Annotated in this window: 57 protein-coding genes and 3 pseudogenes (2 of these 60 only partly in view); 34 read left to right on the forward strand and 26 right to left on the reverse strand. The window is 68.3% G+C overall.

Annotated features, from left to right (window positions below):
• The 4 genes from nrdE to AC5WS7_RS24600 all read right to left on the reverse strand — a co-directional run.
• A protein-coding gene (nrdE, locus tag AC5WS7_RS24585; protein WP_495957180.1) for a class 1b ribonucleoside-diphosphate reductase subunit alpha crosses the window boundary here: on the reverse strand, positions 1–1932 show its 5' portion. The gene continues 150 nt to the left of window position 1, outside the view; only the first 1932 of its 2082 coding nucleotides appear in the window; it begins with the start codon at positions 1930–1932; its stop codon lies off the left edge, out of view.
• A 62-nt stretch (positions 1933–1994) separates the two neighbouring features.
• A complete protein-coding gene (nrdI, locus tag AC5WS7_RS24590) occupies positions 1995–2492 on the reverse strand; it encodes a class Ib ribonucleoside-diphosphate reductase assembly flavoprotein NrdI (protein WP_495956921.1) in 498 nt (165 codons plus the stop codon).
• 53 nt (positions 2493–2545) lie between these two features.
• Positions 2546–2779, reverse strand: a complete 234-nt coding sequence (locus AC5WS7_RS24595) for a redoxin NrdH (protein ID WP_495956922.1) — start codon at positions 2777–2779, stop codon at positions 2546–2548.
• Between the two features lie 465 nt (positions 2780–3244).
• Positions 3245–3811 (reverse strand): NAD(P)H-dependent oxidoreductase, encoded by a 567-nt coding sequence (locus AC5WS7_RS24600; protein WP_495956923.1) that lies wholly within the window; start codon positions 3809–3811, stop codon positions 3245–3247.
• Positions 3812–4004: 193 nt separating this feature from the next.
• Between AC5WS7_RS24600 and AC5WS7_RS24605 the strand changes: the two genes are divergently transcribed.
• Together AC5WS7_RS24605 and nadE are read left to right on the forward strand one after the other, a co-directional pair.
• Positions 4005–4616 (forward strand): TetR/AcrR family transcriptional regulator, encoded by a 612-nt coding sequence (locus AC5WS7_RS24605; RefSeq protein WP_495957181.1) that lies wholly within the window; start codon positions 4005–4007, stop codon positions 4614–4616.
• A gap of 5 nt (positions 4617–4621) precedes the next feature.
• Positions 4622–5470 (forward strand): NAD(+) synthase, encoded by an 849-nt coding sequence (gene nadE / locus AC5WS7_RS24610; RefSeq protein WP_495956924.1) that lies wholly within the window; start codon positions 4622–4624, stop codon positions 5468–5470.
• A 316-nt stretch (positions 5471–5786) separates the two neighbouring features.
• On the opposite strand, the gene AC5WS7_RS24615 is transcribed toward nadE, so the two are convergent.
• The gene (locus AC5WS7_RS24615; protein ID WP_495956925.1) at positions 5787–6950 is read right to left on the reverse strand and encodes an epoxide hydrolase family protein; all 1164 of its coding nucleotides are present in this window, start codon (positions 6948–6950) and stop codon (positions 5787–5789) included.
• A gap of 97 nt (positions 6951–7047) precedes the next feature.
• Between AC5WS7_RS24615 and AC5WS7_RS24620 the strand changes: the two genes are divergently transcribed.
• Together AC5WS7_RS24620 and AC5WS7_RS24625 are read left to right on the forward strand one after the other, a co-directional pair.
• Positions 7048–7647, forward strand: coding sequence for a TetR/AcrR family transcriptional regulator (locus AC5WS7_RS24620; RefSeq protein ID WP_495956926.1), 600 nt, complete (start codon positions 7048–7050; stop codon positions 7645–7647).
• A 111-nt stretch (positions 7648–7758) separates the two neighbouring features.
• Positions 7759–8331, forward strand: coding sequence for a Uma2 family endonuclease (locus AC5WS7_RS24625; protein WP_495956927.1), 573 nt, complete (start codon positions 7759–7761; stop codon positions 8329–8331).
• A 4-nt stretch (positions 8332–8335) separates the two neighbouring features.
• On the opposite strand, the gene AC5WS7_RS24630 is transcribed toward AC5WS7_RS24625, so the two are convergent.
• Together AC5WS7_RS24630 and moaA are read right to left on the reverse strand one after the other, a co-directional pair.
• Positions 8336–8578, reverse strand: coding sequence for a MoaD/ThiS family protein (locus tag AC5WS7_RS24630; protein ID WP_495956928.1), 243 nt, complete (start codon positions 8576–8578; stop codon positions 8336–8338).
• On the reverse strand, positions 8571–9629 hold the full coding sequence (moaA, locus tag AC5WS7_RS24635; RefSeq protein WP_495956929.1) for a GTP 3',8-cyclase MoaA: 1059 nt from the start codon (positions 9627–9629) through the stop codon (positions 8571–8573). The genes AC5WS7_RS24630 and moaA overlap by 8 nt, the downstream gene beginning before the upstream one ends.
• Before the next feature lie 87 nt (positions 9630–9716).
• On the opposite strand from moaA, the gene AC5WS7_RS24640 reads away from it, so the two are divergent.
• The 3 genes from AC5WS7_RS24640 to AC5WS7_RS24650 all read left to right on the forward strand — a co-directional run bounded on the left by AC5WS7_RS24640 (position 9717) and on the right by AC5WS7_RS24650 (position 12607).
• Entirely contained in the window at positions 9717–10958 is a 1242-nt protein-coding gene (locus AC5WS7_RS24640; protein ID WP_495956930.1) for a molybdopterin molybdotransferase MoeA, read from the forward strand.
• A gap of 121 nt (positions 10959–11079) precedes the next feature.
• Positions 11080–12180, forward strand: coding sequence for a bifunctional molybdenum cofactor biosynthesis protein MoaC/MoaB (moaCB, locus tag AC5WS7_RS24645; protein WP_495957182.1), 1101 nt, complete (start codon positions 11080–11082; stop codon positions 12178–12180).
• A complete protein-coding gene (locus tag AC5WS7_RS24650; RefSeq protein WP_495956931.1) occupies positions 12173–12607 on the forward strand; it encodes a molybdenum cofactor biosynthesis protein MoaE in 435 nt (144 codons plus the stop codon). Before moaCB ends, AC5WS7_RS24650 begins: the two co-directional genes overlap by 8 nt.
• A gap of 12 nt (positions 12608–12619) precedes the next feature.
• On the opposite strand, the gene AC5WS7_RS24655 is transcribed toward AC5WS7_RS24650, so the two are convergent.
• A complete protein-coding gene (locus AC5WS7_RS24655; protein WP_495956932.1) occupies positions 12620–13072 on the reverse strand; it encodes a MarR family winged helix-turn-helix transcriptional regulator in 453 nt (150 codons plus the stop codon).
• 85 nt (positions 13073–13157) lie between these two features.
• On the opposite strand from AC5WS7_RS24655, the gene AC5WS7_RS24660 reads away from it, so the two are divergent.
• The 3 genes from AC5WS7_RS24660 (at position 13158) to AC5WS7_RS24670 (ending at position 15942) form a co-directional block, all read left to right on the forward strand.
• A complete protein-coding gene (locus tag AC5WS7_RS24660; protein WP_495956933.1) occupies positions 13158–14060 on the forward strand; it encodes an LLM class F420-dependent oxidoreductase in 903 nt (300 codons plus the stop codon).
• 410 nt (positions 14061–14470) lie between these two features.
• Positions 14471–14869, forward strand: a complete 399-nt coding sequence (locus tag AC5WS7_RS24665) for an ATP-binding protein (RefSeq protein WP_495957183.1) — start codon at positions 14471–14473, stop codon at positions 14867–14869.
• Between the two features lie 29 nt (positions 14870–14898).
• A complete protein-coding gene (locus AC5WS7_RS24670; protein ID WP_495956934.1) occupies positions 14899–15942 on the forward strand; it encodes a CobW family GTP-binding protein in 1044 nt (347 codons plus the stop codon).
• 39 nt (positions 15943–15981) lie between these two features.
• Here the strand turns inward: AC5WS7_RS24670 and AC5WS7_RS24675 are convergent, their stop codons facing one another.
• Positions 15982–16644 (reverse strand): TetR/AcrR family transcriptional regulator, encoded by a 663-nt coding sequence (locus AC5WS7_RS24675; RefSeq protein WP_495956935.1) that lies wholly within the window; start codon positions 16642–16644, stop codon positions 15982–15984.
• A 189-nt stretch (positions 16645–16833) separates the two neighbouring features.
• Here AC5WS7_RS24675 and AC5WS7_RS24680 point away from each other — a divergent pair, with 189 nt between their 5' ends.
• The 6 genes and pseudogenes from AC5WS7_RS24680 to atzF all read left to right on the forward strand — a co-directional run.
• A complete protein-coding gene (locus AC5WS7_RS24680; protein ID WP_495956936.1) occupies positions 16834–18339 on the forward strand; it encodes an amino acid permease in 1506 nt (501 codons plus the stop codon).
• Positions 18336–18470 carry a hypothetical protein gene (locus AC5WS7_RS24685; protein WP_495956937.1) on the forward strand — a complete coding sequence of 45 codons (135 nt, stop codon included), beginning with the start codon at positions 18336–18338 and terminating at the stop codon, positions 18468–18470. The genes AC5WS7_RS24680 and AC5WS7_RS24685 overlap by 4 nt, the downstream gene beginning before the upstream one ends.
• Positions 18467–19210, forward strand: coding sequence for a DUF1989 domain-containing protein (locus tag AC5WS7_RS24690; protein WP_495956938.1), 744 nt, complete (start codon positions 18467–18469; stop codon positions 19208–19210). Before AC5WS7_RS24685 ends, AC5WS7_RS24690 begins: the two co-directional genes overlap by 4 nt.
• Before the next feature lie 53 nt (positions 19211–19263).
• Positions 19264–19881: an urea amidolyase associated protein UAAP2 gene (locus AC5WS7_RS24695; RefSeq protein ID WP_495956939.1), complete on the forward strand. Its 618-nt coding sequence runs from the start codon at positions 19264–19266 to the stop codon at positions 19879–19881.
• A gap of 442 nt (positions 19882–20323) precedes the next feature.
• Complete coding sequence (locus AC5WS7_RS24700; protein ID WP_495957184.1) at positions 20324–22297, forward strand: 5-oxoprolinase/urea amidolyase family protein; 1974 nt, start codon at positions 20324–20326, stop codon at positions 22295–22297.
• 55 nt (positions 22298–22352) lie between these two features.
• Positions 22353–24002: pseudogene (gene atzF / locus AC5WS7_RS24705) on the forward strand (allophanate hydrolase); the annotation flags it as partial.
• Between the two features lie 51 nt (positions 24003–24053).
• On the opposite strand, the gene AC5WS7_RS24710 reads toward atzF, so the two are convergent.
• Together AC5WS7_RS24710 and AC5WS7_RS24715 are read right to left on the reverse strand one after the other, a co-directional pair.
• Positions 24054–25331: an N-acetylmuramoyl-L-alanine amidase gene (locus tag AC5WS7_RS24710; RefSeq protein ID WP_495956940.1), complete on the reverse strand. Its 1278-nt coding sequence runs from the start codon at positions 25329–25331 to the stop codon at positions 24054–24056.
• A gap of 199 nt (positions 25332–25530) precedes the next feature.
• The gene (locus AC5WS7_RS24715; protein ID WP_495956941.1) at positions 25531–26088 is read right to left on the reverse strand and encodes a QcrA and Rieske domain-containing protein; all 558 of its coding nucleotides are present in this window, start codon (positions 26086–26088) and stop codon (positions 25531–25533) included.
• Between the two features lie 123 nt (positions 26089–26211).
• On the opposite strand from AC5WS7_RS24715, the gene AC5WS7_RS24720 reads away from it, so the two are divergent.
• The 4 genes from AC5WS7_RS24720 (at position 26212) to AC5WS7_RS24735 (ending at position 29465) form a co-directional block, all read left to right on the forward strand.
• Positions 26212–26616, forward strand: a complete 405-nt coding sequence (locus AC5WS7_RS24720) for an Rv1352/Rv1906c domain-containing protein (RefSeq protein WP_495956942.1) — start codon at positions 26212–26214, stop codon at positions 26614–26616.
• 169 nt (positions 26617–26785) lie between these two features.
• Complete coding sequence (galT, locus tag AC5WS7_RS24725) at positions 26786–27880, forward strand: galactose-1-phosphate uridylyltransferase (protein WP_495956943.1); 1095 nt, start codon at positions 26786–26788, stop codon at positions 27878–27880.
• Positions 27877–28983 carry a galactokinase gene (galK, locus tag AC5WS7_RS24730; RefSeq protein WP_495956944.1) on the forward strand — a complete coding sequence of 369 codons (1107 nt, stop codon included), beginning with the start codon at positions 27877–27879 and terminating at the stop codon, positions 28981–28983. Before galT ends, galK begins: the two co-directional genes overlap by 4 nt.
• An 80-nt stretch (positions 28984–29063) precedes the next feature.
• On the forward strand, positions 29064–29465 hold the full coding sequence (locus AC5WS7_RS24735) for a PaaI family thioesterase (RefSeq protein WP_495956945.1): 402 nt from the start codon (positions 29064–29066) through the stop codon (positions 29463–29465).
• A gap of 7 nt (positions 29466–29472) precedes the next feature.
• Here AC5WS7_RS24735 and AC5WS7_RS24740 read toward each other — a convergent pair whose 3' ends face one another.
• Positions 29473–29991 (reverse strand): MarR family winged helix-turn-helix transcriptional regulator, encoded by a 519-nt coding sequence (locus AC5WS7_RS24740; protein ID WP_495956946.1) that lies wholly within the window; start codon positions 29989–29991, stop codon positions 29473–29475.
• Positions 29992–30079: 88 nt separating this feature from the next.
• Between AC5WS7_RS24740 and AC5WS7_RS24745 the strand changes: the two genes are divergently transcribed.
• From AC5WS7_RS24745 to AC5WS7_RS24760, 4 genes are all read left to right on the forward strand, one after another.
• The gene (locus tag AC5WS7_RS24745) at positions 30080–30724 is read left to right on the forward strand and encodes a class I SAM-dependent methyltransferase (protein ID WP_495956947.1); all 645 of its coding nucleotides are present in this window, start codon (positions 30080–30082) and stop codon (positions 30722–30724) included.
• Entirely contained in the window at positions 30694–31113 is a 420-nt protein-coding gene (locus AC5WS7_RS24750; protein WP_495956948.1) for a hypothetical protein, read from the forward strand. The genes AC5WS7_RS24745 and AC5WS7_RS24750 overlap by 31 nt, the downstream gene beginning before the upstream one ends.
• Positions 31110–32672: a multicopper oxidase family protein gene (locus AC5WS7_RS24755; protein ID WP_495956949.1), complete on the forward strand. Its 1563-nt coding sequence runs from the start codon at positions 31110–31112 to the stop codon at positions 32670–32672. The genes AC5WS7_RS24750 and AC5WS7_RS24755 overlap by 4 nt, the downstream gene beginning before the upstream one ends.
• Before the next feature lie 211 nt (positions 32673–32883).
• Positions 32884–33945 (forward strand): NAD-dependent epimerase/dehydratase family protein, encoded by a 1062-nt coding sequence (locus AC5WS7_RS24760; protein WP_495956950.1) that lies wholly within the window; start codon positions 32884–32886, stop codon positions 33943–33945.
• Between the two features lie 559 nt (positions 33946–34504).
• Here AC5WS7_RS24760 and AC5WS7_RS24765 read toward each other — a convergent pair.
• Positions 34505–34867 carry an ArsR/SmtB family transcription factor gene (locus tag AC5WS7_RS24765; protein ID WP_495956951.1) on the reverse strand — a complete coding sequence of 121 codons (363 nt, stop codon included), beginning with the start codon at positions 34865–34867 and terminating at the stop codon, positions 34505–34507.
• Positions 34868–34953: 86 nt separating this feature from the next.
• On the opposite strand from AC5WS7_RS24765, the gene AC5WS7_RS24770 reads away from it, so the two are divergent.
• Positions 34954–36033, forward strand: a complete 1080-nt coding sequence (locus AC5WS7_RS24770) for an oxidoreductase (protein ID WP_495956952.1) — start codon at positions 34954–34956, stop codon at positions 36031–36033.
• Positions 36034–36144: 111 nt separating this feature from the next.
• On the opposite strand, the gene AC5WS7_RS24775 is transcribed toward AC5WS7_RS24770, so the two are convergent.
• Genes AC5WS7_RS24775 through AC5WS7_RS24785 form a run of 3 tightly spaced genes read right to left on the reverse strand, consistent with a single transcriptional unit; the run spans position 36145 to position 39570 of the window.
• Complete coding sequence (locus tag AC5WS7_RS24775; protein ID WP_495956953.1) at positions 36145–37179, reverse strand: sensor histidine kinase; 1035 nt, start codon at positions 37177–37179, stop codon at positions 36145–36147.
• On the reverse strand, positions 37179–37874 hold the full coding sequence (locus AC5WS7_RS24780; RefSeq protein ID WP_495956954.1) for a response regulator transcription factor: 696 nt from the start codon (positions 37872–37874) through the stop codon (positions 37179–37181). The genes AC5WS7_RS24775 and AC5WS7_RS24780 overlap by 1 nt, the downstream gene beginning before the upstream one ends.
• 4 nt (positions 37875–37878) lie before the next feature.
• Positions 37879–39570, reverse strand: a complete 1692-nt coding sequence (locus AC5WS7_RS24785; protein ID WP_495956955.1) for a hypothetical protein — start codon at positions 39568–39570, stop codon at positions 37879–37881.
• A gap of 126 nt (positions 39571–39696) precedes the next feature.
• On the opposite strand from AC5WS7_RS24785, the gene AC5WS7_RS24790 reads away from it, so the two are divergent.
• Both AC5WS7_RS24790 and AC5WS7_RS24795 read left to right on the forward strand, forming a co-directional pair.
• Positions 39697–40362 (forward strand): glycosyltransferase family 2 protein, encoded by a 666-nt coding sequence (locus AC5WS7_RS24790; protein WP_495956956.1) that lies wholly within the window; start codon positions 39697–39699, stop codon positions 40360–40362.
• Positions 40359–41051: a TIGR04282 family arsenosugar biosynthesis glycosyltransferase gene (locus AC5WS7_RS24795; RefSeq protein WP_495956957.1), complete on the forward strand. Its 693-nt coding sequence runs from the start codon at positions 40359–40361 to the stop codon at positions 41049–41051. Before AC5WS7_RS24790 ends, AC5WS7_RS24795 begins: the two co-directional genes overlap by 4 nt.
• 322 nt (positions 41052–41373) lie before the next feature.
• Here AC5WS7_RS24795 and AC5WS7_RS24800 read toward each other — a convergent pair whose 3' ends face one another.
• The 4 genes and pseudogenes from AC5WS7_RS24800 to AC5WS7_RS24815 form a co-directional block, all read right to left on the reverse strand.
• Positions 41374–42540, reverse strand: a complete 1167-nt coding sequence (locus tag AC5WS7_RS24800; protein WP_495956958.1) for a serine hydrolase domain-containing protein — start codon at positions 42538–42540, stop codon at positions 41374–41376.
• Between the two features lie 304 nt (positions 42541–42844).
• Positions 42845–44026: pseudogene (locus AC5WS7_RS24805) on the reverse strand (permease); the annotation flags it as partial.
• A gap of 610 nt (positions 44027–44636) precedes the next feature.
• A complete protein-coding gene (locus AC5WS7_RS24810) occupies positions 44637–45500 on the reverse strand; it encodes an LLM class F420-dependent oxidoreductase (protein ID WP_495956959.1) in 864 nt (287 codons plus the stop codon).
• A gap of 108 nt (positions 45501–45608) precedes the next feature.
• Positions 45609–46907 carry an aldehyde dehydrogenase family protein gene (locus tag AC5WS7_RS24815; protein WP_495956960.1) on the reverse strand — a complete coding sequence of 433 codons (1299 nt, stop codon included), beginning with the start codon at positions 46905–46907 and terminating at the stop codon, positions 45609–45611.
• Positions 46908–47179: 272 nt separating this feature from the next.
• Between AC5WS7_RS24815 and AC5WS7_RS24820 the strand changes: the two genes are divergently transcribed.
• The gene (locus AC5WS7_RS24820) at positions 47180–48229 is read left to right on the forward strand and encodes an AraC family transcriptional regulator (RefSeq protein WP_495956961.1); all 1050 of its coding nucleotides are present in this window, start codon (positions 47180–47182) and stop codon (positions 48227–48229) included.
• 86 nt (positions 48230–48315) lie between these two features.
• Positions 48316–48906: an HdeD family acid-resistance protein gene (locus AC5WS7_RS24825; RefSeq protein ID WP_495956962.1), complete on the forward strand. Its 591-nt coding sequence runs from the start codon at positions 48316–48318 to the stop codon at positions 48904–48906.
• A 79-nt stretch (positions 48907–48985) separates the two neighbouring features.
• Here the strand turns inward: AC5WS7_RS24825 and AC5WS7_RS24830 are convergent.
• Positions 48986–50143: pseudogene (locus AC5WS7_RS24830) on the reverse strand (acyl-CoA dehydrogenase family protein); the annotation flags it as partial.
• Between the two features lie 131 nt (positions 50144–50274).
• On the opposite strand from AC5WS7_RS24830, the gene AC5WS7_RS24835 reads away from it, so the two are divergent.
• Together AC5WS7_RS24835 and AC5WS7_RS24840 are read left to right on the forward strand one after the other, a co-directional pair.
• Positions 50275–50538 (forward strand): GlsB/YeaQ/YmgE family stress response membrane protein, encoded by a 264-nt coding sequence (locus tag AC5WS7_RS24835; RefSeq protein WP_495956963.1) that lies wholly within the window; start codon positions 50275–50277, stop codon positions 50536–50538.
• Between the two features lie 236 nt (positions 50539–50774).
• Complete coding sequence (locus tag AC5WS7_RS24840; protein ID WP_495956964.1) at positions 50775–51323, forward strand: YceI family protein; 549 nt, start codon at positions 50775–50777, stop codon at positions 51321–51323.
• 39 nt (positions 51324–51362) lie between these two features.
• Here AC5WS7_RS24840 and AC5WS7_RS24845 read toward each other — a convergent pair whose 3' ends face one another.
• Positions 51363–52406, reverse strand: a complete 1044-nt coding sequence (locus tag AC5WS7_RS24845; RefSeq protein ID WP_495957185.1) for an MCE family protein — start codon at positions 52404–52406, stop codon at positions 51363–51365.
• Positions 52407–52669: 263 nt separating this feature from the next.
• Here AC5WS7_RS24845 and AC5WS7_RS24850 point away from each other — a divergent pair, with 263 nt between their 5' ends.
• On the forward strand, positions 52670–53902 hold the full coding sequence (locus tag AC5WS7_RS24850; protein ID WP_495956965.1) for an alpha/beta hydrolase: 1233 nt from the start codon (positions 52670–52672) through the stop codon (positions 53900–53902).
• Between the two features lie 2 nt (positions 53903–53904).
• Here the strand turns inward: AC5WS7_RS24850 and AC5WS7_RS24855 are convergent, their stop codons facing one another.
• Entirely contained in the window at positions 53905–54255 is a 351-nt protein-coding gene (locus tag AC5WS7_RS24855) for a hypothetical protein (protein ID WP_495956966.1), read from the reverse strand.
• Positions 54256–54479: 224 nt separating this feature from the next.
• On the opposite strand from AC5WS7_RS24855, the gene crcB (AC5WS7_RS24860) reads away from it, so the two are divergent.
• Positions 54480–54977: a fluoride efflux transporter CrcB gene (gene crcB, locus AC5WS7_RS24860; protein ID WP_495956967.1), complete on the forward strand. Its 498-nt coding sequence runs from the start codon at positions 54480–54482 to the stop codon at positions 54975–54977.
• Positions 54974–55336 (forward strand): fluoride efflux transporter CrcB, encoded by a 363-nt coding sequence (gene crcB / locus AC5WS7_RS24865; RefSeq protein ID WP_495956968.1) that lies wholly within the window; start codon positions 54974–54976, stop codon positions 55334–55336. The genes crcB (AC5WS7_RS24860) and crcB (AC5WS7_RS24865) overlap by 4 nt, the downstream gene beginning before the upstream one ends.
• Here crcB (AC5WS7_RS24865) and AC5WS7_RS24870 read toward each other — a convergent pair.
• The 3 genes in view from AC5WS7_RS24870 to AC5WS7_RS24880 are tightly spaced (at most 34 nt apart) and all read right to left on the reverse strand, a layout consistent with a single transcriptional unit that may run on beyond the window.
• On the reverse strand, positions 55298–55480 hold the full coding sequence (locus AC5WS7_RS24870) for a hypothetical protein (RefSeq protein ID WP_495956969.1): 183 nt from the start codon (positions 55478–55480) through the stop codon (positions 55298–55300). The genes crcB (AC5WS7_RS24865) and AC5WS7_RS24870 overlap by 39 nt on opposite strands.
• Before the next feature lie 34 nt (positions 55481–55514).
• Positions 55515–55820: a WXG100 family type VII secretion target gene (locus tag AC5WS7_RS24875; RefSeq protein ID WP_495956970.1), complete on the reverse strand. Its 306-nt coding sequence runs from the start codon at positions 55818–55820 to the stop codon at positions 55515–55517.
• 10 nt (positions 55821–55830) lie between these two features.
• On the reverse strand, positions 55831–56028 hold the 3' end of the coding sequence (locus AC5WS7_RS24880) for a YbaB/EbfC family nucleoid-associated protein (RefSeq protein ID WP_495956971.1). It continues 303 nt past the right edge of the window; 198 of the gene's 501 nt are visible here — the last part of the coding sequence; its start codon lies off the right edge, out of view — the gene reads right to left on this strand; it ends in the stop codon at positions 55831–55833.

The following is a 56028-nucleotide window of genomic DNA, read 5'->3' on the forward strand; positions in this document are numbered from 1 at the left end:
CAGGGTCAGGGACAGGCCCTGGTCGACGTGCTGGGTGGCCGCGGCGTAGGTGTCGATGATCTTCTCGTAGCCGATGTCGTAGGCGTCGGCGAAGTAGTCGAGATTGTCGTTGGTCAGGTAGGGGGCCGGGTAGTAGACGCGGCCGATCTTGCCTTCCTTGCGGATCTCGATCTTCGAGGCCACCGGGTGGATCGAGCTGGTGGAGTGGTTGATGTAGGAGATCGAGCCGGTCGGCGGGACGGCCTGCAGGTTCTGGTTGTAGATGCCGTGCGCCATGACCGAGGACTTCAGCTCGCGCCAGTCCTCCTGGGTCGGGATGTGCACCCCGGCCTCGGCGAAGATCTGCCGCACCCGTTCGGTTTTCGGCTCCCACGCCTGCTCGGTGTACTTGTCGAAGTACTCACCGCTGGCGTACTTGGACTCCGGGAAGCCGCCGAAGGCGACGCCGCGCTCGATGGCGAGCTTGTTCGAGGCGCGCACCGCGTGGTAGGCGACAGTGTAGAAGTAGATGTTCGTGAAGTCCACGCCCTCTTCGGATCCGTAGTGGACCCGCTCACGCGCCAGGTACCCGTGCAGATTCATCTGTCCCAGACCGATCGCGTGCGAGGAGTTGTTGCCCTGTTCGATCGAGGGCACCGAATAGATGTGGGTCTGGTCCGAGACCGCGGTCAGCGCCCGGATGGCCACCTCGATGGTCTGCCCGAAATCCGGTGAGTCCATGGCCTTGGCGATGTTGAGCGAGCCGAGGTTGCACGAAATATCCTTGCCCACAGTGGCATAGGACAGATCGTCGTTGAACACCGACGGCGTGGAGACCTGCAGGATCTCCGAGCACAGATTCGAGTGGGTGATCTTGCCCTTGATCGGGTTGGCCCGGTTCACCGTGTCCTCGTACATGATGTACGGATAGCCGGATTCGAACTGCAGCTCGGCGATGGTCTGGAAGAACTCGCGGGCGTTGATCTTCGACTTGCGAATCCGCTTGTCGTCGACCATTTCGTGGTACTTCTCGGTGACGTTGATATCGGCGAACGGCACACCGTAGATGCGCTCGACGTCGTACGGCGAGAACAGGTACATGTCCTCGTTCTTCTTGGCCAGCTCGAAGGTGATGTCCGGAATCACCACGCCCAGCGAGAGCGTCTTGATGCGGATCTTCTCGTCCGCGTTCTCCCGCTTGGTGTCCAGGAACCGGTAGATATCCGGGTGGTGCGCGTGCAGATACACCGCCCCCGCACCCTGCCGGGCCCCGAGCTGATTTGCGTAGGAGAACGAATCCTCCAGCAGCTTCATGATCGGGATGACGCCCGAGGACTGGTTTTCGATCTTCTTGATCGGCGCGCCGTGCTCGCGAATGTTGCTGAGCAACAACGCAACTCCACCGCCGCGCTTGGACAATTGCAAAGCGGAATTAATGGAGCGACCGATGGACTCCATGTTGTCCTCGATGCGAAGCAGGAAACAGCTCACCGGCTCACCGCGCTGTTTCTTGCCGGAGTTCAGGAAGGTCGGGGTGGCCGGCTGGAAGCGGCCGTCGATGATCTCCTCGACCAGTTGCTTCGCGAGGATCTCGTCGCCGTCGGCGAGGGTGAGCGCGACCATGCAGACGCGGTCCTCGAAACGTTCGAGGTAGCGCTTTCCGTCGAAGGTCTTGAGGGTGTAGGAGGTGTAGTACTTGAACGCGCCGAGGAAGGTGGGGAAGCGGAACTTCTTGGCGTAGGCCTGCTGGAAGAGCTTCTTCACGAAGGCCCGGCTGTACTTGTCCAGCACCTCGGACTCGTAGTAGTTCTCCTCGACCAGGTAGTCGAGCTTCTCGTCGAGGTTGTGGAAGAAGACGGTGTTCTGGTTGACATGCTGCAGGAAGTACTGGTGCGCGGCCTCGCGATCCTTGTCGAACTGGATCTCCCCGTTCGGACCGTAGAGATTCAGCATCGCGTTGAGAGCGTGGTAGTCCAGGCCCTCGGTGGATGCGGTATCCGCGGCGACCGGACGCTCTAGGCGAGCCGACTTACCGGCAGGTGCTGTTGTCGTTGCCAAAACAATCCCAATCCCTCTCGGACGCGTTCGACGTCCTCGGCAGTTCCCATGAGTTCGAAGCGATACAGGTACGGAACGCCGCATTTGCGCGAGATCACTTCTCCCGCATAGCAGTACGTATCGCCGAAGTTCGTGTTGCCGGCCGCGATGACGCCGCGCAACAGCGCACGGTTGTGCGGATCGTTCAGAAACCCGGCCACCTGACGGGGCACGAAGTCCTTCTCGGATCTGTTGCCGCCCAGCACGTGCCGGCCTCCCCCATAGGTGGGGCAGATCAGCACGTAGGGCTCGTCGACGCGAAGCGAATCGGCAGTGTGGAGCGGAATGCGAACGGCGGGCAGGCCCAGCCGTTCGACGAAGCGGTGCGTATTCTCCGACGCACTCGAGAAGTAGACCAGGGGTGCGTTCCCGCGGGGCGCTTCCCCACGCTTGCGGGAATCAGGCGTTTCGGCCATCTGGAGCACTCCCTTCCTGCTACCTCCCTCGCCGGAAACCGGCGACCGGCGGGTCAGGCCGCGGCGACCGCCAGGGACTTGATCCGATCCGGACGGAATCCGGACCAGTGATCGTCACCGGCCACGACGACCGGAGCCTGCAGATAACCCAGTGCCATCACGTAGTCGCGGGCCTCCGGGTTCTCCGAGATGTCGACGACCTCGTATTCGATACCGACCTTGTCGAGGGCGCGGTAGGTGGCGTTGCACTGGACGCATGCGGGCTTGGTGTAGACGGTGATGGTCATATGTCCCTCTCTCATCGGGCCTTGGAACCGAACCTGAACCTGAGCCTTGAATCCGTATGCAATGCGTGGGCCGAGTGCGATTCGCCTCACGTGCGCAAACCCCTGGAAGTGGGCTCAGCCCCCCAGGTCAGACGACCCCGGACGACCCTGCGGCCGTACCGTCTTCCAGCTCCCAAGACACTACACCTAGTGGCCGACAGAATCCTACAACACGAGATGTTGCGAGTCACAAAGGTGAAATTCGGTCGGCGTAAGTACCTGGACAGTCGATTCGCAACTCGACACGGCTGTGGTACAGATCACGATTTCGTCGCGTAGCTTCTTCCCAGCTAACACATCGTTCCCACCGGTAACAGTTGCCCCTCCCGGCTCACCGACCCCGGAACAGACAAGGCCCGCCCCGTCGAATCCGACAGGGCGGGCCCGGTGCGCAGACCTCGGCATCGGCCCTCGCGGGCCACGCGATCAGGCGTTGACCGAGTTCTTCACGGCCTCGACGAGCTCGTGCACGGTGGCGGCGAGCTCGGTCAGCGCCTCGGCGTCGTCGCGGGGGTGCACCTCGCCGAAACGCTGTCCGATGACGCCGAAGTGCAGATGCGCGCTCTCCACCACCGAGGCGCCCGCCACGCCGAGCACCTTGACGGTGTCGCCGTGCGACCACTTGGCGGCGTTCTGGCTGATCGAGGCGCTCACCACGGCGGCGGGCTTGCCCTTGATGGAACCGGCGCCGTAGGGACGCGAGGCCCAGTCCACGGCGTTCTTGAGCACGGCCGGGATCGAGCCGTTGTACTCGGGAACGAAGACCAGCAGGCCGTCGGCGGCGGCGACGGCCTCGCGCAGGGCGGTCGCGGCGGCGGGCACGCTGCCGGGGACGTCGAGGTCCTCGTTGTAGAACGGGATGTCGTCGAGACCGGAGGCGATGACGACCTCGACACCCTCCGGGGCGGTCTGCGCGGCCGCCTCGGCGAGTTGCCGGTTGATGGATCCGGCGCGCAGGCTGCCGACGAGTGCGAGAAGACGAGTCTGGGACATGATCACTCCTTGAATTGCCGAGGCGGTCACCACCACCGCTGTCACGGTAGAATAACCGGACCACGGTCCGCTTTCATTCCGTCCCTAGGGGGGCCACCCCGTGAACTACGACACAGCCGCCGACGATCCATGCGCACGCGAACCCGGTGACGATCGTCCCACGGGGCTGCCGATCGAGGCCGTCGCCTTGGAGATGCCTCCCGAAGCACTGGCTCTGCTGCCCGTGACCGCCACCGCGGCCGAGCGCAGCGACGCGGCCCGCAACCGGCAACTTCTGCTGGACGCCGCCGAACAGCTGGTGCGGGAATTCGGCGCGGACGACGTCACGATGGACGCGGTAGCTCGACGCGCGGGCGTTGGCAAGGGTACCGTCTTCCGCCGTTTCGGTTCCCGCTCGGGCCTGATGCTGGCCCTGCTCGATCAGTCCGAGCGAAAATTCCAGGCCGCGTACATGTTCGGGCCGCCACCGCTGGGTCCGGGGGCACCGCCCGCGCAGCGACTGATCGCCTTCGGCCGGGCACGACTGGCCGGCATCGAGGTCGAGGGCGAGATGCGCCGTGCCGCGGACGATTCGAGCCGGTATTCCAGTCCGCCGTACAACGTCACGAAATCCCATGTCGCACTGTTACTCCGGGAGGCCGGCGCGGCCGGGGACATCGCACTGCTGGCCGACAGCCTGCTCGCGGCCCTGGACGCCGCGCTGGTCCTGCACCAGATCCGGGTGCTCGGATACAGCACCGAACAGGTCGCCGACAATTGGGAACGCCTGGTCCGCTGGGTGCTCGCCGATGCCTCGGTACAGTGACGGGCGTGGGTACTCTTCGTCAGGCCATCATCGCCGAATTGGGTGTTCAGCCGGTCATCGAGCCGAAGGTCGAGGTGCGCAGGCGCGTCGATTTCCTCAAGGACTATCTGCGCTCAACGCCCGCAACGGGTTTCGTGCTCGGCATCAGCGGCGGCCAGGACTCCACGCTGGCCGGTCGGCTGTGCCAGCTGGCGGTCCAGGAACTGCGCGAGGAGGATCACGAGGCCACCTTCGTGGCGGTGCGCCTGCCCTACGGCGTCCAGGCCGACGAACATGACGCGCAGGTCGCGTTGCGCTTCATCCAGCCCGATCGCTCGATCGAGGTGAATGTGAAACCCGGCGCGGACGCGGTCGCCGCCGAGGTCGCACACGGTCTGAGCGACCTGCCTGCGAGCGAAGGCCACGAGCCTCGCCTGCGCGATTTCGTGCGCGGCAACATCAAGGCCCGCGAGCGGATGGTCATCCAGTACGGCATCGCCGGCCAGCTGAACATGCTGGTCGTCGGTACCGACCACGCGGCCGAGGCGCTGACCGGATTCTTCACCAAGTACGGCGACGGCGGCGTCGACCTGACGCCGTTGACCGGCCTTACCAAACGTCAGGGCGCGGCCCTGCTCCAGGATCTCGGCGCGCCCCCGAGCGTCTGGGAGAAGGTCCCCACCGCCGATCTCGAGGACGACCGCCCCGCCCTCCCCGACGAGGTGGCCCTCGGCGTGAAATACGCCGACATCGACGACTACCTCGAAGGCCGCGAGGTGAGTCCCGAGGTATCCGACCGCCTGGAATCGATCTTCCGCAACACCCGCCACAAGCGCACCGTCCCCGCCACGCCCTTCGACACCTGGTGGAAGTGAGTCGAACACACAGTTTCTCGACGCGCGGTTCATCGGTTGCCCGGAAGCGCCGAGAGACGGCAACAGATGCCACAGGCTCCTTGGAATCGGTTGCGCGACAAGCATGTTCGCGTCGCGCGGTTGAGAGCTGATGCAGCAGTCGCCCGATCTCTCGCGCCGTGGCCTCGGTGAAGACTGTCCAGAGTCGACCACACGCTCTCCTCGGCGGGGCGCGGGTAGCCGAGCGCGTCGAGCCAGTCGAGGATCGGGCCGTGCCGGCCCAGGTGGCCGGGCGGTGCGGGCTGCGGGCGGCGGCTCCTGAACTCGCGCGCCTACGTCAGGAACGAAGAGTGCGCAGGCCGGCGCGGATTTCGCCGACCAGAATCTCGGGCTGTTCCAGGGCCGCGAAGTGCCCGCCCTTGTCGGCCTCGCCGTAGTGGATCAGGTTGCTGTAGGTGTCTTCGATCCAGCTTCGGGGCAGGCGGGGGATGTCCTTCGGGAAGACGGTCACCGCGACCGGAAGCGTCAGCTTCGGACCGGCGAAGGTGGCTGTTCGGTTTTCCCAGTAGATGCGCCCGGACGACGCGGCGCTGTTGGTGAACCAGTAGAGCGATATCGCGTCGAGCATGTCGTCGATGCCGAGGGCGTCCTCGGCGAGCCCCTGGTTGTCGGTCTTGGACTGGAACTTCTCGTAGATCCAGGCTGCCTGACCGGCGGGCGAGTCGGCCAGGGCGAATCCGACCGTCTCCGGCTTCGTGCCTTGCAGGTGGTTCGACCCACCGAGTTCGCCGGTGTAGCGGGCGAGGGTCTGCACGGCGTAGCGCTGTTCGGGCGACAGGGTGTCGGGTATCCGCGCGGGAAAGGCGTATTGGGTGTTCAGATGAATTCCGGCAAGCCCCTCGGGTTGCATAGCCCCGAGAGTGGTGGTGACGACCGCACCCCAATCACCGCCCTGCGCAACCCATCTCGGGTAGCCGAGACGCTTCATCAGCTCCGCCCACGCGCCGGCGATGCGCGAGACGGTCCATCCGGTCTCGGTGGGCTTCTGGGAGAACCCGAACCCGGGGAGCGACGGGATGACGACGTCGAATGAATCGGCGGCGTCCGCGCCGAACGACACCGGATCGGTCAGCGGGCCGATCAGCTTCCCGAACTCGAGGATCGAGCCCGGCCACCCGTGCGTGAGCAACAGCGGCATCGCGTCGGGATTCTCGGACCTGACGTGGATGAAGTGGATATCCAGCCCATCGATCTCGGTCAGGAATTGGGGGAAGCGATTGAGCTCGGACTCGAGGCGTCGCCAGTCGTAGCCGTGTTCCCAGTAGTCGACCAGAGATCTGGCGTTCTCCACGCGAACCCCTTGCGACCAGTCGCTCACCGTTTCCGGATCCGGCCATCGAGTTCTGGCCAGCCGCCGCTTCACGTCCTCGATCTCCGAATCCGGGATCGAGACGGTGAACGGGCGGACGAGGGTCGAGGCCGGCGGTGTCGGTGCGGTCATTGCCTTCTTCTCCTGAGCTTGGAAGCGCAGTGCAACTCTTCATTGCACACCAGTGTGCAATCTACTTTGTTGCACACCAGTGTGCAACAATGGTGCCGTGCCCGCCGAGTCCTCCCGTGTGCGCTCGATGAACGAGACGCGCGATCGCATCCTCGACGTCGCCCTCGATGTGCTGGGAGAGAACCCCGACGCCGGAATGGGCGACATCGCCTCCGCCGCCGGCGTCGTTCGTCGCACGGTCTACGGCCATTTCCCCTCGCGCCTCGACCTGATTCGGACACTCACCGAACGAGCCGTCACCGAGATGACGGCCGTGCTCACCGAACTCGGCGCCTCCCACGCGGAACCGGACGCGACGTGGGTCGAATTCATCGCCCGCGTCTGGCCGGTGACGCACCGGTACCGGGTGTTGTTGGCGCTGCGCCGCGGCGAATACGGCGAGGCGATCCACGGCCTGCTCGGACCGGTCGATAACCTCCTCGCCGACCTCGTCAAACAGGGCCAGGACACCGGCGTGTTCGCACACCACCTGCCGGCGGGCATTGCGAGCCAGATTGCCTACGGCGTCGTGTTCGCCATCGCGGACAGCGACCTGTCGAACCGACCCCTCGGCGCCCGAGCCGCGGCGATCACGAGCCTGCTGCTGCTGGGCGTTCCCGAGACCCGCGCCATCGCTCTCATGGACGACCAGCCCTGACTCGCAGCACTCGACCACAAACCGAAGTCAGCGCACGAATTGTGGCACGGGCGAGGGGACGACGCCGTGAGCTATGGTGAGCACAAGTCGTCGGCAAAGAGGTGATCGTCGGTGAATTCCGCTGCAACTCGTCCACGTCCGGGCAACCTCCGCGTTGTCGCCGAAGAGATCGAGCAGAGTACGGGCCTGCGCGTCGAAATTCTGGGGGGAAATCTGGTGATGTCACCGACACCGCGCGGTAAGCACGCGGGCACGGTGCTGCTGATCCGCCGCCGAATCGAACCACGGCTGCCCGCCGGTCTTGCTCCCTACGAGATGTCGTCGATCGCGATGCCGGGCGACGAAGACGACTACTGCACTCCGGACCTGGTCGTTCTGCCCGAAAGCTGGAGCAATGATGACGACTGGCTGATCGACCCGCAAGAAGTGGAACTCGCGGTCGAAGTCACCTCCCGGAGTGAGAAGCCGCAACAGATCATCCGTAAGAACGGCTGGTACAGCGTCGCAGGCGTTCGCACCCTGCTGGTCCTGGATCCCGGTTCGGGTCGATGGGAGCTGTACACCCACCCGCGGGGTGGGGACTATCACGGTCGCCTCGACGGCAACTACGGGGATCCTATCCCGTTGCCGGAGCCGTTCGGCTTCACCGTGGAGACGGACGAGCTGCCGCGTTACGGCCGGTGAGGTCCTAGCCCCCCGCGAACGGGGGCAGCACGTCCACCCGGGGTGTGAGGCGGGTGGTGGCGTCGCGGGTGAGTTCGTCGCCGATCAGGAAGGCGCAGACCTTCAGCATGGGGTCGAGGGCGGGGCCGTAGGTGTGCGAGAGGGTGTTGCGCAGGTCGGAGACGGTGGCCTCGGCGGGGAGGTCGAGGTGTTCGCTCGATTTGCCGACCGCGTCCGCGATCGCGGCGAAATATCGGACCTCAACCACCGATCGCTCCCATCGTCCGTTCCGGCGGCACGAAATCGGCGGCGTCGATACCGTGTCCGGCCCATTTGTTCCACATCGCGCCGCGCCACAGCTCGGCCAGTTCGGCATCGGTCGCGCCCTCGCGCAGCGGCGCTCGTAGATCGTATTCCTCGTCGCTGAACAGGCAGGAGCGGATCTTGCCGTCGGCGGTGAGCCGGGTGCGATCGCAGTCCGAGCAGAACGTCCTGGTCACCGAGGCGATGATGCCGACGGTCGCCGGGCCGCCGTCGACCAGCCAGGTCTCGGCGGGCGCGGCCGGATCCTCGCGCCCGGCCGCGGTCAGGGTGAACCGTTCGCCCAGAACCTCGAGCAGTTCGGCGGCGGTCACCATATTCGCGCGTGCCCATTCGTGATCGGCGTCCAGCGGCATCTCCTCGATGAACCGCAGCGCACCGCCCTCGGTCAGACACCATTGCAGCAGATCCGTTGCGCCGGAGAGGGTTTCACGCATCAGCACCGCGTTGACCTTGACCGGGGCCAGGCCCGCGCGGTGGGCGGCGCGAATTCCGGCCAGCACCGAGGGGAGCCGGTCACGGCGGGTCAGACGGGCGAAGGCGGCGCGGTCGACGGTGTCGAGCGAGACGTTCACCCTGCCCAGGCCCGCCCGCGCCAACGCGGCCGCCCGGTGTTCGAGCCCGACGGCATTGGTGGTCATCGCCAGCGGCGTCTGCGGCACGGCCGCGTGGACGCCCGCGAGGATCTGTTCCAGATCCCGGCGCATGAGCGGTTCGCCGCCGGTGAAACGCACCTCGCGCACGCCGAGTTGGCGCACCGCGAGCGTGACCACGCGCACGATCTCCTCGGCCGAGAGCAGTTCGTCGCCCGGGATGGCGGGCAACCCCTCCTCGGGCATGCAGTAGGTGCAGCGCAGCGAACATTTTTCGGTGATGGATACCCGCAGATCACGCGCGATGCGCCCGAATCTGTCCAGGAGATGCGGAGTATCGGGCCGTCCCGCCGACGGAGGCAGCCCGCGGCGGACGGCGGGAATCCCCATGACGACCACACTCACACAACCCATTATTGCCGCACGAAGCCACCGGGGCTCAGGAGGAACGTTCGAACTGTCCGGAACGAGGCCGCTACTACAGTGCTTTATATGGCACTATCGCGCAGCGATTCGATCAGCGGCGGCGGGCGCGCCGGACCGCCCACCGGACTGGCCCGGTCGGTCGAGGAACACCTCGGCCGAGTCGAGGAAATGCTGCGTCCGCTGGCGATTCGCGACGTCGAGGACGTCGCGATGGCCGACGCGCTGGGACGGCTGCCGGCCCGGGATGTGCACGCGCCGCTGGATCTGCCGGTGTTCCGCAATTCCGGGATGGACGGTTACGCCGTACGGGCCGCGTCGGTTTCGGTGACACCGGTCACCCTGCCGCTGGCCGGTGTGGTCGCCGCCGGGCAGTCCGGGGAAGCGCCGCTGCCGCCCGGTGCCGCGATGAAGGTGATGACGGGCGCGCCGATCCCCGCCGGCGCGGACTGTGTGGTGCCGGTCGAGGACACTCGCACCGACGGTCACACGGTGACGATCGAACGCGGCCGCAAGGCCGGGGATTTCGTCCGCGAACCGGGTGTCGACGTGCGTTCCGGGGAACTGCTGGTGTCGGCGGGAACGGCGCTCGGGCCCCGGCACATCGCCGCCCTCGCGGCGGTCGGCCTGCCGAGGCTGCCGGTGTTCCGCCGCGTGCGCGCCGCGGTACTGACCACCGGCGACGAGCTGATGCCCGCGGGAGTTACGTTGCGGCCCGGGCAGATCTACAACTCCAACGGCATCGCGCTCGCCGCGGCGCTCAGCGCGAACGGCGCCGAGGTCGTCTCGGTCGAGCACAGCCGCGACGACCCGGCCGAGTTCGCCGGCCGTCTCTCGGCCGGAACCGCTCGCGCGGACGTGGTGTTCACCTCCGGTGGGGTGTCCAAGGGCGATTTCGAGGTTGTCAAGGACGTATTGTCCACGCGCGGCGGGGAATTCGGCTCGGTCGCGGTGCAACCCGGTGGACCGCAGGGGCTTTCGGTCTTCGACGGCGTTCCGGTGCTGAGCTTTCCGGGCAATCCGGTCAGCACGATGGTGTCCTTCGAGGTGTTCGCGCGGCCGATTCTGCGCGCGCTCGCGGGCCTGCCGCCGGTGCCGGCACACGATGTGGCACTGCTGGACCCGGTGCGCTCGCCCGCGGGCCGGCGGCAGTTCCTGCGCGGCCGCCTGGACGGCGACGGTGTCCGGCTGGCCTCGGGACCCGGCTCACATCTGGTCGCCGCGATGGCCCATGCCGACGTGTTGATCGATATCGCCCCCGAGGTCACCGAACTGGCCGCGGGCTCGATCGTGAAGGTCCGGGAACTGTGAGCGAGCTTGCGAGTGAACCGTGGACACAGCGCGCTTCGCGTACGACGGAGCCGAGGGCCAGCGAGGTGGAGGCGTGAGCGAACACGAACTCTCGCACGTCGATTCGGAGGGCCGCGCGCGCATGGTCGACGTGAGCGCCAAGGCCGATACCGCCCGCGTCGCCGTCGCCGCCGGTGAGCTGCGCACCACCGCCGAGGTGATCGGGCTGGTGCGCGCCGACGACATGCCCAAGGCCGATGTGCTGTCCACGGCACGGCTGGCCGGAATCTCCGGCGCCAAGAAGACCTCCGAACTCATCCCGCTGTGTCATCAGCTGGCCCTGACCAAGGTCGACGTGCGCTTCGGATTCACCGCCGACACCATCACCATCGAGGCGACCGCCAAGACGACCGGCCCGACCGGAGTCGAGATGGAAGCCCTCACCGCGGTCGCCGTCGCCGGTCTGACCCTGCACGACATGGTCAAGGCCGTCGACCCCGCCGCCGTTCTGAACAATGTCCGGCTGCTCACCAAAGACGGTGGCAAGCGCGGACATTGGGAACGCCCGGATGGTCCGGCCCAAGCGCGCACGCCTACCCCGCCGGACGCGACGACGCATTCGGCTCATCCGGTGTCCGGCTCGGCGGATTCGGCGACTCGGCCGGACGTCGTGATCGCACCCACCCGGGCCGCGCACGAAACGAGCACGCACGCAACGTCGCACGGACAGGCGGCGTCCGGAACCGGGAAGGCGGCCGAGCCCACCGGATCTCGCACGGCGGTCGTCGTGGTGGCCTCGACCGGCGCGGCGACCGGCGCCCGGGTCGACAAGACCGGCCCGGTGCTGCGGGATTGGCTTGCCGGACTGGGGTTCTCGGTGCGCGGTCCGCTGGTGTACGCGGACGCCGACATCGCGGCCGGTCTGGCGGACGCGCTGTCCGGCGGGCCGGGTCTGGTGATCACCACCGGCGGAACGGGAGCCTCGCCGACCGACGCCACCCCCGAGGCGACGCTCGCCGTGCTGGATCGCGAACTGCCCGGGGTGGCCGAGCAGATCCGCCTGAAGGGAGCCGCGAGCTTCCCGCTGGCCGCGTTGAGCCGCGGCATCGCCGGGCTGGCCGGCCGCACGGTGGTGATCAACCTGCCCGGATCGCCGGGCGGAGTACGCGACGGCATCAGCGTGCTGGAGCCGCTGCTGGACCACTTGCTGGCCCAGGTCGCCGGAGGAGGCAGCCATGACTGATCCGCGACCCGACGTTCGCCTCGCCACGATCAGCGATCGACCGCTCTCGCCCGACACGGTGGAGGCGGCCGTGACCGGGCCCGAATACGGCGCGGTCGTGGTGTTCACCGGAAAGGTCCGCAATCACGATGGCGGACAGTCGGTTTCGTCGCTGGAGTACTCCGCGCATCCGGACGCGGCGAAATTCCTGCACCGGATCTGCGCCGAAGTCACGGCCTCGACCGGGCTGCCGGTCGCCGCGGCGCACCGCATCGGCGCCCTGGACATCGGTGACGCGGCCATCGTCGTCGCGGTCGCCGCGGCCCATCGCGCCGAGGCGTTCAGCACCTGCGCCGACCTGGTGGACCGGATCAAGCACGAGGTGCCGATCTGGAAACGCCAGCTGTTCGCCGACGGCCTGTCCGAATGGGTCAACGCCTGCGGCTGAGCGGAATTCGCCTCAGCCCTCCGCTGATTCGGCGGCCTCCGGGCCGAGGTTGCGCCGGATCCGGTCCAGCGCCCGCACCACGGCCGCGCGTTCGGCATCGTCGAATCCGTCCAGCGCGCGATCGGTGAGACGGGCCATCTCGTCCTCGATGGTGGCCTCGAGGTCACGGCCGCGCTCGGTCAGATACAACCGGACCAGCCGCCGGTCGGTGGGATGCGGTTCGCGGCGCAGCAGGCCGGCGGCCTCCATCCGGGTGGTCGCCCGGGTGATCGTCGGGGTGGACAGACCCAGCCGTTTGGCCACCTCCCCCGGCGTCAGCCCGTCCTGCGACCACAGGCTGCGCAGGATGAACTGCTGCCCCTCGTAGACGCCGTGCCGCGCGTACGCGGACATCGCGGCCATCGTCACCGCGCGTTTGGCGGACCAGTACACGGTGAGGAAATCTTCGGCGTCGGCGGTGGTCATGATGCGTTCAGCGTAGGGTATTGAGTTCGTTAGCCGACTCACGATATTGTCGTTGTCCGGCTAACGACTCTATCGAAGGACCGCGATGAAACTTGGCATCGGCATCACCGACTTCTCCTGGCCCGTCACCGCCGGCCGCCTCGGGCCCACCGTGACCGACCTGGCCCAGCAGGCCGACGAGGCCGGATTCGACAGCCTGTGGGTGATGGACCACTTCTTCCAGATCGGCCTGTCCGGGCAGCCGCCCGAGTCCCCCATGCTGGAAGCGTATGCGGCACTGGGCTTCCTGGCCGGAATCACGCACCGCATCAAGCTCGGCACCCTGGTCACCTCCGTCGCCTACCGCCACCCCGGCGTGCTGATCAAATCGCTCACCACGCTCGACGTACTCAGCGGCGGCAGAACGTATTTCGGCATCGGCGCCGGAGCCGCGGTGGACCCCCGGACCCTCGACCGGATCTTCGAGACCGACGGACTGGGCATCCCGTTCCCCTCGCTGGGACAGCGGTTCGAGATGCTCGAGGAGACGCTGCAGATCGCACACCGGATGTGGGACGGTGACGAAACACCCTTCCGCGGAAAGCATTACGAGCTGGCTCGGCCGCTCAACTCGCCGAATTCGGTACAGCGCCCGCGCCCGCCGATCCTGATCGCGGGCAGCGGCGAACGCAAGACGCTGCGACTGGTCGCCCGGTACGGCGACGCCTGCAGCCTGTTCGATATGCCCAGTGCGGGCTATGCCGACGACATCACCCACAAACTCGACGTGCTGCGCGCGCACTGCGACGAGGCCGGGCGCGACTTCGACGAGATCGAGAAGACCATCGGCACCCATCTGGACCCGAGTGACGAGAAGCACTTCGTCGAGCACATGCGCGAGCTGGCCGCCCTGGGCATCGACCACGTACTGCTCGCCCCGCAGGGGCCGTGGGACGAGAAACGGCTGGCCGGGGTCGCCGCGGTACTGCCCGAGGTGCACGCGATGTGAGGCCGTTCCGATGATCTCGACGCGGTCACCGAGAGGGGGCATCACGGAGTCCGCACGGGGACCACATTGAGCTCCGCACGCCGAAGGGGCAGAATTGGTGTGTCGGACTTCGGCGCATATGCGGTATTCCTGTCCGGCCCGGTCGACAACGGTTACTGTCGAGTGCCCCGGTCGGGTGGATTCAATGATTCGCCATCGGTGGATCCAGGGGCATGTGCGTTCCCACCCGCAGGTGGCGGGTCCGGGACAGGATCGGATCGCCCGGCCGCGCGGGTGGATCGAGAAAGGGGCGCAGCGTGCACTGGTGGGAGTCCGCGCCTCCAGGAAGGGCATCCGTGCCCATCGCCGCGCGTTCCTCTGCCGCAGCGTCCCGATTCGTCCTATTCCCGGGGCCGAGCGGCACGCTCACGATTCCCATCGCCGCCGCGGCCGATATCGCCACCGCGCGCCAGGCCGGGCGGGACTGCGCCATCGGGCTGGGCTTCTCCCCCACCGATGTCACCATGATCTCCACCGCCATCTCCGAGGTGGCCCGCAACATCACCAGCTATGCCGGGCACGGCGAGATCCGCCTCACCATCGCCGACGTACAGGGTCGCCGTGCGCTGGTGGTGCACGCACAGGATCAGGGCCCAGGCATCCCGGACACGGTCGCGGCGCTGGAGCACGCGGGCGGTTCGGGACGCCGGCTCGGCCTGGGCCTGCCCGGCGCGCGCCGGCTGATGGACGGGCTCACCCTGGAGTCCGAGGTCGGGCAGGGGACGCTGGTGGAGATGTGGAAGTGGATTCCGGTACGCGCGCGGCGGTGAGGTCGCCCGCGGCTCGGTAGGGTGGGCGCGTGAGTCGGCGCATCCCTGTACTGATCGTGGCCGGATTTCTCGGGGCCGGAAAGACGACACTGCTGAACCATCTGCTGCGGCAGCGCCGAGCCCGGATCGGGGTGGTGGTCAACGACTTCGGCGCGGTCAACATCGACGCGATGCTGGTGGCGGGACAGGTCGACGCGATGGTGTCGCTCGGCAACGGCTGTGTGTGCTGCGCGGTGGACGTCGGCGAGCTGGACGAGATGTTCACCCGTCTGGCGCAGAGCAATCGCGTCGATGTGATCGTGGTGGAGGCCAGCGGACTGGCCGAGCCGCGCAATCTGATCCGGATGGTGATCGCCAGCGACAATCCGCGAATCCGGTACGGCGGGCTGGTCGAACTCGTGGACGCCGAACACTTCCCGGACAGCCGAACCCGGCATCCGGAACTGGCCTCACATCTACGCCTGGCGGACCTGGTGGTGCTGAACAAGGCCGACCGGGTGTCCGACGCGCAGCTCGAACGACTGCGGGGCGAGATCGGCGAACTGGTGCGCGGCGTGCCGGTGCACGCGACCGCGCACGGCCGGATCGATCCGGCACTGCTGTTCGACGCGCCCGAACGGACCGCCGCCCCCGTCGCCGAACAGCTCAGTTTCGACGAACTGCTGGACGACCACCACGCCGACGTCGGCCACCATCACCTACACGACGGCTATCAGAGCGTATCGTTCACCAGCACAACCGATCTCGATCCGCGCAAGCTCGTCGCACTGCTGGAGGACCCGCCCGCCGGACTGTTCCGCGCCAAGGGCTTCGTCGCGTTCGGAGTCGCGGAAGACGGGCGAAAGTTCTTGCTGCACATGGTCGGACGGCACGTCGTGTTCGAACCGGCCAGCTGGTCGCGCGGTGAGTCCCGCCGAACCGACCTGGTCCTGATCGGTTCCGGCCTGGACACCGAGGCGACCACGGCGGCTCTGCGGCGAACCGTCCACGACGCGCCCGAGCCACTGGACGAGCAGGCGCTGCTGGGCGTGTGGCGGCACGTCCCGCGCGAACTCAGCGACGCCGAGATCTGACTCCCGACCCGATTCCGCCCCGAGGCGCGCCTCCGGCGCTCATACGGCGAGGCGGTCCAGCAGATCGGCGGCCGCGGCGCGGACCGGTGCCGGGTCGAGGTGCCGGCCGAGCATGCGCAGCACCGTGTCGGGGATCAGGTGATCGGCTTCCTGGGGTGCGACGCCCCGATCGGACCGGATGCTGATCACGCTCTCCACCAGACGGAACGGCAGCGTGTGCGCGTCGGCCGCGGGGCCGACGGCCACGTCGGCGGCCAGACGCTCGTACTGCCCGCGCAATTCGGCCCGGCGCAGCCGGAATTCCGCGAAACGCTCCGAGCGCAGTTCGGGCAGTAGATACAGCGCACCGAGATTCCACCGCGCCGCGCACAATTGCCGCACGTCGAACCAGGCGAGGGCGTAGAGCCGCACCTCCGGCGGTTCGGGCGTGGCCTCCAGCAGCGCCGCCAGATCCAGTGGCGCGGAGATCGTTTCCGACAGCAGCGCGTCGAGGATGTCGTCCTTGGCGCCGAAATGGTGATAGAGCGAGGCCTGCCGGATGCCGACCGCGTCCGCGATGGCCCGCGTCGAGGTGCTCGCGTAGCCCCGCGTGGTGAACAGTTCGGCGGCGGCATCGAGTATTTCCGCGCGTGGAGTCGAGCCGCGGCGTCGCCGGGCCTCGTGGCGGGGACGACCGGGTCCGGGTTGCGTCACACCTGCCATTCTGGACCATCCCCATGCTCGCAGGCCCGTCACCTGGGCAGAGAGATTTCTGTCATTTGACAGAAATTCAAGCAACACAAAAGTTACCGGCGGTAGCGGACTCGATACATCGCCGTCACCGAGTACGCCATCGGACTCGGAAAACTATCAGTCGATAGATATTGGCCACGACGCCGAAGGATCCCGCCCATGGCCACCACCTTGTCCGCACCCCCGTCCGACAGCGCCGACCTCGAGGCGTTCGGCTACCGGCCCGTCCTGCACCGCAAGCTCGGCCGCTACGCCTCCTTCGCGGCCGGATTCTCCTTCGTATCCATCCTCACCACCATCTTCCAATTCTTCGGATTCGGTTACGGATTCGGCGGCGGTGCCTTCTTCTGGACCTGGCCGATCGTCTTCGCCGGGCAGTTCCTGGTCGCGCTGAACTTCGCCGAACTCGCTGCGCGATATCCGATCTCGGGATGCATCTACCAGTGGTCGCGACGGCTGGCGGGCGAGGCGGTGGGCTGGTTCGCGGGCTGGATGATGATCATCGCGCAGATCGTCACCGCCGCGGCGGCCGCGATCGCCCTGCAGGTGGTGCTGCCATCGATCTGGAGCGGATTCCAGCTCGTCGGCCACGACACCGCGCTGACCTCGAAATCCGGTGCGGCGAACGCGGTTCTGCTGGGCAGCATCCTGCTGGCGCTGACCACGGTGGTCAATGTCGTCGGCATCGAGTTGATGGCCCGGATCAACACCATCGGCGTGACGGTCGAGATCGTCGGGGTGCTGGCCACGATCGCGCTGTTCCTCACCCACACTCGCCGCGGACCGCACGTCGTGCTGGAGCACGGCACCGCCGCACCCGGCGGGTACTGGGCCGCATTCCTGGTGTCCGCGTTGATGGCCGCCTACGTGATGGTCGGATTCGACTCCGCCGGTGAACTTTCCGAGGAGACGCGCAATCCGCGGCGGGTCGCGCCACGCACGATCCTGTCCGCGCTGGGGGTCTCGGCGCTGGGCGGCGGGCTCATGCTGCTCGGCGCGCTCATGGCCGCACCGAGCCTCACCGACGGCAAACTCTCGACCGACGGCCTGGCATACGTCATCTCCGCGACCCTGGACAGCCCGGCGGGCAAGGTGCTGCTGTGCTGTGTGGCCATCGCGATCTCGGTGTGCACCTTGGCGATTCAGACCGCGGGCTCCCGGCTGATGTTCTCGATGGCCCGGGACGGGCGACTGCCGTTCGCGCGCCGCCTGGCGGCGGTGCATCCCCGCTTCGGCACGCCGGTGCTGCCGTCGGTGGTGATCGGCGCGCTCGCCGTCGCACTGCTGGTGTTGAACCTCGGCAACGCGGCGATCTTCGCGACCCTGGCCAGCGTCTGCATCGTCATGCTCTACCTGGCCTACCTGCTGGTGACGGTACCGCTGCTGATCCGGCGGCTGCGCGGCCCGGCCCGGGCCCACGACGGGCTGTTCTCCCTGGGCCGCTGGGGAATTCCGGTGAACCTGCTGGCCGTCGTCTGGGGTATCGCGATGGCGGTGAACCTGGCCTGGCCTCGCCCGGCGGTCTACACACCCAACGGCGGCAGCTGGTGGATGCTCTGGGCCGCACCACTGTTCGTGCTGCTGACGATAGCCGTCGGCGTGGTGGTGCACCGGCTCACCGCCGCGCCCGCTCGGGCCGGCGCGCCCGCGGTGCAACCCGCATGACCCGCCGGGGCGGCGCGTGCGCGGCCGCCGCCCGCCCGGGATATCTGGGCCGCCCGGCCCTGGCCCTGCTGATCGCGGCGGCGATCAGCAGGGCCGTCACCGCCGCACGACATCGAAAGGACACACGATGACCAGCACCGCATCCACCTCCGGGGCACGCGCGCACGCTCGTTCGCAGGCCGCGGCCGCGAGCGTCACCGGGCCCGAGCTGCCCGCGGCGATCGACGCCGCGAAAATTTGCTACGCCCAGCGGATTCCGCCTGGCGGCTACGCGAATCTCGTGCTGGACCGCGGCACCCGGATCCGGCTGTCCGACCCCGCGGGCTCCGCGTGCGCGCACATCATGCTGCTGCGCGCCGAATCACCCTGGGAGCGGCTCAATGTCGCGGATACGGTGAAGGTGCCGTGGCAGGCGTATCTGGGGCTCGGACATCCGCTGCTGTCCGACCAGGGACGCGTCCTGGCGACGCTCGTCGCCGACTCGTCACAGCGGCACGACGCGCTGTGCGGTCCGGGACCCGCCGCGCGCCGATCGCTGCTGCTCGCCGCCGCCAAACACGGTCTGGGGCCGCGCGATATCGGACCGACGGTGTCGTTGTTCCGCGGCGTGCGGGTCGGCCCGGACGGCGAACTCGTGCCGACCGGGAGCGCGGGGGCGGGATGCGCGGTGGACCTGATCACGCATCTGCCGGTCACGGTGCTGATCGCCGACGCCGGGCATCCCCTCGACCCGACCCCGGTCACCGAACTGGACGTCGTCGCCTGGCACGCCGCCGAGGATCTCGCTCGCCTCCCGGACGGCGAGCCCGAGTACCGGCGAGCCGTGCAGAACACCGAACAGGCCTGGCGCGCCGCGCACGCCCCGGCCTGAACGCCGCGCCGCCCGCCGACCGAAACCGCCTCTCCCCGAAACGGATTCCGTACATGACCACCTCGGCACACACCGTGACACTCGATCAGACCGTGCCCGCGCGCAGCCCCTGGTCGGCCATCGTCCCCGCCGGCTCCCGGCTGGACATCATCGACCTGCACGGCAATCAGGCCGTCGACTGCCTGCTGTACTCGGCCGCCGACCATGCCGACCGCTACAGCGCCCAGGCCACGATCACCGCGCAGCGCAACATCTTTCTCAGCACCGGCAGCGTCCTGCGCACCGACACCGGCACCGCCCTGATGACGGTGATCGCCGACGAGGTCGGCAATCACGACACCGTCGCCGGCGCCTGCTCCCAGGAGTCCAACACCCTGCGGTACGGGCATCACACCCGCCACCAGCACGCCTGCGTCGAGAACTTCCTGGCCGAAGGCATGAGATGGGGTCTGGGCAAACGGGATCTGGTCTCGAACATCAACTGGTTCATGAACGTCCCGGTGGAGGCCGACGGCACCCTGGGCATCGTCGACGGTCGTTCGGCCCCCGGTAAGAGCCTGTCCCTGCGCGCCGAGATCGACACCCTCGTCCTGATCTCCAACTGCCCGCAGATCAACAACCCCTGCAACGGATTCGATCCGACTCCCGTGCGCATGGTCGTCTCGCGCTGAACGAGCGGCGATTTCCCGAATTCACCGCAGCACAGCCGCATTCGCCTCGGAGGTACGAGCAATGACCGACACCGCCCAGCCCCTCGCGCCGATCGCACATGCGGCCGCGCCGCGGAGGCGTCCCCTCGACACGCCGCAGCGGCCGGCCGGAGACCGCTCACCCGAGCGCACCCCGAGCACCACTCCCGCAGCAGTCGTCACCGATTGCGCGGTCAGCTCCGCGAACCGGAATATGCTCTCCAACAACGAAACCCGGATGACCGCCACCGGCGAGGGCAAGTCCGCGACCCGCACGGGCAGCCCCGGGCCCGCCGATGCGATCGCGCCCGCATCGACCGCCGCGAGCACGTCACCCGGCGCCGCGCGGGCGACGGAAGACACCGTACCGGCGAGCGGCGTGCCGGAAGCGGCGAGCGCGTCACCGGCGGCCGAATCGACGACAATGCCTTGCGATATCCGAGTGCTGCGACCGGGAATGCTGACGACCGTGCAGGATTGGCCGGGGCGGGTGGGTTACTGGCATGTGGGGGTGCCGCCGTCGGGGCCCATGGACGATCTGTCGTTCCGGCTGGGGAATCGGACCCTCGGCAACGCCGAGGGCGCGGCGGGCCTCGAATGCACGCTGAGCGGACCGGCACTGCGATTCGAGCGACCCACCCTGATCTGTGTGACCGGAGCACCCGCGGTGGTGACCGTGGACGGAATTCCGGTGCCGCAGTGGCGCACGGTGCGGGTGCCGGCGGGCGGCGTACTGGACGTGGGCGCGGTGGCGGGGCCCGGCATGCGCAGCTACATACTGTTCGCGGGCGGACTCGAGCTTCCCGGATACCTCGGCAGCGCCGCGACTTTCACCCTCGGCGGGTTCGGCGGAAACACCGGCGCGGCACTGCGCACCGGTGACGGGTTGGCTCTCGGCCCGGCCACCGGAACCCCCGGGTCGGCAGTACCCGCCGACGATCGCCCGATGCTGTCCCAACGCTGGGAGCTGGCCGTGACCGAAGGGCCGCACGGGGCGCCTGAGTTCTTCACGCGCGACGACATCGACGTCATCCTCGGCTCCGACTATCAGGTGCATTTCAACTCCGACCGAACCGGCGTCCGACTCGTCGGCCCCAAACCGCAGTGGGCCCGCACCGACGGAGGCGAGGCCGGATTGCATCCGTCCAATATCCACGACACCGCGTATTCGGTCGGCGCACTGGATTTCACCGGCGACACCCCGATCCTGCTCGGACCGGACGGACCGAGCCTGGGCGGATTCGTCTGCCCGATCACCGTGACGGCGGCGGACCGGTGGAAGCTCGGCCAGCTCGCCCCGGGCGACACGGTTCGGTTCGTCCCCGTGCGAGCCGATCGAGTCGCCTCGCCGCACATTCTGGGTCCGGCGCGCCGCGCCGGCTGGCCGTTCGTCCGCTCGACCGCCCGAGACGGCGACGACGGCGTTCTGGCCCGCGCCGACGCGGACGATACGACCACGGTCACCTATCGCCGGGCGGGCGAGGACGGCGTACTGGTCGAATACGGCGATATGACATTGGATCTCGGGCTCCGGGCGCGCGTGCACGCACTGTACGAACATCTGCGCGAGCGCGGTGAGCCGGGCATCACCGAGCTGACGCCGGGCGTGCGCTCACTGCAGATCCGCTTCGATCCGGACCGTCTGCCGACCGCGAAGCTGCTCACGCTGCTGCGTGAAGCCGAATCGCTCCTGCCGCCCGCCGACGAACTCGTGGTGCCCAGCAGAACCGTGCGGCTGCCGCTGTCGTGGGACGATCCGGCCACCCGGGAGGCGATCACCCGCTATATGCACGGCGTCCGGGCGGACGCGCCCTGGTGCCCGTGGAATATCGAATTCATCCGCAGAATGAACGGACTCGCCACTGTGAATGCGGTTTTCGACACCGTATTCGCCGCGGAATACCTGGTTCTGGGCTTGGGGGACGTGTATCTCGGTGCGCCCGTGGCCACCCCGACCGATCCCCGGCATCGGCTCGTCACCACGAAATACAATCCGGCCCGCACCTGGACGCCGCAGAACGCGGTCGGTATCGGCGGCGCGTACCTGTGCATCTACGGTATGGAAGGGCCGGGCGGCTACCAGTTCGTCGGGCGGACCACCCAGGTATGGCGGCACCACTGCACCGACGGCGAATCCCCTTGGCTACTGCGGTATTTCGACCGCATCCGATGGTATCCCGTCGAGGCCGCCGAACTACTGGACCTGCGCGCGGAATTCGCCGCCGGACGTGGTGAGCTGCGGGCACAGGACGGTGAATTCCGGCTGGCGGACCACCGTCGCTTCCTCGCCGACAACGCCGCCTCGATCGAGGAGTTCCGCACCCGGCAGCAGCACGCCTTCGCCGCAGAGCGCCAATCCTGGCGCGCGGCAGGCGAACTCGCCGAGTCCGCGTCATGACCGTAGGTCACGAGACGATCCCCGCCGACAGTGCCGCGCCGACCGCGAGGTCCGCACCCGAGGAGACCAGACCATGACCGTGTGGATTCATCGACCGACCCGGGAGTCGGTCGCCGCGCAGCTCGCGAGCGCCCGGGGCGAGCTCGCCGGCCTGCGGCTGGCCGTGAAGGACAATGTCGATGTCGCCGGAATGCCCACCACCGCAGGGTGTCCGGAGTTCGCCTACACCCCCGAGCGGGATGCACCCGCGGTCGCGGCCCTGCGTGCGGCCGGCGCGGTCGTGGTGGGCAAGACGAATCTGGATCAGTTCGCCACCGGGCTGGTCGGCACCCGGTCCCCGTACGGCGCGGTCCCCGACCTGCGGCGGCCCGAATTCGTCTCGGGCGGTTCGAGTTCGGGTTCCGCGATAGCGGTCGCGGGCGGCGAGGCCGATATCGCCATCGGCACCGATACCGCCGGTTCGGGTCGGGTTCCGGCGGCGTTCCAGGGAATCGTCGGTATCAAGCCGACCGTCGGGGCGGTGTCGACCCAGGGCGTGGTTCCGGCCTGCCGGTCCTACGATTGCGTGACGATCTTCGCCGCGGACCTCGACCTGGCGAATCGGGCGATGGCCGTGCTCGCGGCGCACGCGGGTGATCGCGCCTGGCCGGCCGACGTGCGGTTCGCCGCGCCGCCGGAACCCGTGGTGGCCGTGTTCGACGCACTGCCTGATCTGGATCCGTTGTGGCACAATGCCTTCGAACGGACGGTGCGGCGATTGCGGGACTCCGGCGCGCGGATCGTCACGGTGGATCCGGAACCCTTCCTGACCGCGGCCCGGCTGCTGTACGACGGCGCGCTGGTCGCCGAACGATACGCCGCGGTAGGCGAATTCGTCGACGCCCGACCCGATGCGGTGGACCCCACGGTCCGCTCGATCATCCGTGCGGCCCGCGACGTGCCGGCGCACCGGCTCGTCTCGGATCTCGCCGCGCTGCAACGGTTGCGCGCTCGCGCGCTGGCCGGCCTGGCCGGCGCGGACGCGCTGCTCACACCCACGGCCCCGGCACAACCGACGATCGCGGAGGTCGCCGCCGATCCGATCGGGGTGAACTCCCGGATCGGTATCTACACGAACTTCTGCAATCTGTTCGACCTGTGCGCGGTCGCGGTGCCCGCGGGGACCGCGGGCGGGGCGCAGTTCGGCGTCACCGTGTTGGCCAGGCCCTTCGAGGATGCGGTCGCCCTCGACATCGCCTCCCGGATCACGCACGGCGACAACGGGTCCCGGCCCGCACCGCAGACGTGCTGGCCATCGCGCGCCGCCCCCGCGCACGAACTGATCGTCTTCGGCGCCCACCTGCGCGATCAGCCACTGGCGCATCAGCTCACCGACATCGGGGCGCGATGGATGGGTCCGGTGCGCACCGCGCCCCGGTACCGGCTGGCCGTTCTCGACACCGCCCCCCCGAAACCGGCCGTGACCCGGCGGCCGGACGATATCGCGGGCGTCGCCGTGGCCGGGGAACGATGGCTGCTCTCCCCTGCCGCGCTCGGCCGCTTCCTGGCCCGGTTGCCCGCCCCCATGCAGTTGGGCGCGGTCGAACTCGACGACGGCACCTGGCACACCGCCTTCGGATGTGACGGCGCTGCCGCACTGTCGGGCAAGGACATCAGCGAATACGGCAGCTGGCGTGCCGCACTCGCCGCGGGCGCGGCCGGATGACAACGCGCCCTGCCGCACGTCTCGTGCGGCAGGGCGCGGATGGGTCGCGGACTATTTGGTGAAGGTGGCGGCCGCGTTGCCCGCGGCCCCGATCAACGTCGACACCAGGGTGTAAGCGAGGTTGACCAGTTCCGAATTCGCCACGTCTCCCAGCCCCAGAGAGGTGGCCAGCGGTGCGAGCAACTGGATCGCGGCGGTGATCAACGTGTTCGCCGCGGAGTTCGGATCGGTGGAATTGGTTGTGCCGGGCTGCGTTCGGGCGCCCGGGCCGGTGCCCGCCTGCGGGGTGGCGCTGGGTGAGGTCTGGGACTGCGGGGCGGCTCCGGGGGCCAACCGCGGCTGGGCGGCCCCCGGGGTGCCCGTATCGGGCGTGCTTTGTTGCGGCACAGCGGATGCCGTGGGCGCGGGCGCGGAATTCACTGCGGGAGTGGCGTTCTGCGGAGCGGATCCGTCGTTCGCCGCCGGAGCCGCATTCGACCGCGGAATCGGAACGGCGGCGGCCGACCCGCTGGGCACGGACCCGAGCAGATAGGTCACCAGCCCGGTCGTGATGGCGATCGCGTGTTTGATCTGGCCCTCGTTGGAGACCAGCTGCGCCGCGTCGTCCTTGTTGGCGCCGTTGCCCATCTCGATGAACACATCCGGCACCTCGGTCAATGCGGGCCCGGCGATATCGGAGCGGGTCTGCATCCCGTCGACGGCCCCGGCATAGTTCGCCGCGGTGAACCCGGCCCGCTTGTAGGCATCGCGCACCGATCTGCTGGCGGCCAGCCCGGCGGTGGCCTGCACCTGCGCCGCCTTGGCATCCGGAACGGGCAGTTTCGGGATGATCAGATGGAAGCCGTGCTCCTGCGCGGGCGCGCTGTCGGCGTGGATGCTGATCGCGACGTCGGCGCCCGAACGATTGGCCGCCGCGGCGCGTTCGTCGACGCAGCCACCCCATCCGGTGTCGTCCTGGCGGCTCAGCACCACCCGCGCGCCCAGCACCTCGAGCGACTGCTTGACGAGGTTGGCAACCTTCCAGTTGATGGTGTGCTCGGGCGTGCCGTCCACGGCCGTCATCCCGGTGGTCTGACATTCCTTGGTGCCGCCGTAGCCATCGTTGACCGGCCGGGACAAGTTCTGCCCGGATCCCTGATGTCCCGGATCGAGAAATATTGTCTTGCCTGTGAGTTTGCTCGACAGGTTGGACGGCGCCTGCGCGGGCGCGGCGGGCGCGGCCGAGGCCGTCGGCACGAGTCCCGCACAGGCGGCGGCGGTCGCGACGACGAGGCACAGACCTGCCCCGACGAATTTCGGCTTGCGGTAGAACAGCTGGCGAGAGAACACAACGCCCTCCAAATCCCGTGCTGGTACCGGTCTCGCGGTGCCAATGAGCACAGCCGGGGCGGCGTACCGCCCTAGCTGTTACTGCTGTTGCGGTTGTTACGGGTGAGCATAGCGACATTCCCGTTGGATGTCGCCTTCCGCTCCCCGTTTCACAGCGTTCCGCAACATTTCAGCATCCGAGATTCGGGGCGGTCGCGCCTCAGGCGCGCACGATACTGGTCCCCTGCACCTTCACCGGATGCGAATCCAGCGGGCGGGTGGCGGGGCCATGGGCGACGGTGCCGTCGAGGTGGAAGCTGCTGCCGTGACAAGGACATTCGATCACGCCGTTGACGACCTTGTTGACCTTGCAACCGGCATGGGTGCAGGTGGTGGAGAAGCCGGAGAAGGTGCCCGCGGTCGGCTGCGTCACGACGGTGTCGCCGACGATCACCCCGCCGCCGACCGGAACGTCCGACGTGCTGGTCAGCGGGGCCGCCGTCTGACCACCCGGGGAGGTAGCGGCCGACGAGGACGTCTTCGAGGAGGACGAATTGTCCGAACTACAGGCGGCGAGGCCGAGCGCGGCCGCGGCCACACCGGCTCCGGCCAGAGCCGTGCGGCGGTCGAGCGGATCGGCGATCGAATCGTTCTGGGACATGGCTTGATTCTCCTTACCGGGGAGCCGCGGGCGAACCAGCACGATCCGCGTCACCCCTTCGGCGGTCGGGGCAAGTTCGATCGAGGCGAACGATACGGGCGCATCGTCGTGCGACACCACAAATTTCCGCGATTCGATCAATTCACCCGCGCGACTCTGATAGACACCCCGGGAAGGTGCGGGGAACTCCCGCCGCGCCGCCGAATGCCGGCGGCACAGATCAGTTCGAGGAGGACCACCGTGCGTGCCAGCACGCTTGCGATCGCCGGGGCCGTGGCTTCGACGGCCACACTGCTCGCGTCGGGGACGGCCGGCGCCGCTCCGGCCAAGTCCATGCCCGGTGACGGGCTCTATCGCGTGGGCGTGGACATCACCCCCGGTATCTACCAGTCGGCCGGACCGGCCGATCCGGCGCACGCGTGCTTCTGGGAGCGGCTGTGGAAGATTCCCGGCCCGAACGATCACAGTGATCCGAACCAGTACATCGTCGCCAGCGACCTCACCCACCAGCGACCGGTCCGGGTGATGATCAAATCGACCGACGTCGCGTTCAAAGCGACCGGCTGCGGCGGCTGGGTGATGGTGCCACCGCCGCCGAACACCGGCTCCTACGGTCCGGGCGGCCTGTTCGGCAGCGAGTACTGACCTTCGGCGAGAACGTCCCCGGCGGCCCGCCGGACGTTTTCGCACGGCCCTGATGTGAGCGCTCACACTCCGTCGGTGTACTGTCCGGACCGACTTCTCACCTGTCCCGATCGGAGGTTGGCATGGCGCTCACACCTGACCAGATGTTCACACCGCGGCGGGCCCGCCGGTGATCACCACCCGCCGCCGGCTCGCCGACGGCCGCGAGATCCTCTACTTCGATCAGGCCCCGGTGAACCGCACCGCCACCGACACCCGCGAGCTGCCGCGGACCACCACTCACTCGCAGGCGCGATTCGATCCGCTGCTCGGCGAATGGGTCGTGCTCGCCTCGCACCGCCAGAGCCGCACCTTCCTGCCGCCGGCGGATCTGTGCCCGCTGTGCCCCTCCACTCCGGAGCGGGCCACCGAGATCCCCGAATCCGATTACGAGGTAGCGGTTTTCGAGAATCGATTCCCCTCGCTGTCCACCGATCACACCGAATGGCCGGACGCGGTCGAGGGTTCGCCGCTCACCGCGCTGCGCGAGGGGTACGGACGCTGTGAAGTGGTGTGCTTCACCAGCGTTCACGACTCCTCCTTCGATCGGCTGGACCCCCGGCGGGCGCGCCTGGTGGTCGACGTGTGGGCGCATCGCACCGCCGAACTCGCCGAATTGGACGGCGTCGGCCAGGTGTTCTGCTTCGAGAATCACGGTGAGGAGATCGGGGTCACGCTCTCGCATCCGCACGGGCAGATCTACGCCTACCCGTTCGTCACACCGCGCGTGGCGAAGATCTCGGCCAACGTCGCGGAGTACCGGAAAGCGCACGGCAGCAACCTGTTCGGCGATCTGCTGGCCGCCGAGCGCAGCGCCGGAATCCGGGTGGTCGCGGCGAACGAGGAGTGGACCGCCTTCGTTCCGCCGTTCGCCCGCTGGCCCTACGAGGTCCAGCTGTATCCGCACCGCCGGGTGGCCGACATCCCTGATCTCGACGACGCCCAGCGCGAGGCGTTCGCGGTGCTGTACCTGGACGTGCTGGGCCGCTTCGCGCACCGCTTCGACACCCAGATGCCGTACATCGCCGCCTGGAATCAGGCACCGACTCCGAAATCCGGTGTCCCCCGCGATGATTGGTGGCTGAACATGCAGCTGTTCTCGATCCGCCGCGCCGCGGGCAAACTCAAGTACCTGGCCGGATCCGAGTCCGGGATGAACGTCTTCATCAGCGACACCACCCCCGAGACGGTCGCGGCCGAGTTGCGGGAGGTCGCCGCGTCGTGAGTGGAGCCGAGCGCGGTGTCTGGGTCGCACCCGGGCGCGTCAACATCATCGGCGAGCACACCGATTACAACGACGGCTACGCGCTGCCGATCGCGCTGCCGCATGTGGTGCGATGTGCCGCGCAAACCGAATCCGATGCGCGGGTGACGGTTTCGTCGCAACAGCATCCCGGTGAGGGGATCGGCGAGCCGATCGCCGGGCTCGCGGATTCGAGCGTGACGGGCTGGGCGCGTTATCCGCTCGGCGTCGTCCACGAGTACGTCCGGCGCGGATATCCGATTCCGGGCGTGCGACTCGAACTCGACGGAGCGGTGCCCGTCGGCGCGGGCCTGTCCTCGTCGGCGGCGGTGGAGTGCGCGGTGGCGGTCGCGCTGCGCGATCTGTTCGACCTGGCGGTCACCGACGCCGAGTTGATCGATATCGGCCGGGCCGCGGAGAACTCGTACGTCGGTGCGGCCACCGGCACCCTGGATCAGTCCGCGTCGGTGTTGTGCACGGCCGGGCACGCGCTGTTCCTGGACTTCGGCCGGGGCGAGCACGACCAGGTGCCGTTCGATCTGCCCGCGGCCGGTCTGGCGCTGCTGGTCGCGGACACCAACACCCCGCACCAGCACGCCGGTGGCGGCTACGCCCAGCGCCGCCGGGAATGTGAGGAGGCCGCGGCCGCGCTCGGGGTGCGCTCGTTGCGCGAGATCACCGATATCGCGGCGGTCGAGCGGATCACCGTGGACGCGCCGCGGCGCCGGGCCCGGCACATCGTCTCGGAGAACGCCCGCGTGCTCGAGGTGGTGCGAATGCTGCACAGCGGCCGTGATCCGCGCGAGATCGGGCCGATCCTGACCGCCGGACACGCCTCGCTGCGGGACGATTTCGAGATCTCCACACCGCAGTTGGACGCCGCGGTCGAGGCGGCACTGGCGGCGGGTGCGCACGGCGCGCGCATGGTCGGCGGCGGATTCGGCGGCAGCATCATCGCCCTGGTGGACACCGACCGGCTCGACGCGACGGTGACGAATATCGAAATCCGTTTCCGCAAGAAGGATTTCGCGCGGCCGCGCACCTTCGTCGCGGTGCCCTCGGCCGGTGCGCGCCGGGAATCGTGAGGCGCCCGGCCGGGCGGTGACGCCCGGCCATTACCTCCGAGGTCATCGACGCACGGCCGGCGGTGCGGCAAGCTCACGGCATGATCGATACCGAGGGAACCCAGCTGTTCCACACGACCATGCCGTTCACCGAGAAACTCGGCGTCGAGGTGCTCGAACACGGGCCCGAGGTCGTGCGCAGCCGACTGGCCTGGCAGCAGGATCTGTGCACGCTGGGCGGGGTACTGCACGGCGGCGTGCTGATGTCACTGGCCGATGCCACCGCGGCGGTGTCCGCGTTCCTGAACCTGCCCGAGGGCGCGCAGGGCACGACGACGGTGGAATCGAAGACGAACTTCGTGCGCGCCATCCGGTCCGGCTACGCGGTGGCGACCGCGCGCCCGCTGCACGCGGGACGTCGCTTCATCGTCGTGGAGACCGAAATCCATGACGACGCGGGCACACTCGTCGGCAAGACCACGCAGACCCAGGCCGTGCTCTGACTCTGCGCTACGGCGCGGCGCCCCGATCCCCCTCGCTCACAGCTATTTCATCCACCCACGCCTGCATACCGGCGATGAAGCCGTGCTGTTCCTCCGGGGTGAGCCGGCTCATCGCGCGGAACAATCCCGCACCGCGCCGGGCGAGGAATTCCTCGAAGGCCGCGCGGTACTCCGGCGCGGCCGACAGAAGTGTGCGGCGATGATCGGCCGGATCGTTCCGCCGCTGTAGCAGTCCGGCGCGGGTGAGCTCCCCGCTGAGCTGGCTGGCATTGGTGAGCCCGAGTCCCAGCTGCCGGGCCACCTCGGTCACACTCGCGGGCCCGGAGGACACCACGAAGCTCAGTACCGCGCCGTGCCGCGGCCCCAGTCCGGCCTGCTCGAACACCTTCGAAATCACCGGCGGCATATCGTTCCGGGCACGCCGGAGATAGGCGGAGACCATCGGCACGAGCATCGTCAGCCGACGTCGTTGCTCCGCGCTCACACTCGACATCACATCCGCGCCGTCCGCCGATGCCTCTTCCACTGCGCCTCCCGGTCCCTCTTGACAGCACCCAGCATACAAGTTCAGACTTCTGAACTATTCGGAAATCTGAACTATCAAGGGGAGCGTCGTGACCACACCGTCCATTGACCCGGCCCGATACTTCGAGGCCTGCTACCGCACCCAGCCACCCGATGGAGCCGATATCCGGGCCGCCGGATGGGATATCGGCCAGGCTCAGCCGTTGGTCGAGGAACTGCAGAACGCGGGCGCGTTCGGCCCGCGCGTGCTCGATGCCGGGTGCGGCACCGGCGAGAACGTGCTGTACCTGGCCGGGTGCGGTCATCGGGTGACCGGCATCGACGGCGCGCCGGCGGCCATCGAGCACGCCCGGGCCAAGGCCGCGCGCCGCAGGATCGACGCGGAGTTCGCCGTCGCCGATGCCCGCGAATTGTCCGGCTACGACGGGCAATTCGACAGCGTCCTCGATTCCGGGCTGCTGCACACCCTCAGCGACGCGGATCGCGCCCGCTATGTCGCAGCGCTGCATCGGGTTTCGGTGCCGGGCGCACTCGTGCACATTCTCGCGGTCAGTTCAGCGGCCGAGCCGGGCCCCGGACCGCGGCGGATCACCGAGGCCGAACTGCGGGACAGTTTCGCGACGGGCTGGACCGTCGAGGAATTGCGGCCCGCCGCGATGCTGGGCAAGCTCCCCGGCAGCGAGGCCCGAACCCCCATTCCCGCATGGCTTTTCAGCGCACGGCGGCAGGGGTGACGGCGCGGGCGTGGCAGCGGCTGCTACGTGCGATCACGGGCGTGGTCACCCTGGACGGCCTGGCTCAGGCGATGTTCGCCGGGCGTCTGATGGCCGGAAGTTACGCCGGCCTGGACGCGCATTCGCTCAATGGCCCGGTCATGGCGGCCGGAATGCTGCTGATGACACTGTGTTTCGCCGCGGCGTGGCGATTCGGGCAAACCACCGGGCGCAGCGTGTTCCAGTGTGCGGGGATGACCGTGGGCACGGGGGTCGAGATCGGGCTGGGGCATCGGGAGATCCTGGCCGTCCATGTTCCGCTCGGCGTCGCGCTCGTCGCGGGCCTGGCCGCGGTGACGGTCCGGGTTTGGACGAAGCCCACGATCACAGCCGAGGTCGCGGCGCGGTGAACGCTGTTCTGTCGCGCCGCTCCCTGTTCCGCATCGCGGCAGCAGTCGGCGTCGCCGGGGCGGCCGGGGCCTGGCAGCTGGCCGCCGACACCCCGGCCGGCCGGCTGCATCTGTCCAGTTCGGCCCGATTGCCCGAACCGTTCACGCTGCCGCTGCGAGTACCGCGAGCGCTCACCCCGATCCGCCGCGATGCGACCACCGACTATTACCGGATCGTCCAGCGGCGCGCGAATGCGGTCATCCTGCCGGGCTATTCGACCCCCATCTGGGGATATCAGGGCACTTTTCCAGGACCGCTGCTGGTTTCCTCGCGCAGTCGCCGCACGGTGGTGTCGCATCGCAACGAGCTGCCCGTCCCGGTGGTGGTCCACCTGCACGGCGGGCATGTGCCCGAGGCGTCGGACGGATATCCGACCGATCTGCTGCTGCCGGTCGATGCGACGAACGCACCCGACCCGATGATGATGAGCTCGGATCCGTTGGCGCACATTATGTCCGGTGAGCGCGACTACATCTACCCGGCCGGGCAGCCCGCCGCCACGCTCTGGTATCACGATCACCGGATGGATTTCACCGGGGCATCGGTCTGGCGCGGGCTGGCCGGGGCGCACCTGGTCGTCGACGAGGCCGAGCAGCGACTGGGACTGCCCGCGGGAGAGCGAGATCTGCCGCTGCTGATCACCGATCGGGCATTCGATGCGACCGGCGCCTTCCGCTATCCGGCGATGGACCCCACGGCCCTGCATACGCCCGGTGTGACCGGGAAATTCGGCCGCGGAGTTCTGGGTGACGTCATTCTGGTGAACGGTGTGCCGTGGCCGGTGCACCGGGCGGGCACGGCCCGGTACAGGCTGCGGCTGATCAACGCGTCCAATGCCCGGGTCTACCGACTGCGGGTGGAAATGCCGCGCGGTGAGGGGCATTTCGTACAGATCGGCTCCGACGGCGGGCTGCTGGATCGTCCGCAGCGAGTGCACGCGCTGACGATCGCACCCGGCGAACGATACGAGGTGATCCTGGATCTGTCCGGATGCGCCGTCGGTGACCGGGTGACGATTCACAACGATCTCGGCGACGGAATCACTACGCGCGTCATGCGTTTCGAGGTCACCGAGCAAATCGCGGACACCTCCACCGTTCCCGAGCGACTGAACGAGATCCCCCGGCCGGACCGGCAGACGGCGGTCACCACGCGCCGATTCGATTTCCGCCGTGGGGATTCCGGATCGGTGAGCGGCTGGCTGATCAACGGACACCCCTACGATCCGCGCGAGCCGATCGCCCGGCCGCGCCTCGGGGACCTGGAGATCTGGCAACTGTCCACCGACCTGGACCATCCGATTCACCTGCACCTCGAGCAGTTCCAGGTGCTCTCGCGCAATGGCGGGCCGCCCCTGGCGACCGACGCGGGCTGGAAGGACACGGTCTATCTGGGCGCGAGCGAACTCGCCGAGATCGCCGTTCGATTCACCGACTATCCGGGGCGGTACGTGCTGCACTGCCACAACCTCGAACACGAGGACATGGCGATGATGGCCACGTTCACCACGCAAACCTGAAGCCGGCGCCGGCGATGACTGCTACCGGCCGCGCCGTGACATGCCGATACCAGCGGTAGGCGCGCGGGCGACCGCACCGCCCGATCCAGCGTTCGGGCAGCTCGCAGCTTGTGACGAATTCCTTACGAGCGGCGTTGCCATGTCGCTGTGTGGCACCGCGGGGGCGAGGATCGGTGGATGACCTCCACACGACCGAACCCGGCCTGAGGCGATGCGGGTACTGCTCACCGGCGCGGCCGGTTTCATCGGATCCCATATCCGCCGGGCACTCACCGCGGCGGGTGACGAGGTGGTGGCCGCGGATCTCATGCTGGCCGCCGCGCACGGCGCCGGCGCGGTCCCGCCGGACGGCGTGCACCGGGTCGACGTGCGCGATCCCGACACTCTGACGGCGCTGCTGCGCGATATCGACGCGGTGTGCCATCAGGCCGCAGTGGTGGGTGCGGGGGTCAGCGCCGCCGACGCACCGGCCTATGCCAGTCACAACGATCTCGGCACCGCGGTGTTGCTGGCCGCGATGGCCGAGACCGGGGTGCGGCATCTGGTGCTGGCCTCCTCGATGGTCGTCTACGGCGAGGGACGGTATCGCACCGCCGCCGGGACGCCTGCGGTGCCGCCGCCGCGCCGGCGCGCGGATCTGGATCGCGGACTCTTCGACCACCTCGACGAGTCGTCCGGAGAACCGTTGCGCTGGAACGTGATCGATGAGGACAGCCCGCTGTGCCCGCGCAGCCTGTACGCGGCGAGCAAAGTGGCGCAGGAGAATTACGCCAGCGCCTGGTCGGCGGTGACGGGCGGGACGGTCACCGCGCTGCGGTACCACAACGTCTACGGCGACGATATGCCGAGGGATACACCGTATTCGGGGGTCGCGGCCATCTTCCGCTCGGCACTCGAGGCGGGTGCGGCGCCGCGCGTCTTCGAAGACGGCGCGCAGATGCGCGATTTCGTGCACGTCCGCGATATCGCCGCCGCCAACCGCGCGGCCCTGCACCGCCCGCTCCCCGGCTTCGTCCCGCTGAACATCGCCTCCGGCACCCCCATCAGCATCCGCGAGGTCGCCGACCTCCTCGCCCGCGCCCACAACGGCAAACCACCCGCCGTCACCGGCGAATACCGCCCCGGCGACGTCCGCCATATCGTGGCCAGTCCCGAAAAGGCCCGCGCACTACTGGGTTTCACCGCAACCATCTCCCCCACCGCGGGCCTCACCGAATTCGCCACCGCTCCGCTACGCCCGGCCTCCGGCGCGGGCACCCCCGAATGGCGCTGAATCCGCACCGCACGCGGCCGACGCGCACAACACCAGCGGCACAATCGATCTCGCCAGCGCGCGAGCACTGCCGGAACCGGTTCACAATTCACCACCGCTCCGCTGCGCCCGCTCTCCGGTAGGGGAACCCTCGAATGCCACTGAATCCGCGCCGCACACGGCCGACGCGCACAACACCAGCGGCACAACCGATCGCCCACGCGCGCGCACTGCCAGCACCCGTTCACGCTTCGCCACCGTCCCGCTGCGCCCGCTCTCCGGTAGGGGAACCCTCGAATGCCGCTGAAATCCGCGCCGCACGCGGCCGGTGCGCACCATGCCGAGCGGCACAACCGATCTCGGCGACACTCGGCCACGGGCGAAACCCGTTCGCACTTCGATCCGCAGGCGGGGCAAGCTCCGCAACATCAGGTGATCCGTCGCCGCACAACGGCTGACCGAGCAAGCACACTGTGTCGTACCAGTCGGAAAGCGGCACGAGATTCGTTGCGGGACAAGCAATAGCCGCGTCCGATCCATCCGGGGCACGTCGATCGACTTGATGTAGATCGGCTACGGCTCAGCCCGCACGATCACCACTGCCGGGCCCTGCGGGGCCGAGAAGATCTCGCCCCTGGTCGGCCGCGAGGAACTGCACGGTGCTGTTCAAGACGGCGGAGAAGCGTTCGAAGGTGTCGGCGCGCAGGGAGACGAAGCAGCGGGTGCCCTCGAACCGGTGATGGGTGAGGCCAGCCTCGCGCAGGATCTTCATGTGGTGACTGAGAGTGGAGGGGGCCACGTCCACGATGAACTCTTCACGCTGATGGTCGGCGTGGTCGGCGAGCACGGCCATGATGCGCAGGCGAGCGGGATCCCCCAGTGCGGAGAACACCCGCGCGAGCTGGACGTCCTCGATATCGGGATGCTCGGGCTGCCGCGGCATGTGCCCAGACTAACATACTTCGAAGTTCGATGATATTCGATGTATGCTCGCCGAGTGACCGGATCCCAGCAGGAAGGCGACGGCCGATGACCACAGCATCCAGGACATCTACCGCCTGGACCGCACTGCGCATCAAGGACTTGACGGTGCCCAACCGGGTGTGGCTCTCCCCGATGTGCCAGTACTCCGCGGACGAACACGGTGCCCCGACCGACTGGCATATCGCCCACTACGGGGCCCGGGCGGCCGGGGGCGTGGGCATGGTGATGGTCGAATGCACCGGCGTGGCCCCCGATATGCGCACCACGAAACAGGACCTTGGGCTGTGGTCCGAACACCAGGTGCGGGGCCACCGGCGGCTGACCGAGGCCATCCGGTCCATCGGATCGATTCCGGCGGTGCAGCTCGGGGTCGCGGGCCGCAAGAGCTCGCACGGCGTGCCGTGGGACAACGACGGGACCCGGCACCCGATCGGCCCCGGCGACGGCGGATGGCAGCCGCTGGCGCCTTCACCCATCGCCTTCGCCGGGTTGACCGTCCCGGCCGAGATGACCAGCGACGACGGAACGCGGGTGCTCGAGGACATCGAGCGCGCCTCCCGCAACGCACACCTCGCGGGGTACGAGGCCGTCGAACTGCACGGGGCGAACGGATATCTGTTCCACCAGTTCCTCTCGCCGCTGACGAACCACCGCACCGACCGATGGGGAGGAGACCTGGAACGGCGGATGCGGTTTCCGCTCGAGATGGTCGAGGCCGTTCGTGCCGGATGGCCGGATCACAAGCCGCTGTTCGTCCGGATGCCCGCCACCGATCTGATGGCGGGCGGCCTCACGGCAGACGAGGCGGTATACGTCGCCGCCCGGCTGGGCGACGCAGGTGTCGACATGATCGATATCAGCTCGGGCGCACTGTCCCCGGACGCGCTGCGGATCAACACCCCCTTGTACAACGCCGAGTACGGGCCGCGGTTCCACGCGGCGGGTGTGCTCACCGCGACGTCCGGACTGATCTCTCGCGCCGACCAACTCGAGGAGGCGATCCCGGACCTCGTGGACGCCGTGTTCGTCGGCCGGGCGCTGCTTCGCGACCCATATTGGGCACTGCGCACACTCGACGCGGACCCGCGCTGCTCGTGGCCCAAGCAGTACCACCGCGCATTCTGAAGCCGCGAAGCCGTGGCGTCGCCGCCCGGCCGAAGTTCTTGCGGTGAGCCGGAATTCGGCACGCGATAGCGCGGCGCGGCGGCTGACCGCAGGCCCGGCGCGCGAACCCGCTCAACTACTCGCCGCGGTATCGGGGACCAGCGCAGGCAGGCGAATTTCGAAGCGGCAGCCCACTTCCTGGTTGTGGGCGCTGATCTCGCCGTGGTGGGCGTGGATCAACCCCGAGGCGATGGCCAGGCCCATACCGCTGTTGCTGCCGATGTCGGTTGCCGAGCGCGCGGAACTGCCGCGGTAGGCGACCTCGAAGATGCGAGGCAGATCCTCCGGGGCGATGCCGGGGCCGGTGTCCACGACGTGGGCCCAGGCCTGGCCGTCGTCGATGCCGGAACAGATGTCGATGCGGCCGCCGGGCGGGGTGTGCTCGATCGCGTTGGCGACCAGGTTGGTCAGCACCCGCGTCAGGGCGCGGTCGCTGGCGTTCACGATGATCGCCGAATCCGGCTGCCGCGCAGACAGGCTCACGCCGGCACGGGCAGCGGTGGGCCGATTGGCGGCGGCGACCTCGTCGATCAGCTCGCGCAGATCCACCGGCTCGAGTTGCAGGCGCAGCGCGCCGGAGTTGATCTTCGACATCTCGAACAGGTCGTCCACCATCGCCGAGAGCCGATTGGTTTCCAGCACAATCCGATTCGCGTAGCGCTCCACGGTCTCGGGCTGATCGATCACACCGTCGACCAGCGCTTCGCCCATCGCCCGGATGCCGGCCAGCGGCGTGCGCAGGTCGTGGCTCACCCAGGCCACCAGCTCCCGCCGGGAGCGTTCGGCGGCGCGTTCCTGTTCGCGCATCTGCCGCTCCCACACCGTCTTACGAGCCTGGGCCCGGCCCAGTACCACGGCCGCTGGCACCGCGACGATCGTGACCACGGCCAGGACCACCAGAATGCGGCGCAGTTCGTCGGTGAACATCATTCCGCTGACCGCGACCACCCCGACCAGCGTCGCCACCGTCGGAATCAGCACCAGCAGAACCATGCTGCTGGTGAGGCTGCGATTGTGGGTCAGCCGCAGGGCGAGCGCGCCCAGCGCGGTCACCGGCAGCGATCCGGCCAGGGCATACCCGATCAGCCCGAGGATATCGGTGGGCATCAGCGATCTCCGTCCTCGTCCCCGGGGCGGCCCCAGGCGTATCCGCGACCCCAGACGGTCTCGATCCGATGTGCGGCACCGAGTTTCGCGCGCAGACGTTTGATGTGCACGGTGACGGTGGACTGATCGCCGAAGGTCCAGCCCCACACCTGTTCGAGCAGATCCGACCGGCCGAACACCTGCTGCGGATGGGCCAGCAGAAAGGCCAGCAGATCGAATTCGCGAGCGGTCAGGTCCACCCGGCGGCCATCGATCAGTACCGCCTGCGCATCCGGCCGCAACTCGACCGCGCCGCTGCGCAGGATCGGCTGCTCGGCCGGAGGCCGGGTCCGCTGGGCGCGTCGCAGTACCGAAGCCACCCGCAGCGCCAATTCCCTTGGGCTGAAGGGCTTCACGATGTAGTCGTCCGCACCGGACTGCAGCCCCAGGACCCGGTCCTCCTCCTCGCCGAGTGCGGTCAGCAGGATGATCGGAGTATCGGGATGCGGTCCGGCGCGCACCGCCCGGCACAGTTCGATACCGTCCGGCGGCGGCATCATCACGTCCAGGACCGCGAGCGCGATCTCGTTGCGCGCCAGCACTTCCGCGGTCGCCGGACCGTCGGCGGTCTCCACCACCGTGAAACCGTCCCGTTCGAGATAGCGGCGCACCACCTCCCGGACCACGCCATCGTCATCGGCCACCAGAATGCGCATCGAATCACCAGTTCGTCATCAGCAGATGGTTGAGGGACAGGGCGGCCGCGGCCTGTAGCGCGAGCCAGATCCGGGCGTTGCGCTGCGGTAACAAGGCCGTCCCGGCGAGCACCCACATATCGAACGGCAACCAGATCCGCTCGGTCTCGGCCTTGCTCAGCCCGCTCAGATCGGCAGCCACGACAGCCAGCACTCCCGCCGCGGCCAGCAGTGCCGCGGGGTCCATGCCCGCACGCCACCCCTTCAGGCGTTCCACCCACGCCCGCCGGGCCGTGCCGCTGCCCGCGCGCGCCGAGTCGTCGCCGCGACTCATACCGAGCGCCGCACGATGCGGACTCCGCTCGTCGGCTTCCCGGCTCGCCGAACCAGCCCCCGCGGTCTCGTCGTCTCCGGCTTTCCGGCGCTGCGATGTCACCGTGGTCTCGGCTGTATCGGCCACGGGCCCAACGTGTTCCGGTAACCGCTCGGGCACGCCCGTCCCGCTCGGAGGCGCGCCGCCCGCCGAGGACACACCATGCATCGATCGCACGTTGTCGTCGGCAGTCGCACCGGCTGCGGACGCACCGGATCCGGGCAGCACGCCCCGCACCACTCGGTGCAGCGCCGCCGCGGCGGCCAGTCCGACCGAACAGACGGTAGCGGCGAGATTGCCCCAGACCCAGTAGGAATACGGGCGTTCGGCGGCGATGCCCTGGTAATACCGTTGCACCACAAGGTGATAGCCGTCCAGCCACCAGAATCCGGCGGCGGCGAAGGCAACGACCACCAGCGCGACGCCGAGGAGTGCGGCGACGGCCGGCCACATGGCGCGCATACCTCGGGCACACAGCACCGCGGCGGCGGGAATCACCATGAGCGTCAGCCCGTAGTTCAGGAACAGCCCGTAGCCGAACAGCAGACCTGCGGCCAGGGCGATTCCCGCCCAGCCCGGACCGCGCCGGGCCGCGACCGCCAACAGGGCCACCGCCCACGCGGTCACCCCCGCGAACAGCGCGTCCGCCGAGACGCCGAGCCAGACCGCCGCGGGCGCGAGTACCAGATACGGCATCGCCGCCCTGGCTCGGTTCTCCGCATCCAGCGCACGCAGAGCTACCGCGACCGCGACGGCCGCACCGGCTCCGGCCAGCACCACCAGCCAGGCCGCCCACGCCCCACCGGGCAGACCGATGCGAGCCATCAGCACGAAGGTGAGCAGCGCACCGGCCGGATGCCCGGAAACGTGCGTGGCCCACGAATCCGGCTGGAAATCCAGTATGCGGCCGGAGAATCCGCGCAACATCGTGCCGATGTCGGTAACCCGCCCGGCCTCGTAGAGGTACTCCTCGTGCCGCGCGAGCCGCCCGGCGAATCCGGCCTGCCAACCGTCGATCATTGCCAGCGCGAAGATCCAGGCAACGGAAGTCAGCCAGGCCAGCAACAACATCCGCCACCAGGGCAACCGCCGGGCAAGTTCCGGTCCGGTCACGACGACCAGTGCGGCGATGAGCACGGCCGGGCCGGTTCCCCAGCCGATATGCGGCCCCCAGATCCCGAAGATCGGCGCGGCGGCGGCATAAAGATGCTCCGACCACTGCCGGCTGCGAAGCTGCGGCACCGCGAAGGCCGCGGCCACCAGCACGGCTGCCGCCAGCGCGCAGGCCACGTCGGCACGAGCGCCAGGGACACGCCGGGGCCGGGTGGAAGTTACCTGCTGCACGCCGTTCACCCTAAGCCGCGCCGCACATCGAATCCGGTCACGGCGCCGCCGCCACCGGGCCCCGTCACACTTTCGTCACCGGTTCCTTGGGCCGAAATCGGTGGTCAGCGGCATACGGTGCCAGATGTGAGCGATGCACTCAGCGCCCGGGACGTCACCGTCGTGATCCCGTGCCACAACGAGGCCGGTGCGCTACCCGGCGTGCTGGCGGCCGTGCCGGACGAGTACCGGGTGATCGTGGTCGACAACGCCTCCACCGACGACACCGCCGCGGTGGCTCGGGACGCCGGCGTCCGGGTCGTCAGCGAGCCCGTTCCCGGATACGGCTCGGCGGTCGAGGCGGGCGTGCACGCGGCCGATACCGCACTGGTCGCGGTGCTGGACGGTGACGGGTCCATGGACGCGGGCGAATTACCTTGCCTAGTCGGCGAATTCGATACCGACGTGGACATGGTGGTGGGTCGCCGCCGCCCGGTGCGCGCGGGTGCGTGGCCGTGGCACGCTCGGCTGGGCAATCTGCTGGTCGCGGGATTATTGCGGCGGCGGCACGGTCTGCCGGTGCACGATATCGCCGCCATGCGGGTGGCCCGTCGCGACCGGTTGCTCGCGCTGGGTCCACTGCATCCGCGATCGGGATACCCGCTGGCACTGCTGATCCGCGCGAGCGATGCGGGCTGGCGGATCGTCGAACGTGATATCAGCTACCGGCCGAGAACACACGGTGTATCCAAGGTGTCGGGTTCGGTGCGCGGCACCGTGCGCGCGGTCGCGGACTTCTGGAGCGTGCGATGATCACGACTGCCGCCGCGCAGGGCGTTCCGGTCACCCTGCTGGTGATCGCCAAGGCGCCGATCGCGGGATTCGCGAAAACCCGTCTCACACCGGACTTCTCGCCACGCGAGGCGGCCCAGCTCGCCGCGGCCGCACTGCTGGACACCCTCCGCGCCGTGCGGTACAGCGGCGCGCGGCATCGCATGGTCGCCTGGACGGGCGATCTGACCCGAGCCGAACGATCCGACGAATTATCCACGGCCCTGCGCGAATTCGACCTCATCCCGCAGCGCGGCGACACCTTCGGTCAGCGACTGGCCAACGCGCACGCCGATGCCGCCCGAATGGGGATGCCGGTCCTGCAGATCGGCATGGACACGCCACAAGCGGGACCGGCGCTGCTCGCGGTGTCGGCGACGCTACTTCTCGAATGCGGCGACGCCGTCCTGGGCCCCGCCGCAGACGGGGGGTGGTGGGCGCTGGGACTGACCGACCCGCGCCCCGCCCGCACCCTCGCCGAGATCCCCATGTCGACCGACCACACCGGCGACCTGACCCGGGAATCCTTGAGCCGCTGCGGATGCCGAGTGCGCCGCCTCCCCGTCCTCACCGACGTCGACACCGCCGCCGACGCCCTGGCCGTCGCCCGGGAACATCGCGGCCACTTCTCCCGAACCCTCGAACAGTTACGTCACCACGCACCCGCATAGCGCGCGAACCCCGGCCCCGACCGCCCGCGATACCAACGGCAATCCCGGACTGCACGCTCGTCCGAGCATCCCGCCACGCGACTCGAATCCGGTGCCGCGCTGAAAGCCGTCCGACCGAGCCGACACGACCGGGCGAACCGCACCTCGGTATCGGCCGGAAATATCCGGAGCGCAACGCAGTCCCGCAGCACCTCGTTCAGCACCAACCAGGGCAAGGAGCGGCGAGTACTGGCTGCGAAAGGCACTCACGCGGTGGGGCACGCCCGGGCGAATCTCGCGCCCGACGCAACTCCGAACGCACTGCGGCACAAAGTAAGCCGGGTCAGTTCACCAGCTCGTTCAGTGCCGTGACGAGGCCGAGGGCGCGCGGGTCCGGGGCGCCTTCGATGATGTAGTTGGTGATGTAGGCGAAGGACAGACCGCGGGCCGGGTCGGCGAAGCCGAGGGATCCGCCGCGTCCGGGATGGCCGAAGGCGCTCGGGCCGCCGAGCGGAAAACGCTCGTCGGGCAGCATATAACCACTGGCGTAGCGATCCGGCAGCAGCATGACGCGGTCGATGCCCGCGGCCTGTTCCCGCACCGCATCGGCCAAGGTGTCCGGGGAAAGCAGACGGGTGCCGTTCACCTCGCCGATCAGCGCAGCATAGATCCGGGCCAGTCCGCGGGCAGTGCCGATGCCGTTGCTGGAGGGGATCTCGGCGGCCTGCACCCGAGCGGAATCGAAGTCGGGATCGGCCGGATCGGTCACCTGGAAAGCGCGGTTGATCAAGGCGCCGGGGTCCTGCATGGCCTCGAACATCGGCCGGAACTCCTCGGGGACGCTCGCGAGCGATACGCCGCCCGGTTCCGGCTTGGGCGCGAATATCAACCGTGCGACCCGGTGCCGTTCGGATTCGGGCAGGCCGATGAAGAAGTCGGCGCCGAGCGGCCCGGCGATCTCCTCGGCCACGAAACGTCCGGGCGAGCGCCCCGAAACCCGCCGCACCACCTCGCCGACCAACCAGCCGAAGGTGCGCCCGTGGTAGCCGTGCGCGGTGCCGGGCGTCCACTGCGGACGTTGCGCGGCAAGCGCTTTCACCATCGGCTCCCAGCGCAGCGCGTCCTCCAGCGGGACGGCTTCGTCGAGTGCGGGCAGCCCGGCCTGATGACTCAGCAACCACCGCACCGGAATCGCGCCCTTGCCCGCGGCCGCGAATTCCGGCCAGTAGTGCGCGACCGGCAGGTCCAGATCCAGTTGCCCGCGTTCGACCAGCAGATGCGCGGCCGCCGCGAGCACACCCTTGGTGGCCGAATACACCAGCGCGACCGTATCCGGCTCCCAGGCCCGCCCGTGCTCCGGATCGGCCACCCCGCCCCACAGATCCACCACCGGCTGCCCGTCCCGGTAGATCGCGACCGCCGCCCCGAGGTCACCGTGCTCGGCGAAATTGCGTTCGAAAGCCGCACGTACCGGCTCGAATCCGGGTGTCACAGTTCCACTGACCGTCATGACAGTCGCGAACATCTGCTTCGCCGCGGCTATTCCCCATCCGGCTGTCCGAGATGCCCGAACCGGCCGGGCGGCCATGGGCACCACGCCGGTTCCGGGGCACCGGGTGCGACCCGTCCAGCACACCCGGCGCGGTCGTCTATCAATGCCCTCGATGGCGCCCATGGTCCGAGTCGACGTGCCGGTCGTGCTCGGTGTCACGCGGTTCCTCCGGGTCGGGCCGATCCTGCTCTCCCCCACCATGTCCGGTTGCGCCGGCGAGCCCGCTACTCGCACTGTGAATCGCTCGCCCGGACGTATCGCCGTGCCCACCGTGTCCCGAGGCCGAATGACCGTGTCCGTGAGCGTGTTCCGCGTCGGGCGAGCCACCCATCATGCGCAACATGGGAATTCCGCCGCTGCGCACGAAGCGGATCAGCAGAACCGCTGCGAGCAGGAGGAACACGATGTTCAGCCAGGTGGTGTAATTCCAGCGGATCCCGTCCTGCATCACCATGGCATTGCGCTGTCGCGGTACGAGACCTGCTGCGCCGAAAAGGATTTCGACCAGATATCCGGCGCCGACCATGGCGGCATAGAACACGCCCAGGACGGTCAGCATCATGCGGGTGCCGTAGTACTTGCGGTAGATGTTCAGGATCGGCAGGATCAGCAGGTCGGCGAAGATGAACGCGGTCACGCCGCCGAAGCTGATGCCGCCGTTCCACAGCACCGCGGCCAGCGGCACATTGCCGATCGAGCAGACGAACGACGCGATCGCCACCACCGGTCCGACGATCGGCCCCCAGATCGCCGACAGCAGTGGATGATCACTCAGAAAGAAGCTCTGCCAGAACGTATCCGGAACCCACGCGCCGATCGCACCGGCGATCAGCAGTCCGATGATCAGATCGCGCAGGATCGCCGCCCACTCCATCACGAATACGTGCGATACCGCGGTCAGGCCGCGACCGGAGAACAGCCGCCGCGCGAACGAGCCGCCGCCGGAGACCGACATATCCATGGCCGCATGGCCTTCCATCGAGCCGGCCAATCCGCGCTCGGACTGGGTCCGCGCCGCCTGCACCAGCTTCGACCGCACGAACAGCCGGAACAGCACCGCCACCAGCACGATCATGATCGGCCCGCCGATGAATTCGGCCGCGGTGAACTGCCAACCCAGCAACAGCGCCAGGATGATGCCCAGTTCCACCACGAGATTGGTCGACCCGATCTCGAACGCCATCGCAGCGGTGAAATTCGCCCCCTTGCGGAACAGCGAACGTGCCAGCGCCACAGCGGCATACGAACACGAGGACGACGCAGCGCCGAGCACCGACGCGACGGCGAGCGTGCGCGGCCGGTCGTCCCCGAGCAGCCGCACGATCGTCGATTTGCGCACCACCGCCTGCACCACGGCCGACAGGGCGAAGCCCAGAATCAGCGCCCACAGAATCTCCCAGGTCATCGACCCGGTCAGCGCAAGCGCGTGTGTTATCGCATGCATCCGCCACCTCGCTTCTCCATCGCGCGGCACCGATCGCCGCGCCGCACACAGAAACCTATACCCCCTACGGGTATATGGTCAACGGCCGTGAGTTCCCGGCCGAACGCGAACACGATCTGTGCACATCGCAGCCGACGACTGCCCGCAGACCACTCCCCGAAACGCACCGATGCCGTGGGTACCGGACTGTCCGGTACCCACGGCATCGACCATCTACCTGCCTCACCCGTCACAGGGTCCGGCATCGGCTCCAAGCCCGCGAGGCCGGTTCCGAAGCACCGCGAACAAACCCAACGGAGGCCGAAGGTACGTCCTCGGCGCGTGCTTGCCGTCACCCCATCCCGGCTCACACCGACACCGTCGCCCCCGCCTCCACGAGTCAGCAGCCCGGACCTGTGGCGGACGCGAGGAACAAGTACCCACCACGGAGCCGGGCGGTGAGCCTCGAAGCGCCGCGAACCAGCCCGAGCGGAGACCGACGACACGTTCGCGGCGGCTGCTTGCCGCGAAAACGCGCGCAGGCTGCGCGGAACAGCGCCTCACACGGTCCGCACGGTGAGCATTGCCGCGCCGCAAACCCGCCGGAGCGAAGGAGGCCGGAGTTACAGCGTCAGATCCGGCTCAGCCGCTCGATGACGCCCGCCGCCTTCTCGGTGTATTCGATCGGATCACCGTCGGGCATCACATCGATCTGCGTAATCCCCAGGGCCGCATAGCGTTCCGCCTCGGCGAGGAAGGCATCTGGATCACCGGCCGGGGAGGTGAAGGAGGTGAGCGTCTTGCGGATGGCCGCATAGTCGCGCCCCTCGGCCTCGCAGTGTCCACGCAGCACATCGAGCTTGTGGCCGACGTCCTCGACACCGGTGCCGAACAGATTGCACGCGTCGGCGTACCGCGCCACCTGCAGCAGCGTCTTCTTCTCACCTCCGCCGCCGATCAGGATCGGGGGCCGGGGCCGGGTCAGCGGCGCCGGAACACACAGGGTCTCGGCGAGTTCGTAATGCGCACCCTTGTAGGGGCCGTTGTTGTCGCTCCACATCTGCAGGCAGATCTGCAGCGTCTCCTCCATCCGTTCGAACCGCTCGGCCATCGGCACGACCGGCACGCCGAGTCCGCGCTGCTCACGCTCGTACCAGGACGCGCCGATACCCAGCTGTGCGCGTCCGCCGGACAGCACGTCCAGGGTGGACACGATCTTGGCGAGCAGGCCCGGATACCGGTACATCACACCGGTCACCAGCACGGCCAGCCGCATCCGCTCGGTCAGCGCCGCGACATATCCCAGGGTGGTGTACGCCTCGAGCATCGGCTCGTCGGCGGTGCCGCGCATCTCCATCTGGAAGTAGTGGTCCATCACCGTGAACTCCGCGAAACCGGCCTGCTCGGCCAGCTGGGCGGTGCGGGCCAGAGTGGGCGCGATCCGCGCCGGATCCGACGGTGTCGAGAAGTTCCAGTAGTGCAGACTCAGATCCATTACTGTCGTTCCTTCGCACTAGGCGGGAGTGAATGGACGGTTCTCCGTCGATCTCCCACCCTAGCCCCGCGCCGGGCCGATCTGCCGCATTCCTTGTAGGACAACGTGTTACACGCGAAAAGCGGCGGCGAGATGCACCGATACGTCATTGATCGCGACCCGCCCGGCGGTCAGCCGCGCGGCCACGTCGTCGGCGGCGGCATCGTCGGCGGTCCACACGCTCACGCACGGTGCGAACGGATCGTTGGCCAGGGCGATCGCCTGTTCGGCGTCGGCGACGCGAACCACGGGCAGAATCGGTCCCAGCGTCTGCTGCTGCAGCACCGCCATCGCCGGATCGGCGTCCGCGAGCACGGTCGGCTGCACGATGTGCCCGTCGCCGTTTCCGCCGACGCGCACCCGCGCCCCCTTGGCGACGGCATCGGCGATCTGCTCCCGCACACACGCCACATGAGCCGCCGAGGTCATCACCTCCACGGAGGAGTCGTCCGGATCGTGCGCGCCGAAGGCGAGCACCTCCTCGCCCAGCCGATCGAGGAACGCGTCGTAGATCGCCGATTCGACGAACACTCGCTCGATGCTGGCGCAACACTGCCCCGACCCCGCGAGCCCGCCCAGCGCGATACCGGCCGCGGCGCGACCGAGGTCGGCCCCGGCCAACACCACCGCCGCCGATTTACCGCCGACGTCCAGGCGGCACGGGATGAGCCGGGAGGCCGCGCGCAGGGCGATCACCTTGCCGGTCTCCGGCGATCCGCCGAAGTGAACGGCGTCGACCACATCGACCACCGCCGCCCCGGCCCGGGCTCCGGCGACGAATTCCAGGACCGGCGGCGCTCCCAGATCCAGCCAGCCGGTAACCAGGGCGCGCATCGTCAACGGCGTCACCGAGGACGGCTTGACCACCACCGCCGACCCGGCCAGCAAAGCCGGAATCACATCCAGCAGCGGCGCGGCCATCGGCGCGGTCCAACTGGAGATCACCCCGGCGACCGCACAGGGGCGATGAGCCACCGCCAGCCGCAAGTCCGTGCCCGGCGCCCGGCCGGTACGCGTGTGCGGCGGAGTCAAGAAGTCCGCACCACGGGTGCGGTGATAGTCGAGCGCATCGATACCGAGGCGGAACTCCCGATGCGCCGCCGCGGCCGAACGCCCCGTCTCGGCCGCGAGCACCGCGGCGATCGGGTCCTCGTTCTCCAGCAGCCAGTCGCGGAACGTGGTGAGCCAGTGCACCCGGCCCACGACGCCCATCGCACGCCACCGGATCTGCGCCGCCCGCAGACGGGCGACGCTCGCATGCACCAGGTCGGGTGTGTGCGTCGGCAACGTACCCAGAACTCGTCCGTCGGCGGGTGCGGTGACGGTGATCCAGGAGTCCCTGGCGGCATTCGAGGGAATCGAAAACATGCGTAATTCACTCCGGTCGCGATGGGCTGGCGGCAACCGCTCCGCGAACACACAGCTCACGGACCGATCGAGGAAAGAACCCGGTCGAAAGGCTCACCCGAACGTGGTGCGGCATATGAGAAACCGTATGGCTATCGTGAACGTTCAACCAGCGCGGTTTGGGCCAGAAATCACCGAATATGGGACGCCGCCAGCAAACTTACCGGCAAGTAAAGTGTACGGCCGCACCGCATTTCGCCACGGATCACCGCCGATTCTGCGAGGATTTGCAGGTGAACGATGCGAGAACGTCGGAGCAGTCCGGCCGCTTGCGGTCCATCAGCGGTGCGGCGCTGCTGGTGGAATACGCCGTATCGCGCGGTCTGCCGATATCGTCCCTGTTGTCCGGAAGCGGCATATCCGAGGAACAGTTGCAGGATCCCGGCACCGAGATCACCCTTGCCCAGGAGATCACGCTGACCCGCAACGTCGTCGGCGCGCTCGACGACGAGCCGGGCATGGGGCTGATGGCCGGACTCAACTGCCACGCACCGAATTTCGGGGTGCTCGGCTTCGCCGCGATGAGCAGTTCCACCCTGCGCCGGGCCGCGGAGATCGCGCTGCAGTACGCCGATCTGTCGTTCACCTTCGCCCAGCACACGCTCGAGGACCACGGCCAGGAGTTCTGGTTCATCCGCGATGATCGCGCGGTTCCCGCCGACCTGCACCGTTTCGTGCTCGAGCGCGACCTCGCGGCCATCGCGACGGTGGCCCAGGACGTGCTGGGCTCCCGGTTGCCCATGCTGCGGGCGGAGATCGCGGTGGAGCCGCACCCGATCTACGAGATGTTCGGGACGTTGCTCGGGATCGACAAGATCGTGTTCGGCGCGGAGCGAACAGTGCTGATCGGCAATACCAGCGCCCTGGATCAACCTATGCCGCAATCGAATCCGGTCACCGCGCGATACTACGAACGCCAGTGCTCGGATCTGATCCAGCAGCGCCGCAACCGCACCGGTCTCAGCGGTCAGGTGCGTGAATTGCTGATCCGGCACGGCGGTGTCGCCGATCAGGCGCATATCGCCGCGGACCTGGACGTCAGCGTGCGAACGCTGCGCCGGCGGCTGGCGAATGAGGGCACCACGTTCCGCGAGGTCAGCAACGAGACCGTCGGGTTGCTCGCCGAGGAGATGCTGATCGCCGGGCTCACCGTCGAGCATGCCGCGGAACGCCTCGGCTATGCCAGCGTCTCGGCGTTCACCTCGGCCTTCCGGTCCTGGCGGGGGCAGTCGCCGGGGCAGTTCGCCCGCACTCACCGCGGCCGGACCGCCGCGCGCGTCTGACGAAACGCGGGTCGCCCCCGGCATCGTGATCCGATCGAGTTCAGCTAATGGCCCGCTAGCGGTTGAACCGGATTTATCCTGCCCACATGACAACCAGCAAAGAAGGAGTAACCGAGGGTCCGCTGCATCTCCTGGCTCGCGGTGCGTGGCAGTCGCTGCTGGTCATCGGCATCTTGTCGGTGGTCATCGGCCTAATGATCCTGATCTGGCCGGGCCCGACACTCGTCGTCGCCGGAATTCTGTTCGGTTTCTATCTGCTGATCTCCGGTGTGCTGCAACTCGTCGCGGCGATGGGACCGCACGTCGGCGCCGGATGGCGGGTGCTGTCGATCGTCAGCGGCATCCTGTCGTTCATCCTGGCCGTGTTCTGTTTCCGGCACATCGGCGACTCACTGGTGCTGCTGGCACTGTGGATCGCGATCAGCTGGCTGTTCCGCGGCATGTCGGTACTGATCGGCGGCACCGAGACCCCCGCCGGCACGCCGGGTAAGGGGTGGACGATCGTCTTCGGCATCCTGCTGCTGATCGGCGGCGTGGTCATCGTGGTGTGGCCGATCCACTCGATCACCGCGCTGACCATCCTGACCGGCTGGTGGCTGCTGTTCATGGGCATCATGGAACTGGTGGAGGCATTCCAGGTGCGCAACGCGGCCAAGCACACGCCAGTCGCGGTGTAGCCGCGGCCCGCGGCCGTCAGCGGATCAGCGGTTCCGGCAACGGATCCGCGTGGCTCGCGGGCGGCCGCCGTGACATGCGGTAGGACGAGGGCAGGCCGAGGGTGTGCTCGCCGATGTAGTTGAGCACCATCTCCCGGCTCACCGGTGCGGTGCGCATGAGCCGCGCGGTGAACCACATCTCGGCCAGGCCGTACTCCGGCGTCAGACCGTTACCGCCGTGCACCTGGATGGCCTGGTCCAGCGCACGCAGCGAAGCCTCGGCGGCGGCGAATTTGGCCATATTCGCCGCGGCGGCGGCCTCCTGACCGGAGTCGAACTGCTGTGCGGCCGCCCGAGTGGCCAGCCGGGCCAGTTCGACCTCGATGTGACATTCGGCGAGCGGATGCGAAATACCCTGGTGCGCACCGATCGGCACCGACCACACCCGACGGTCCTTGGCGTAGTCCACGGCCTTGGCCACGGCGTACCGGCCGATGCCGCAGCTGATCGCCGAGGCCAGCACGCGTTCGGGATTGAGTCCGGCGAATACCTGCGGCAATCCCCTGCCGGGCGAGCCGATCAAAGCCTCCGGCCCCAGCCGCACCTCGTCCAGGAAGACCGTGAACTGCCGATCCGGCGAGACCACCGCGGTCGGGAGCGGTTGCAGCGTAACGCCTTTCGCGTCGGCGGGAACGACGAACAAGGACAACGGATTTCGGCGATCATCGGGCACGTCCACCGCGCGGGCCACCACCAGCAGCGCATCGGCCTCGTCCGCGGCGGAGATGAAACACTTTCCGCCCGAAACGATCCAGTCCGGTCCGTCGGCGCGCGCGAAGGTGCGCAGGGCGTGGCTGTTGGATCCGGCATCCGGCTCGGTGAGCGCGAAGGCCATCTTGCGGATGCCGTCGGCCAGGCCGGGCAGCCATTCGGCCTTGAGTTCCGGGGAGCCGTGCGCGGCCAGGATGGATCCGCAGATGGCCGGTGAGATTACCGTCAGCAGCAGCGGGATGCCGTGCGCGGCAAGCTCTTCCACGACGATCGACAGTTCGGTCAGCCCCGCGCCGCCACCGCCGTATTCGACCGGCAGATGGACGCCCAGCATGCCCGCGGCCCCCAGATCGGCCCACAGTTCATCGAGTTTCGCCCCGGCGCGTGAACGCTCCAGAAAGTATTCCGCCCCGTACTTCGCCGCGATCTGCGCGACGCTGTCGCGAAGCAGGCGCTGATCGGAGCTGTCGACGAGAAGACCCTGCACGGTTGCCCCACTCTCCCTCGGCTCAACCGTACCCGACACGATGGGCCCGGCGGTCCGAATCGCCCTACGCCCGTTCGAGTCTTGCTACCTTGGGAGCACCCATCCGGTAGTCCACTCCAGGAGTCGACATCATGAGCATCGTCTGGATGATCATCATCGGTCTCATCGCAGGTGCCATCGCCCGTCTACTCGTCCCCGGTAAGGAGAACTTCGGCTGGATCGGCACCATCGTGCTGGGCGTGGTCGGCGGATTCGTCGGCGGAACCCTGGGCAGTCTGGTGTTCGCCCCGCACAAGCTCAGCTTCCGCCAGCCGGTCGAGCACACCTTCATCGGCGCGATCGTCGGTGCGGTCATCATTCTGGTCATCTACAAGTTCGTGCGCGCCCGCACGTAGGCCACGCTGGCATACTCGGCGGCGGACCGCCGGCGTCCGGCCGCGGTCCGGCCGCCGGAGGTATGCGCAATGAGCGGTGCGGGCGGGGAGAAGATTCCCGATCCCGCCTGTTCCATTGGCGCAAGCCCCGCCGAAATTCCGGCCCGGCGAATAAACGCTGTTCAGAGCCCCGGAACACCCTAGACTGTCGGCATTCATGCAGTAAGCCATCGGACGCGAACCGACGGGAGAATCTCATGACAACCGGCACATCCAACGCGTTGGCCGCGGGCATCTGGGTCGTCGACCCGGCCCATTCCAATATCGGCTTCACCGTGCGACATCTGATGGTGAGCAAGGTCCGCGGCCGCTTCTCCGAGTTCTCCGGCAGGGTGATCGTCAGCGAGGACGGCACCGCCCGCGCCGAGGCGCAGATTCAGGTCTCCTCCGTCACCACCGACAACGAGCAGCGCGACGCCCACCTGCGCACCGCCGATTTCTTCAAGGCCGAGGAATTCCCCGTCGCGATGTTCAGCACCGCCGATTTCCGCGTCCAGAAGGGGAAATTCGACGTCGACGGCGAATTCACCATCCGCGGCGTCACCCGGCCCATCACTCTGCAGGTCGAATTCCTCGGCAGCAATCCGGGGATGGGTGCGGGGCCGGTGGCCGGATTCGAGGCCAAAGCGGTCATCAACCGTCGCGATTTCGACATCACCATCGATATGCCGCTGCCCGAGGGCGGCGCGGTGATCGGCGACAAGATCACCCTCAACCTGGAGATCGAGGCCGGGCTGCAAGGCTGAGCGCTCGGCGAGCCGAACCGGCCACACAATCGGTCCGGCTCAGGGACGGCACACCGCCGAATGTGAGTCGCCGCCGATCCGGGTGAGAATTCCGCGCGGCAGCAGGATGCCGTAGAGCGAGATGTCCAGGCTGCACACGTAGGCGGACGCGTACGCACCGTCCTGACTCGCGCCTCCGACATCGGAGAGCAGCGCGGGCAGATCGATGGCGACCTGATCCAATTGCGCACCGTGCGAGAGCAGCATGGTGAGCGCGTCGTGGGAGGAATCCTGGACCTGCGCGATCTGCGGCTGAATCCGGGTCACCAGCTGTTCCATCGAATTCGTCGCGCCCGCGATCTGTTCGGTCGAGGCCACCAGCGACCTGCCCTGCTGATAGAGGCCACCGACCAGTGCGCGGGTCTGGGTGATCAGGGTTTCCAGCTGGTCGCCGCGGGCGGCCAGACCTTTCATCACCGCCGACAGGTTGGCGATGATGTCGGTGAGGATCGCGTCGCGGCGCTCGAAATCCCCCGCCAGGCCCGCGGCCTGGGTGATGAACGCGCTCAGCGAGACGCCGTTGCCCTGCAGCGCCTGGATCAACGTGTTGGTCAGGTCGTTGACCTGGGCGGGTTGCAGGGTCTGGAACAGCGGCTCGAATCCGTTGAGCAGTGCGGAGATATCGAACGACGGTTCGGTCTGCGACAGCGGGATCGTGCCCCCGGCCAGGAGCGGCGTGGGTTCGCCTCTGGTGCCGGGCTCCAGTGCGACGTACCGTTGACCGATCAAATTCTGGTATCGCACAAGAGCTTTGGTGTCGTGGTAGAGATGCTGGTCGCGTTGCACCCGAAAACGCACCGACGCCACATACTTTCGGCTCGCCGGATCGCGCACCGCGCTGATGGCGTCGACCTTGCCGACCCGGACCCCGGCGATCCGCACATCGTCACCGGGACGCAGGCCGAGCACATCGGTGAACGTCGCGGAATAGCTGTCGGTCGGGCCGGAGATGGTGCGCGAGAGGGTATTCCACATCATCACGGTCACCAGCAGCGCCGCGAGCGCGAAGACGGTGAAGCCGATCGCGGCCCGGCGTTCCTTCATCCGCATGTCGGGCATCCGTCCGCAGCTACCGACCCGAGCACAGCACGCCTCCTCGAACCTTGCGGTGGAACCGGATCACTGGCAACGACCACGCTGGTGACGCAATTTCTGGCTACGACGTGGCAAATGCGAGCACTGTAGCGAATACGGGCCGATTCCGGACCTTGCCACGCCGCCGTCCCGCGCGCCGCATTTGCACGGTGAGTCGTTGTCACCCATGATTTGCGGGTCGGCGGGACCCACCACCGGAGGTCAGCACAGTCATGTCGAATACCGCTCAGGCTCCTGGGGCCGAACGACGAGCAGCGCACCGGGCGCAGCCGCGCCCGCTGATTCCGCGGCTCGGCTCGGCCGTGGCCTGGTTGCTGTGCGTGGTGGTGATCATCGGCGGTGCGGTGTTCTTCGCGCCGAAGATTCCGGTCGAGCCGATCCAGGACGTGGTGGGCGCGGGCGGGTTGGCGCTCGCGACGGCGACACTGTGGTTCGCGTTGGCCTGCTTCCTGTGCGTGGTGATCGCGATCGCGTCCTGGCACAGCCGCAGACCTTGGCGGTTCGCGGCCGGCGTGATCGCCGCGGCGCTGGCTCTCACGGTCGTGCTGGTGCCCTGGCTGACCGCGTGGCGCACCGCGAGCACGCACGGCTCCGCGGTGTCGTGGGCCTCCTTCTCCGATCAGGGGCCGCACCGATCCCCCACGCGGACAACGACTTTCGCGACCGTCGACGGACAGCCACTACAGCTGGACGCCTACCTCCCCACCCAGCCCGCGGCGGGCGCTCCGGCGATCGTATTCGTGCACGGGGGCGGATTCATCAACGGCGACCGCGGCGACAGCAACAGCTGGTTCGGCTGGCTGGCCACTCAGGGGGTCGCCGTTTTCTCCATCGATTACCGGCTCGCCCCACCGGCCCGCTGGCAGCAGGCCACCGGCGATGTGAAATGCGCGATGGGCTGGGTCCGCCAACATGCCCGGGAGTTCGGGATCGCACCGTCGAACGTCTCGGTCGCGGGCGATTCGGCGGGCGGGAATCTGGCGCTGATGGCCGCGTACACGATCGGCGATCCGCGCTTCCCGCCGACCTGCGCTGTGCCAGAGGCCCCGGCCCGCTCGGTGGTCGCGCTCTACCCGCTGACGAATCTTCCTGCGGCACTGGATGATACGCGGATGCCCTATGCGATACGCACGATGTTCGACCGCTACACCGGCGGCAGTGTGGACCGGTACCGGGACCGCTACCTCGCCGCCTCGCCGACCGAACACGTCTCCCCGGGCCTGCCGCCCACGCTGCTGGTGCAGGGCGGCAGCGACCATCTGGTTCCGGCCGGTCAGTCCACTCGCCTGGCCACCGCACTCGCCGCGGCCGGAAACCCGGTGCAGTCGCTCGTGCTGCCGTGGGTGGACCACGGCTTCATCGCCCAGTGGGGCAGTTGGGGGTCACAGCTGCTGCGGCCCCAGCTGACCAAGTTCATCCAGCAGCATCTGATCGCGGCCGGGTGATCTCAGGCCGCCGCAGCCCTGCTCAGCTGTCGGCACACCGCTTCGGGATCGGCGACGTCCAGCACCAGCCGGGTGAAATCGGTCCCGGACAGCTCGATGCGCACCCCGCGCCCGTCGAAGAGCGTGTCCCAGAATTCCTTGCGGTGCTTCCCGCGGAAGATCCCGGCCGCGATGACACCCGGGAAGAAGGTGCCCGGCGCACGCACCCACGGCGGCCGCAGATCAACCTCGGCCCGGGCCACCTCGCTGATATTCGACAGATCGAAGGTGACCTGCTCACGCAACGACAGGAATCGGTGGGCGCCGAGTACGTGAACCGTAACCGTCGTCCCCGTGACCTCGATTTCGACCATCGCGCACCTCGCCCTCGCAGGTTCCGTCTACTCCGACCAGGATGCGTCGCGTGCCTGACCGGAGCCTGTGGCTTTCCTTTGTTTTCTCTCAGATTCGAAAGCCCGTTACGCTGTAGCGACGTGGCGGTGGGGCTCGCCACTTCCGCAGGCGGGAACAACCGCGGTCTCGCACCGCCAACAGTCCCTACTTGACCAGTGCTTTCATGTTCGAGTAGGAGTCTTCTGTGCCCGAAGTGCGTCTTCCCGACGGTGTCGCCACCGAGGCGAACGCGAGTCCCGGCTGGTTTCGTGAGCACGGACCGGTGCTGATCGTCGTTGCCGTGGGCGGCGGGCTCGGCGCCGAGGCGCGGTTCGGCGTGTCCCGGCTGCTGCCGACCCGGCCCGGCCAATTCCCGTGGGGGACGTTCGTGACGAACGTGGTCGGCTGTTTCGCCATCGGCGTGCTGATGGTGCTGATCACGGAGGTCTGGGCCGGGCATCGGCTGGTGCGGCCCTTTCTCGGCGTGGGTTTCCTGGGTGGATTCACCACCTTCTCGACCTATGCCGTGGAAACCCGCAATCTGCTCGCACCCGGGACCGTGTACGTGGCCTTCGGCTATCTGGCCGGAACCCTGATCGCGGCCATGCTGGCGGTGCTCGCGGCCGTCACGCTGACACGAACCATGTTGTGGCGCAAACAGATTCGCCGATCCGACCGCGACGAGGGGCGGGGCCGAACGTGACCACCGTCCTGATCTTCCTCGGCGCCATGCTGGGCGCACCGGCGCGCTACCTCACCGATCGCGCGATCGGCGCGCGGCACGACAGCCCGTTTCCGTGGGGCACTCTCGCGGTCAATCTGACCGGGTGCCTGATCCTGGGCGCGCTCACCGGAGCGGCCGCCGACCTCCGGGTGCTGGCCCTGCTCGGCACCGGCTTCTGCGGTGCGCTGACCACCTACAGCACGTTCAGCTTCGAGACGTTGCGGCTGCTGGAACAGCGCGCGTACTTCTACGCGACGGCGAATGTCCTGGTCAGCGTGATCTCCGGCGTCGGCGCGGCACTACTCGGCTACACCGTCGCCCACGCCCTGCTCGGCTGAGCGCGGCCGCGCGGGGGCGGACAAGCGCACCACGCCGCCCTCGAGGTCCAGTTCGAGACGCGGCCGGTGCGTCTGGCCGTCGCCCGCCTCGCTGTCCTCGTCGGTCAGCTTCCTGCCCGGGAACATTTCGCCGATGACACCCATGACCCCACGATAACCTCGGCGTGGCGGCCTCGCCTCAGCCGTTGGCGTGCCCGGTATCGGCATTGTTCAGTTCGTCGGCGGCCTCACGCTGGCCGGAGGCGAAGGTGCCGAAGGTGGTGGCCAGATCGTTGATGCCGTCGAGCAGATTCTTGCTGACCGCGAGATAGCCCTTGTCGCCGTCGGCGAACTTCTTGCCGAACGAATCGTTGCCCCACGGCGCCTGTTCGGCGTCCACCGCGGACTGCAGGTTCCGCAAGGCGGTCACGATCGATCCGTGGATGCGATCGCAATCCGATGCGGCAGTGCGCAATTGGTCGGGATTGATTTCGACACTGGTCATCTTCGCGTCCTCAGTGGTCCGTATCGGCGATCAGCGGCTGTTGCCGGTCGTCCTGCTCGACTGCGCCCCGCAGATGCGGCGGCTCCGTCGAAGGAGGCGGCGCGGGCGGCAGGATATCCTCCAGATCCGGTGCGCCCTCGACGATTTCGGAAAGTTTCGGCAACCGGGATCTGCGCTCGATCAGCGGTCGCATGAGTTCGCGGCTGCG

It is taken from the genome of Nocardia sp. PLKS1-43, from assembly GCF_059510335.1.

Coding starts and splice junctions, on each gene's coding strand:
- nrdI (WP_495956921.1), bottom strand. CDS start 2,492: ATGGCCGAAACGCCTGATTCCCGCAAGCGTGGGGAAGCGCCCCGCGGG.
- AC5WS7_RS24595 (WP_495956922.1), bottom strand. CDS start 2,779: ATGACCATCACCGTCTACACCAAGCCCGCATGCGTCCAGTGCAACGCC.
- AC5WS7_RS24600 (WP_495956923.1), bottom strand. CDS start 3,811: ATGTCCCAGACTCGTCTTCTCGCACTCGTCGGCAGCCTGCGCGCCGGA.
- AC5WS7_RS24605 (WP_495957181.1), top strand. CDS start 4,005: ATGCCTCCCGAAGCACTGGCTCTGCTGCCCGTGACCGCCACCGCGGCC.
- AC5WS7_RS24615 (WP_495956925.1), bottom strand. CDS start 6,950: ATGACCGCACCGACACCGCCGGCCTCGACCCTCGTCCGCCCGTTCACC.
- AC5WS7_RS24640 (WP_495956930.1), top strand. CDS start 9,717: ATGGCACTATCGCGCAGCGATTCGATCAGCGGCGGCGGGCGCGCCGGA.
- moaCB (WP_495957182.1), top strand. CDS start 11,080: ATGGTCGACGTGAGCGCCAAGGCCGATACCGCCCGCGTCGCCGTCGCC.
- AC5WS7_RS24650 (WP_495956931.1), top strand. CDS start 12,173: ATGACTGATCCGCGACCCGACGTTCGCCTCGCCACGATCAGCGATCGA.
- AC5WS7_RS24655 (WP_495956932.1), bottom strand. CDS start 13,072: ATGACCACCGCCGACGCCGAAGATTTCCTCACCGTGTACTGGTCCGCC.
- AC5WS7_RS24660 (WP_495956933.1), top strand. CDS start 13,158: ATGAAACTTGGCATCGGCATCACCGACTTCTCCTGGCCCGTCACCGCC.
- AC5WS7_RS24675 (WP_495956935.1), bottom strand. CDS start 16,644: ATGGCAGGTGTGACGCAACCCGGACCCGGTCGTCCCCGCCACGAGGCC.
- AC5WS7_RS24680 (WP_495956936.1), top strand. CDS start 16,834: ATGGCCACCACCTTGTCCGCACCCCCGTCCGACAGCGCCGACCTCGAG.
- AC5WS7_RS24685 (WP_495956937.1), top strand. CDS start 18,336: ATGACCCGCCGGGGCGGCGCGTGCGCGGCCGCCGCCCGCCCGGGATAT.
- AC5WS7_RS24690 (WP_495956938.1), top strand. CDS start 18,467: ATGACCAGCACCGCATCCACCTCCGGGGCACGCGCGCACGCTCGTTCG.
- AC5WS7_RS24695 (WP_495956939.1), top strand. CDS start 19,264: ATGACCACCTCGGCACACACCGTGACACTCGATCAGACCGTGCCCGCG.
- AC5WS7_RS24700 (WP_495957184.1), top strand. CDS start 20,324: ATGCCTTGCGATATCCGAGTGCTGCGACCGGGAATGCTGACGACCGTG.
- AC5WS7_RS24735 (WP_495956945.1), top strand. CDS start 29,064: ATGATCGATACCGAGGGAACCCAGCTGTTCCACACGACCATGCCGTTC.
- AC5WS7_RS24750 (WP_495956948.1), top strand. CDS start 30,694: ATGGCTTTTCAGCGCACGGCGGCAGGGGTGACGGCGCGGGCGTGGCAG.
- AC5WS7_RS24760 (WP_495956950.1), top strand. CDS start 32,884: ATGCGGGTACTGCTCACCGGCGCGGCCGGTTTCATCGGATCCCATATC.
- AC5WS7_RS24765 (WP_495956951.1), bottom strand. CDS start 34,867: ATGCCGCGGCAGCCCGAGCATCCCGATATCGAGGACGTCCAGCTCGCG.
- AC5WS7_RS24770 (WP_495956952.1), top strand. CDS start 34,954: ATGACCACAGCATCCAGGACATCTACCGCCTGGACCGCACTGCGCATC.
- AC5WS7_RS24775 (WP_495956953.1), bottom strand. CDS start 37,179: ATGCCCACCGATATCCTCGGGCTGATCGGGTATGCCCTGGCCGGATCG.
- AC5WS7_RS24780 (WP_495956954.1), bottom strand. CDS start 37,874: ATGCGCATTCTGGTGGCCGATGACGATGGCGTGGTCCGGGAGGTGGTG.
- AC5WS7_RS24795 (WP_495956957.1), top strand. CDS start 40,359: ATGATCACGACTGCCGCCGCGCAGGGCGTTCCGGTCACCCTGCTGGTG.
- AC5WS7_RS24800 (WP_495956958.1), bottom strand. CDS start 42,540: ATGACGGTCAGTGGAACTGTGACACCCGGATTCGAGCCGGTACGTGCG.
- AC5WS7_RS24810 (WP_495956959.1), bottom strand. CDS start 45,500: ATGGATCTGAGTCTGCACTACTGGAACTTCTCGACACCGTCGGATCCG.
- AC5WS7_RS24815 (WP_495956960.1), bottom strand. CDS start 46,907: ATGTTTTCGATTCCCTCGAATGCCGCCAGGGACTCCTGGATCACCGTC.
- AC5WS7_RS24825 (WP_495956962.1), top strand. CDS start 48,316: ATGACAACCAGCAAAGAAGGAGTAACCGAGGGTCCGCTGCATCTCCTG.
- AC5WS7_RS24835 (WP_495956963.1), top strand. CDS start 50,275: ATGAGCATCGTCTGGATGATCATCATCGGTCTCATCGCAGGTGCCATC.
- AC5WS7_RS24840 (WP_495956964.1), top strand. CDS start 50,775: ATGACAACCGGCACATCCAACGCGTTGGCCGCGGGCATCTGGGTCGTC.
- AC5WS7_RS24845 (WP_495957185.1), bottom strand. CDS start 52,406: ATGAAGGAACGCCGGGCCGCGATCGGCTTCACCGTCTTCGCGCTCGCG.
- AC5WS7_RS24850 (WP_495956965.1), top strand. CDS start 52,670: ATGTCGAATACCGCTCAGGCTCCTGGGGCCGAACGACGAGCAGCGCAC.
- AC5WS7_RS24855 (WP_495956966.1), bottom strand. CDS start 54,255: ATGGTCGAAATCGAGGTCACGGGGACGACGGTTACGGTTCACGTACTC.
- AC5WS7_RS24870 (WP_495956969.1), bottom strand. CDS start 55,480: ATGGGTGTCATCGGCGAAATGTTCCCGGGCAGGAAGCTGACCGACGAG.
- AC5WS7_RS24875 (WP_495956970.1), bottom strand. CDS start 55,820: ATGACCAGTGTCGAAATCAATCCCGACCAATTGCGCACTGCCGCATCG.